The sequence below is a fragment of the Pseudomonas sp. CFBP13508 genome (genome assembly GCF_005233515.1).
Classification (GTDB): Bacteria; Pseudomonadota; Gammaproteobacteria; order Pseudomonadales; family Pseudomonadaceae; genus Aquipseudomonas; species Aquipseudomonas mercuritolerans.
On the sequence record NZ_QFZZ01000009.1, the window covers coordinates 112,911 to 170,581 of the forward strand.

Consider the following 57,671-nt stretch of genomic DNA (forward strand, 5'->3'; position numbering starts at 1 on the left):
TTGCCCACGCAATCCTTCGCCCAATTGCACTGGCCGGACATCGCCAGCGGCGTGCCGAGCGAATTGCTCAGCCGCCGCCCGGACATCGCGAGCGCGGAGGCCAAGCTCGCCGCAGCCCAGGCTGATGTCACCGTCGCCCGCGCCGCGATGCTGCCGAAAATCACCCTGACCGCCAGCCTCGGCAGCGGCGCTGATCTAGCCGCCGATTTGCTACGCACGACGTTCTACAACCTCTCCTCGGGGCTGACCGCGCCGATCTTCAACAACGGCCGCCTCAGCGCCGAACGCGACAAGGCCAAGGCGCGACAGGAAGAATTGCTGGAGACCTATCGCGGGGCAATCATCAACGGCTTCGCCGACGTCGAAAAAGCCCTCAGCAGCATTCGCGGCCTCGACGAACAACGGCAATGGCAAAGCGAAGAACTGAACCAGGCACAAACCGCCTTCGACATCGCCCAAAGCCGCTACCAGGCCGGCGCCGAAGACCTGCTCACCGTCCTGCAAACCCAGCGCACGCTGTATGCCGCGCAAGACCTCAACGTGCAACTGCGCCTGTCGCGGTTGCAGGCGAGCATTGCCTTGTACAAAGCGTTGGGGGGTGGCTGGGAGGTGATCTGACGGAGATGCGTCGACTGGACTGACGCCTTCGCGAGCAGGCTCGCTCCCACAAATGGAATTCGGTTTGGACCAAGATCTTCGGCATGACCAAGGCCCCCTGTGGGAGCGAGCCTGCTCGCGAAGGGGTCCTGTCAGGCACTGATGCATCTGGATGACACACCGTATTCGCGAGCAGGCTCGCTCCCACAAATGGAATTCGGTTTGGACCAAAATCTTCCACACGACCAAGGCCCGATGTGGGAGCGAGCTTGCTCGCGAAGAGGTCCTGTCAGGCACTGATGCATCTGAATGACACCCCGCATTCGCGAGCAAGCTCGCTCCCACAAATGGAATTCGGATTGGACCGAAATTTTCGGCACGACCAAGGCCCATGTGGGAGCGAGCCTGCTCGCGAAGGGGTCCTGTCAGGCACTGATGCATCTGAATGACACACCGCATTCGCGAGCAGGCTCGCTCCCACAAATGGAATTCGGTCTGGACCGAAATCTCCGCCACGACCAAGGCCCATGTGGGAGCGAGCTTGCTCGCGAAGGGGTCCTGTCAGGCACTGATGCATCTGAATGACACACCGTATTCGCGAGCAGGCTCGCTCCCACAAAGGAATTCTGTTTGGACCGAAATCTCCGCCACGACCAATGCCCCATGTGGGAGCGAGCTTGCTCGCGAAAAGGTCGTGTCAGGCGCTGATGCATCTGGATGACACACCGCATTCGCGAGCAGGCTCGCTCCCACAAGGGGAATTCGGTTTGGACGGAAATCTCCGCCACGACCAAGGCCCCATGTGGGAGCGAGCCTGCTCGCGAATAGGCCTTGTCAGGCGCTGATGCGTTGGATGACACACCGCATTCGCGAGCAAGCTCGCTCCCACAAATGGAATTCGGTTTGGACCAAGATCTTCGGCATGACCAAGGCCCCCTGTGGGAGCGAGCCTGCTCGCGAAGGGGTCCTGTCAGGCACTGATGCACCTGAATGACACACCGCATTCGCGAGCAGGCTCGCTCCCACAAGGGGATTGCGAACTATTCTGGATATGTGTGTGTTGAACCCTTCTAGAGCTGTCGGCCCTTGACCTTCAGGTGCCGTGCATACCACGGGCGCTGCGGCACTTTGCGGAACAGCTCGGTCATATTGTCTTCGTCGCCAAAAGTGATGCGCAGCGCCAGTTTCATGGTTTCCGGATCCATCTCCACTGAGCGGCCGACTTGCAGGCCGGGCACGGTGCTGCAGCCGTGGGTGTCGGGGCCGAGCCAGGGGTCGGCGACTTCCACCCAGCGTCCCGGTGCAAACCATGGCACGCCGTTGACTTCCAGACGGCTCACTTCGCCCGGATGAAAACGTTCATGGGCGCGGAACCAATCTTCCAGGCGATCATCGATCCAGCCATGAAAGCGCCAGAACACCGGGTTCACATGGGAGGAAAACGGATCACCGAGAAAGTCGTTTTCCGGCGCATACCAGCGCGCAGCGAAGTCCGCCTGATCGCGCGCCATCGGCACCGGAATGTCGTTGGACGGATCACGCGCCACCGAAGCCCAGCGCATGTGCAGCCAGTCGTGCAGGCCCAGTTCGACTTCCGAACCGAACTGGCCAAGGGTCAATTTCGACAAATAACGCGGATCACGGTACTGCGATTCCCAAACCAGAAAATTGCTCTGAAAAGTCTCCGCCGCTTTGATGTCGCTGACCCATTTGGTGTACTCGTCATCACCCTCTGCCAGCCAGGTCGGCGGCAGTGAGTTGCCGTCGTGATTGTCGAAATAACGCGCGAAGCCTTTCCGGTCCCGTTCCAGCTCAGGCTGCGGCTGCGGAAACGCCGGCCACGACGGTAAATCCTGCATCGAGCGGGCGATGCCGAGCATGTGCCGGTGCATAAAGAAAAAATCCACGCCCGAGCCATTGCGATCCTTGCTCGGCCCACGGGCGTCGCGTTCCTTGTCACGTGGCCCGGGCTGCCAGCCGATGCCGCGCAGCGCTTCGCGTTTTTTCTCCGAGAGCTTGTGCCACTTGTCGCGGGTGGCGTGCCAGAGTTGGTGAAACAACCGATGCTCGGGCGCCACCAGCCAGGCCAACAGTTGCGGATTAAGCCCGGTGCGTTCACGGGCCTCGGGAAAACGCCGCTTGATGGCGATGAACTGATTGTCCAGCTCGGGCAACGCCAACGGCCGGTCCAGACGCAGTACCTGCCCGGTGAACGTGGCGCTGCCGGCATTGCCGAACGCTGCCCAGACTTCATCCAGTTTGACTTTTAATTCATACACCGGTGGCGCCAGCGGCTCATCGGTGCGCAGCAGGCGCCAATACATCTCGGCGCCGTTGCCCGGTGCCAGATTGCCAATGACTTGATAACGCACAGGCCCTTCGGCACGCAGGTTCGCTCCGGTGTCGAGATAGCCGCGCAAGCCGCGCCCACGATGGGCAATGTCGAGAAACAGCTCCAGGCCTTGCGCCGGCAGACCATCAAGCCCCGCCGCCGCACCGGTAAAGCGAATGTCCCAGACCCCACGCAAATTGTCCGCCAGCTGTTGCCCGGCGGTGTCCGCCAGATCGACCGTGGCCTCGCCCGGGGTGATCGGAAACTCCTCGCGAGTCAGTTCACGATGTGCATAAAAAGCGGCAGGCAGCGCGGCGCCCGTGAGTGCCATGCCCGCCATGAACCAGCGTCGAGAGATCGTCATTGCCCTACCTGTGTCAGCCATGAAGCAGGCTTTATCCAAGCTAGAACGTTTGCTCGGCGCGGAAATTTACGCCGCCGGCAAACATCACCCGCGCCGCTGCCGGGCATTTGTAACGCACACCTAAATTAGCCGTGCAGCCACTCGTTCTTCCCAGATAGCAAAGGCCCCTGCGCCTGCACCTCGACGGCGAACCTGAATGAGATGGCAATGACAAAACCGCGTTGGAAAAAGGCTCTATTCATCGGCCTGCCGCTGGCCCTGGCGATCAGTGCCGGCGCAGGACTTCTGGCCTGGGATTACCTGAACAACCCCGGCTACCCGGTGAAGGTGATGAAACAGGCGAGCGAGTTGCAGGATCGCCTGCTGTCGTTCGACAGCCACATCACCGTGCCGCTGAGTTTCGGCAGCCACGACCACGAAGCCGACAAGGATGGCTCGGGCCAATTCGACCTGGTCAAGGCCAATCGCGGACGCTTGTCCGGCGCAGCATTGACGGTGTTTGGCTGGCCGGAAATGTGGAACGGGCCGAACGCCCCGCACCGTCCGACCGAGGGTTTTGTCGAAGAGGCGCGCAACCAGCAGGAAGTGCGCTACAAGATCATTTCCGGGATCGTCCGCGACTTCCCCAATCAGGCCGGCATCGCCTACACGCCAGATGATTTCCGCCGCCTGCACGGCGAGGGCAAGTTTGCGATCTTCATCAGCATGCTCAACGCCTACCCGCTGGGCGATGATCTGAGCAAGCTCGACCTGTGGGCCGGGCGCGGCATGCGCATGTTCGGCTTCAGTTACATCGGCAACAATAGCTGGGCCGACTCATCGCGACCGCTGCCGTTTTTCAATGATTCGCCCGATGCCCTCGACGGTCTGTCGGACATCGGCAAACAAGCGGTGCAGCGCTTGAACGATCTGGGCGTGATCATCGACGTGTCGCAGATGTCGAGCAAAGCCCTCGAGCAAGTTGCCGAACTGAGCCGCACACCGCTGGTGGCCTCGCACTCGGCGCCCCGGGCGGCTGTGGATATCCCGCGCAACCTCAGCGACAAAGAGCTGCAACTGATCAAAAACAGTGGCGGCGTGGTGCAAGTGGTCGCTTTCTCGCAATACCTGAAACCGCTGACCCAGGGCACGCAGGACAAACTCAATGCGCTGCGTGCGCGCTTCGATCTGCCGCCACTGCCCAACCTCGCCATGGCGCTGATGCCGGGCGATCCGATCATCACCGCCTGGTCGGAACAGAAGCTCGGCCAGTACGCCAGCGGCCTCTACGCGATCCTCGAAGAGGAACCGAAAGCCACCCTCAAGGACTTCGGCGACGCCATCGATTACACGGTGCGCAAGATCGGTATCGACCACGTCGGCATTGCTTCGGATTTCAACGATGGTGGCGGCATCAAGGGCTGGGAAAACGTCGGCGAGATCCGCAACGTCACCGCCGAACTGCTGCAGCGCGGCTACTCCGAAGCGGACATTGCCAAGCTCTGGGGCGGCAACTTCATGCGCGTCTGGGATCAGGTGCGAAAAGCCGCGAAACCGGCGCTGGCGGCACGCCAGGAGGTGGCGCGACCATGACCGATCGTCGCACTTTCCTGAAGCAGGCCGGCCTGCTCGCCGCCGCCCTGCCCCTGGGCGCCAGCCTGACTGCACCGGCGGCCATCGCTGCTGCGCCCACTGCGTCGCGGGACAAATGGGCGCAGTTGCGTCAGTTGTTCGATCAGGATCCTCAGGCGATTCACTTCGCCAATTTCCTCGTCACCTCGCACCCCAAACCGGTGCGCGAAGCGATCGAACGCCATCGCGCGGCGCTGGATCTGAATCCGGGTCTGGCGATGGATTGGGATCTGGGCGTCACCGAGAAGCGCGAAGAAAACGTGCGCCACTGGGCCGGCCAGTATCTGCAAGCCAAACCGGCGCAGATCGCGCTGACTGGCAGCACCACCGAAGGCCTGGCGATGATCTACGGCAGCGTGCAGGTGCGCGCGGATCAGGAAATTCTCACCACGGTTCACGAGCATTATTCGACGCGCAACATCCTCGATTTCCGCAGCCGGCGTGACGGCACGCGCGTGCGCAAACTCACCCTGTTCGAAAACCCGCAGAGCATTTCTCTGGATCAGGTGCTCGACACGATCAATCGCAGCATCCGCCCCGAAACCCGCGTGCTGGGCATGACCTGGGTGCATTCGGGCAGCGGTGTGAAGCTGCCGATCAGCGAAATCTCGCGGGTAGTCGATGAGCACAACCGTCAGCGCGACGACCAGGATCGGCTGATCTACGTGGTTGATGGTGTGCACGGTTTTGGCGTCGACGACTTGAGTTTCCCGCAGATGAACTGCGACTTTTTCATCGCCGGCACGCACAAGTGGATGTTCGGCCCGCGCGGCACCGGCATCGTCTGCAGCCGCACCGAAGAACTGAAATACGTCAGCCCCAGCGTGCCGACCTTCTCCGAGGCCACGGCCTTCTCGACCATCATGACCCCGGGCGGCTACCACGCCTTCGAGCATCGCTGGGCGCTGGACGAAGCCTTCAAGTTGCACCTGCAGCTGGGCAAAGCCGAGGTGCAGACGCGCATTCATCAGCTCAACAGCTACCTCAAGCAACGCTTGCAGGAGCACCGCAATATCGAGTTGGTGACCCCGCTCGACTCGCAGTTCTCCGCCGGTTTCACCTTCTTCCGGATCAAGGGCCAGGACAGCGACGCAGTGGCGGCCTGGCTAATGCAGAACCGGGTGATCTGCGACGCGGTCAGCCGCGACGTCGGGCCAGTAATTCGCACCGCGCCGGGCTTGCTCAACAGCGAAGCCGAAGTGGATCGCTTCATGGACATCCTCGGCAAAAAGCTGCGCGCCTGACCCTCGACTGCCGTTTTCCTTTCAAAGAGACGACCCATGAAAAAGCCTCACGCGTCAATCCTCTCCAAAGCCCTGCCCGCACTGGCGCTAAGCGCCCTCTGCACTGCGCTGTTGCCCGGCACCGCGCACGCGGCGACAGCACCCGCTGCGGGCAAGGTGTTCAAGGATTGCAAGGACTGCCCGGAAATGGTCGTGCTGCCGACTGGCAGCTACACCATGGGCACGCCGGACGATGAAGTCGGCCGCCAACCCGACGAAGGCCCGCTGCACACCGTGACGTTCAGCAAACCATTCGCTATCAGCCGCTCGCAGGTGCTGGTGGGCGAATGGGACGCCTATGTGCGCGAGACCGGCAACAAGCCCTACGACTTCGATGATCGCCCGGGGCGCCGTTGCACCGCCGGCAAGCCGGAATTCAAACAGACGCCACGTGACCCGGCCGTATGCATGAACGTCGCCGAAGCCCAGGGCTACATCGACTGGCTGTCGAAAAAGACCGGCCACGCCTATCGCCTGCAAAGCGAATCGATCCGCGAATACGCCGCCCGGGGCGGCAGCACCGGGCCTTTCCCGTTCCCGTTCGATGAGGGCAAGGATTACCAGATCTCCAAACACGCCAACACCTATGGCGCAGCCGACGGCTACAACTTCACCTCGCCGGCCGGCACCTTCCCGGCCAATGCGTTTGGCGTGTTCGACGCCCACGGCAACGTCTACGAATGGACCGCCGATTGCTATCACCCGGACTACTCCGGAGTGCCCGCCGACGGTCGCCCATGGACCCAGGAAAACTGCGAACGCCAGGTCATGCGCGGCAACGACTGGGGCGAAGCGCCGATCTTCTCGCGCTCGGGCAACCGCAACAGCAGCTGGCCGACCAGCAAGGGCGACTGGCTGGGCTTTCGCGTAGTACGCGACCTCTGATCCCGCCCTCGACGAGCGCAGCCACGCCTGCGCTCGTTTAAAGAAACTCCGCGACCATTCGTTTTCCTTAAGTACCGGCACTCCCTCCGCATCGAAGCAGGAATCCTCCATGACCAAGCCTACGCGTGGGGCGATCAACGAATTGTTCGCCCTGCTCAAGCCCTTCCGCCTGATCGTCTCGGCGTCCATCGTGCTCGGCATGCTCGGCGGCCTGAGCGTCACCGTGCTGCTGGCGACCATCAACAACGCCCTGCATTCCGATGACGGCCTGACCCGCACCGTGGTGATGATCTTCGCCGGCCTCTGTGCCCTGGCCCTGCTGACCACGATCCTGTCGGACATCGGCACCAACTACGTCGGCCAGCACATCATCGCCAAACTGCGCAAAGAGCTGGGGGAGAAAGTCCTGTCGGCGCCGATCGACCAGATCGAACGCTATCGCAGCCATCGCCTGATTCCGGTGCTGACCCACGACGTCGACACCATCAGCGACTTCGCCTTCGCCTTCGCGCCGCTGGCGATTTCCATGACCGTGACCCTTGGTTGTCTCGGCTATCTGGCCATGCTGTCGTGGCCGATGTTCCTGATGATGCTGGTGGCCATCGCCATCGGCACCACCATCCAGGCGATTGCGCGGGCCAAGGGCATGCGCGGTTTCTACGCCGCCCGCGACTCCGAAGACGAACTGCAAAAGCATTACAACGCGATCGCCGAAGGCGCCAAGGAACTGCGCATTCACCGGCCGCGCCGCCAGCGCATGTTCGTCGCCGGCATTCAGAAAACCGCCGAGAAAATCTGCGACACCCAGATCAGATCGATCAACACCTTCGTCATCGCCAAGTCGTTTGGCTCAATGCTGTTCTTCGTGGTCATCGGCATGGCCCTGGCCCTGCAATCGCTGTGGCCGAGTGCCGACAAAGCGGTGATGAGCGGTTTCGTTCTGGTGCTGCTGTACATGAAGGGGCCGCTGGAACACCTGATCAGCACCCTGCCGATCATCAGCCGCGCACAGATTGCCTTCCGCCGCATCGCCGAGCTGAGTGAACAGTTCTCCTCACCGGAACCGCACCTGTTGCTGCAGGATCAGGGCAGCAAGCCGGCCGCCGTCAACAGCCTGGAACTGCGCAACGTGCGCTACGCCTTCCCTCCCGTGGAAGGCAGCGAGCCGTTCCGCCTCGGCCCGGTGAACCTGCGCATCGAACAGGGCGACATCGTGTTCATCGTCGGTGAGAACGGCTGCGGCAAAACCACGCTGATCAAACTGTTGCTGGGGCTGTACGCGCCGACCGAGGGCGAAATTCGCGTTAACGACAAGCCGATCACTGCGGTCAACCGCGACGATTATCGGCAGAACTTCACGACGATCTTCGCCGACTACTACCTGTTCGATGACTTGATCCAGGGCGATCGTGAAGTGCCGCAGGATGCCACCCGCTACCTCGAACGCCTGGAGATCGCCCACAAGGTCAGCGTGCGCGACGGCGCGTTCAGCACCACCGACCTGTCCACCGGCCAACGCAAGCGCCTGGCACTGGTCAACGCCTGGCTCGAAGAGCGCCCAGTGCTGGTGTTCGATGAATGGGCGGCGGATCAGGACCCGACCTTCCGGCGGATCTTCTATACCGAGCTGCTGCCCGACCTCAAGCGCCTGGGCAAAACCATCATCGTGATTTCTCACGACGACCGTTACTTCGACGTCGCCGATCAACTGGTGCGCATGGAGGCCGGCAAGGTCAGAAGCGAACTGCAAACCGCTTGATCGAGGCAGCCGCGACCGGGCCGGAGAAAAAACTTTTCCGGTTTGCCGCGGCTTCCTCGTCTTAATGAGATGAATAAGAACCATTAACAACTATACCTGCCAAGGTCTTAACCTCATGTCCGCATCCCGTTTCATGCTTCGCCCTCTGACTCGAGCCCTGCTGATGCACGGCGCGACCCGCACACGCCTGGCCGGTAGCGGCCTGGGTCTGGCACTGACCCTCGCGGCAGCGCCGTATGTCCAGGCCCAGGAATGGACCCTGAACATCCCGGCCCAACCGCTGGCCCAGGCCCTGCAAACCCTCGGTCAGCAGACCAGCCTGCAAATCGTCTACAGCCCGGAAAGCCTGCAAGGCCTGCGCTCCAGCGCCCTCAACGGCCGCTATCAGGATGACGAGTCGCTCAAGGCCATGCTCAGCGGCACCGGCATTCGCTATCAGCGTGACGGCAACACCGTCACCGTGCTCGGCCCGGCCACCAGCGGCAGCGCGATGGAACTGGCGCCTACCAACGTCAACGCCAACCGCCTCGGCGCCACCACCGAAGGCAGCAACTCCTACACCACGGGCGGTGTGACCATCGGCAAGGGCGTGCACTCGCTCAAGGAAACGCCGCAGTCGGTCACGGTGATGACCCGCAAGATGCTCGATGACCAGAACCTCAACACCATCGAACAGGTGATGGAGAAGACACCGGGCATCACCGTCTACGACTCGCCAATGGGCGGCAAGTATTTCTACTCGCGCGGTTTCCGCATGACCGGCCAGTACCAGTACGACGGCGTACCGCTGGACATCGGCAGCAGCTACGTGCAGGCGGACAGCTTCAACAGTGACATGGCCATTTACGACCGCGTGGAAATCCTCCGCGGCGCGGCCGGCATGATGAAGGGCGCGGGCGGCACCGCCGGCGGCGTCAACTTCGTGCGCAAACGCGGCCAGGACACCCCGCACACACAGCTGTCGCTGTCGGCCGGGACCTGGGACAACTATCGCGGCCAGGTCGACACCGGCGGCCCGCTGAACGACGCCGGCACCGTGCGTGGCCGCGCCGTGGTGACGCAGCAGACCCGTCAGTATTTCTACGATGTCGCTGAACGCCGCGACCAGATCTACTACGGCGCCCTGGACTTCGACCTCAGCCCCGACACCACCCTCGGTCTGGGCATGGCCTATGAAGACGTCGACGCCACCCCGTGCTGGGGCGGCCTGCCGCGCTACGCCGACGGCTCCGACCTGCACCTGAAACGCTCCACCTGCCTGAACACCTCGTGGAACAACCAGCGCAGCAAACGCGCCACCTACTTCGCCGACGTCAAGCACCAGTTCAACGACGATTGGTCGCTGAAAGTTGCCGGTGTCTACTCGCGCAACACCCAGGACATGGAATATTCCTTCCCGAGCGGCGCGGTGCCGGTCGGCGCCACTGCCACCAACACGCTGATGCTCGGCAGTACCTATGACTACGATCAGCGCGACTACGGTTTCGATGCCTACGTCGACGGCAAATTCGACGCCTTCGGCCAACAGCACGAACTGATCGTCGGCGCCAACGCCAGCCGTTCGCACAAGGACGACTTCTACGCGGTGGCAGCATTGCCGCAGCGTCAGAACGTGTTCAACCCGAACCACAACATCCCGCAGCCGGATGAAAGCTACTACCTGGCCAACGCCTCCCGTGGCGGCCCCGTGGACATGCACATCAAGCAATACGGCGCTTACTCGATCGCCCGCCTGAAACTCGCCGACCCGATGACCCTGGTACTCGGCAGCCGCGTCAGTTGGTACAAATCGGACACCGACTCGGTGCAGTACTTCCGTGGCGAAGGCACCGAGGTCAACACCCAGTCCACCGAAACCGGCCAGGTCACGCCGTTCGCCGGCCTGCTCTACGACCTCAACGACAACCTGACCGCCTACGCCAGCTACACCGACATCTTCACCCCGCAAGGCTCGTACAAAACCATCGATGGCAGCACGCTCAAGCCATTGATTGGCCAGAGCTACGAATTGGGGATCAAGGGTGAGTGGTACGACGGTCGCTTGAACACCACATTCAACCTGTTCCGCACCATCCAGAAAGACGCGGCGCAGGATGACCTGCGGTGCGAAGACAGTTCCTGCCAGATCAACTCGGGCAAGGTCCGCGCCCAAGGCTTTGAAGCTGAAGTCAGCGGTGAAGTGATCGACCGCCTGCAATTGCTCGCCGGTTATACCTACACCCAGACCAAGGTGCTGGAAGACGCCGACGCCACTCAGGATGGCGCGGTCTACAACTCCTACGTGCCGCGTCACCTGTTGCGCGTCTGGGGTGATTACGCCCTGAGCGGGCCGCTGGATCGGGTGACGATTGGTGCGGGTGTCAATGCACAGACAGGCACCTACCGCGTTTCGCCTCTGGGCGGGGACAATGTCAATGGCGCGGGTTATGCGGTCTGGAACGGTCGCATTGGTTATCGGATTGATGACACCTGGTCGGTGGCGTTGAACGGCAACAACCTGTTCGACAAGCGTTATTACGCGACCATTGGTACCGAGGGGTTCGGTAACTTCTATGGGGATCCGCGCAATTTTGTGATGTCGGTGAAGGCTGATTTCTGATTTTTTGATTTGAGCTGTGAGAGAGCCCCGCATTGTGAGATGTGGGGCTTTTTTGTTTTTTGGGATTGAGGCATATCCATTGCTGCGGGTGTTGCCGCTGGCGGTTTCGCTCTTACAGCGACTCACTTTTTCAAACGCCGGAATGCCGGCCCAGCAAAAAGTAAGCAAAAGGCTTCGCCCCGGCGTACGGCCCACTCGCTGGGGCTCGGGGTACCTTCGTTACGGAACCGATCCTGGCGCAGCGTCTACGGTTGGCTTCGCTGCACCTACAATCGCTGTGTACGACTGCGTCGTACGGTCGCTGCGCTCCCACGCCCGGATCGATCCCGTAACGAAGCCTGCCGAAGGGGCAAAAGATCAAGAGCCGGATCAAAAGCCAAAGCCAAAGCAAAAACAAATGCAAAAGCCAGATCAAAAGATCGCAGCCTTCGGCAGCTCCTACAGTTGGATCAGGCGCGGGCATAGAGAAATCGGTCGGCTTTAAGGCCGCCTTCGCGAGCAGGCTCGCTCCCACAGAAAAGCCAAGCAGCGCAGCTGCCCGCGGCGAAGCCGCCCCACTCAACAATGAGCGCAAGCTCGAGTGCTTTTGATCTTGATCCACCGGCGACGTCGGAAGGCTGAGTGGAGGGATTGATCCGGGGGTGGGAGCGCAGCGACCGTTCGACGAAGTCGAACACAGCGGAAGGAGGTGCAGCGAAGCAAACCGTAGCCGCTGCGCCCGGATCAGTCCCGGAGCGAAGGAACCCGAGCCTGCGAGGGCCGAACGTAGGAGCAAGCCTTTTGGGTTACCTTTTTGGCGTTTGAAAAAGGTGACCCGCCGTAAGGGCGGAACCGTAATCCGCAACACCCGCAGAAACGGATATGCACACTAAACCAGAGCCCGCGCAAGCGCCCCACCCACCCGCAAATACACCTCCAGAACCCCAGGCACCACCGCCCCCAACCGCAACAAATCATGAGTCAACCCGGCACAAACCTCGACATCGACCTCAACCCCCTGCCCGCGCAGCCTGTCGACATAAGCCTGCCCCTCATCCAGCAACGGATCAAACCCGGCCAATACCACAATGGCCGGCGCAACCCCACGCAAATCCTCCGCCAGCAACGGCGAAAAACGCCAATCCAGATAATCCTCCGGCCCTCGCGCATAGTGCTGATAAAACCACTCCAGCGTGTCGTTCTCGAGCAAATACCCCTCGCCAAACAACAGCCGCGAATCATGCACCCGCGAAGCATCCGTCACCGGATAACACAACAACTGCGCCTTGGGCGCGATAGCCACCGTGTGCGGCTGCCGCAGCGCCTGAATCGCCAGCACCGTCGCCAACGTGGCGCCCGCGCTGTCGCCACCAAACGCCACCCGCGAACCATCCAGGCCGAGGCTCGCAGCCTGTTCCGCCAGCCAGGCCAAAGCGTCCTCGCCATCCTCCAGCGCCGTCGGAAAGCGATGCTCCGGCGCCAGTCGATAACCGACCGAGAGCACCGCACACGGCGTGCGCTGGCAAAACTCGCGGCAGACACCGTCGTGGGAATCCAGACTGCCAACCACAAACCCGCCACCGTGGAAATACACCAGCACCGGCAGCGGCGATTCAACACCGTTGGGCCGATACAAGCGCAACGCCAGCGCCGCACCATCGCGGGCCAGTGTCTCAATCTCGCTGACTTCAACATCCTGCGGCGCCGGCCAGCGCAGTTGCGCGGTGGTCTGTTCGAAGGTGGCGCGGGCCTCGCTCGGGGTCAGTTGATGCATGGCCGGCAGGCCGGCGTCCTGGCTGTCTTGAGCGAGGTCGAGAAATGCTTCCAGATCAGGGTGTAACGACATCGGTAAAAATCCTTGTATCCGCAATAAGACGGGCGCGCCTGGGCAGCGCCCGCGCAAAAGGCCGGGTGATCAACCCACCCGCGCCATGCAATGTTCGATCAACGCTTCAAGCTCGCGCTGGTAATCGCTCATCAGCGCATCCATGGTGCCGGCGCGGTAACGCTGACTGCTGTAGATGCAGCGCAAGGCCAGTTGCCCGTCATAGACCTGGCCGACAATTTCCAGCCAGTTGCCCAGGTTCGCCTTGAGGCTGTAGTTGTCGCCGGTCTCTTCCAGTGCCGGCACCAGCAACGCCTGTTCATCGAAGCTCTGGTCGAACTGCCCGAGGTAGTTGAACGTCACCCGTGCCTGCGGCAATGCAGCCAGTTGCGCGGAGATTTCCGGCCCGGCCAGATGACGCAACACGCCGTAGCCGATGCCCTTCTGCGGTACGCCCGCCAGTTGCGCCTGCACATCGATGATCGACTGGCCGATGTCGTCGCCGTCCGGGCGCAAACGCACCGGGAACATGCTGGTGAACCAGCCAAGGCTGCGGCTCAGGTCGATCGATTCGAAGAGGTCTTCGCGCCCGTGCCCTTCAAGCAGGATCAGCGCCGACGGTTGCTGGCTCCAGCGGCACAGGGCGCGGCTGAGCGCTGACAACAGCAGGTCGTTGATCTGCGTACCGTACACCGCCGGGGCCTGTTTGAGCAGTTGTTCGGTGTGCTCGCGGGACAGTTTGAGCCGTGCCTGCGCCTGTTGCCGCACGAGGTTCTTGCCGCGCGGGTTGTCGCACGGCAGATCAACGCCGGGCTGATCCAGTTGCTCCAGCCAATAGCTCAATTCCTGCTCGGCAATCACCGGCGCCTGCGCCTGCAATGCCTCGGCAAACGAACGGTAACTGCTGGTGCGAATCGGCAGTTGCGGCGCCAGCCCCTGCACGCACGCCTCATAAGCGACTTTCAGATCGTCGAGCAGAATCCGCCACGACACGGTGTCGACCACCAGGTGATGAATTACCACCAGCAACCGCGCCTGGCCATCCGGCAAGGCCACATGCATGACCCGCCAGACCGGCCCGTCATCGAGTTTGAGGCTGCGCTGCGCGAGGTTGGCCAAGGCTTCGACCTCTTCGCTGCTTTGCGCTTCACGGCGCCACAGCACAGCCTCGTCGGACAAGCGGGTGCTATAGCGCTGCAACCAGCGCCCGCCGTCGTTGGAAAAACGCAGGCGCAGCGAATCGTGATGTTGTTCGATCAAGCCCAGCGCCTGTTCCAGTGCATCGAGATCCAGCGGTTGACGTGCGCTGAGCAGCAACGACTGGTTGTAGTGATGCGCCTCGGCCATGCCTTCGGCGAAGAACCACTCCTGGATCGGCAGCAAATTGAACGCGCCCTCTGCGGCAACCTGAGTCAGGTCCGGCAGCGCTTGCCCGGCGCCCTCCTTCGCCACTTGCTGCTCGAGAATGCCGGCGATGGTTTGATAGCGCATCAGATCGCGCAGCTTCAGCTCCATCTGCAGGGTCGGATGGTTTCGCACCCGCGAGATCACTTGCAGGCTGAGGATCGAGTCGCCGCCCAGTTCAAAGAAGTTATCGCTGATACCGACCTGCTCGACCTGCAACACCTGCGCCCAGATTTCCGCCAGCAGGCGTTCCTGCTCGGTGCGCGGGGCAACATATTCGTCGCTTTTGAACTCCGGCTCCGGCAGGGCCTTGCGATCGAGTTTGCCGTTGGGCGTAACCGGGAATGCGCTGAGGCAGACGATCTGCGCCGGCACCATGTATTCCGGCAGCGAAGCGCGCAGCCCGGCCTTGAGTTCATCGCCGATATCATCACCCGTGGCGGTGACCACATAACCGATCAGTTGCTTGCCGGAGGCATTGTCGCGGGCAATCACCAGCGCATCGCTGACCGCTGGCAACTGACGCAGGCTGGCCTCGACTTCCCCCAGCTCGATGCGGAAGCCGCGCACCTTCACCTGATGGTCGATGCGTCCGACGTAATCGACCACGCCGTCCGCGCGACGGCGCACCAGATCGCCGCTGCGGTACAGGCGCTCGCCGGGCGCAAACGGGTTGGGCACGAAGCGTTCGCCGGTCAGGTCGGGGCGCCCGTAATAACCGCGAGCGACGCCGTAACCGCCGATGTACAACTCACCGGCAAAACCCGGCGGCAGCGGATTCAGATCGTCGTCGAGCACGTACAGCGAACGCGCACCGACCGCGCGGCCGATCGGCGCATACGCCGCTTCGCAGTGCTGGCTGATGACGACTTTCCAGAGCATCGGCGTGACCACGGTTTCGGTCGGGCCGTAGCCGTTGGTGAAGTATTGCGGACGCAACGCCGCTTTGACCTGTTCGAAGGTCTGCTCCGGCACCGCATCGCCACCGAAGCAGTAGATGCGCACCGGCGGCGGTGCGATGCCGCTGGCGGCGGCGTACTCGGCGAGTTGCTTGAGATAGGCCGGCGGGAAGCAGGCGATGGTCACGCCGTAATCGTGCAGGGCCTGATAGGTCTGCTCCGGCGTCCACAGGCAACCGTCGCGAATCACCAGACGACCGCCGCTGTACAAGGTACTCAGCCAGCGTTCATGGGCACCGTCGAAAGCGAACGACATGAAGTGCAACTCGCAACTGCTGGCGTCCATTTCGTACAGCTCAGCGATGGCCTGGCAGTGCATGCTCAGCGGTCCCTGCGTCACGGCCACGCCTTTCGGCCGTCCGGTTGAACCGGAGGTGTAAACCAAGTACGCCAGGCTCTGCTCGTGAACATCGCAGACCGGGGCAGCATCGCTGTAAAGACTGCGATCGAGTTGATCGATTTCCAGACGCCGCACGCCGTTAGGCGCCGGCAACGTCGCGCGCAGGCTGGTTTGCGTCAGCAGCAGGGCCATGCGCGAATCTTCGATCATGTACGCCAAGCGCTCGGGCGGATAATCGATGTCCAGCGGCACGTACGCCGCACCGCTCTTGAGCACGGCGAGGAAGCTCACCAGCATTTCCAGCGAACGCGGCAACGCCACGCCGATCACCACTTCCGGCCCGGCGCCATGGGCGATCAGGCACTGCGCAAGTCGATTGGCCTGCCGCTCCAGTTCGGCGTAGCTCAGGCTTTCGCCGGCGCATTGCACCGCGATCGCGTCGGGCTGCTGTTGCGCATGACGGCTGATCAACTCCGGCAACAGGCGAGGTTCATGGCGGTGCGCCGGCTCGGCGCTCCAGGTCTGCGCCGCTTGCCATTGTTCGGCGGACAGACGCTGTAAGTTGCCCAGCCGCTCATACGGCGCGGCCATCATCGCCGCGAGGGTGTTTTCCAGGGTCAGACGAATGCCATCTACCGCCTCGGCGCTGAAGTGGCTGCGCAGGTACAGGTACTCGATCGACAACTCGTCGCCGAGCATCACCGCAAGGTCCATCGGCACGTTGGTCACGCCGTGGCCGATGGATTTGCCGAAGGTCAGCTCGGTGTCGGTTTCTTCCTGCAAGCGCTCGTCGATCGGGAAGTTCTCGAACACCACGATGCTGTCGAACAGCGCCTGACCACCGAGGTTCGACCAGCGCTGCACATCGGCCAGCGGTGCCTGGGAGTAATCGCGAATGTCGAGGTTGTAGGCCTGCACTTCACCCAGCCAGTCGGCCAGACGCTGATCGGCCTGCGGCGTCTGAATGATCGGCAAGGTGTTGATGAACAGGCCGAGCATGTTGCCGACGTTCGGCAGGCTTTCCGGACGCCCTGATACGGTGGCGCCGAAGGTCACCGTTTGCTGGCCAGTGTAGCGTTGCAACAGCAGCAGCCACGCGCCCTGGATCAGCGTGTTGGGGGTGATGCGCAAATCGCGGCAGAACTCCAGCAGGCGCGCGGTTTGCGCCTTGTCCCAATTCGAATAGAGCGCATCGTGACCGGTAACGTCGGCACTGTGGCGCGGGTGCATCGCCTGACTCAGCGCAGTCGGTTCGTTGACCACCGCCAGACGCGCCTTCCAGAACAGCTCCTGGGCATCCTGATCCTGCGCCTGCAACCAGGCAATGAAGTCGCGATAGCGGCCGTTTTCGCCAGTCACCTGGCCCGTGGAGTAGTACTGCAAGACCTCGCCGAACAGCCGCGAACTGCTCCAGCCGTCCATCAGGATGTGGTGGCTGGTCCAGATCATCTGGTACTGCTCGTCGCCCAGCTGCAACAGGGTCACCCGCTGCAAACGCGCTTCGGCCAAGTCGAAGCCCAGCGCGCGATCAGCGCTGGCGAACTCGGCAATCGCCGCCTCGCTGCAGTCCTGCTCACGCCAATCGAGCACCTGCATCTGCAGCGGCGCATGGCGATGCACCACCTGCAGCGGTTTGGCCAGGCCGTCCTGCCAATGGAAACTGGTGCGCAGGATCGCCTGACGCACAATGATGAATTCCCAGGCCCGGCGGAAACGCTCAACGTCGAGGCCCTTGATCGGCAGGCTGACCTGTTGCACGTAAAGGCTGCTGCCGTTATCCGACAGGGTGTGGAAGAGCATGCCTTCCTGCATCGGCGACAGCGGATAGACGTCTTCGATCAGCTCCGCCGGTACCGGCAAGGCATCGAGCTGCGCCTGATCCAGTTGCGCCAACGGGTAGCCGCTGGCGCTGGCGGAGTGCGCGTCTGCCAGCGAAACCACTGCGGCCAGTTTCTGCACCGTCTGCTGCTGGAACAGGTCTTTGGGCGTGAAGCAAATGCCCTGCTGCCGCGCGCGGCTGACCAGTTGAATCGAGATGATCGAATCGCCGCCGAGGGCGAAGAAGTTGTCGGTCACGCCGACCTGCTCGATCTTCAGAATGTCCTGCCAGACCTCGGCCAGTTGCTGCTCCAGCGCCGTCGAAGGCGCGACGTAATCGCGTTGTGCCTGATTGGCATCCGGCGTCGGCAAGGCCTTGCGATCAAGTTTGCCGTTGGGTGTCAGCGGCAACTGTTCGAGGAACAGCCACTGCGCCGGCACCATGTAGTCCGGCAGATGCGCCTTGAGCGCGGCTTGCAACTCAGCACTCAGCGCGTCCAGTTGCGCGGGGCTTTGATCAGCCTCGGCCGGTACCACATAAGCGACCAGTTGCTGACCGCCAACGCCGTCCACCGCCAGCACCACGCCTTCGCGCACGCTGGCCTGGGCCAGCAGACGCGCTTCGATTTCGCCCAGTTCAATACGGAAGCCACGCACCTTGACCTGATGGTCGATGCGGCCGACGTATTCGATACGGCCGTCGTCCATGAAACGCGTCAGGTCGCCGGTGCGGTACATGCGCTCGCCGTTGCTCGCCAACGGGTTGGGCACGAAACGTTCGGCAGTCAGGCCCGGGCGCAACAGATAGCCACGGGTGATGCCCTCACCGGCCAGATACAGCTCCGCCGCGATGCCGACCGGCGCTTGCTGCAATTGCTCGTCGAGCAGGTACGCAGTGGTATTGCGCAATGGCCGGCCGATATTGGCCTGGCCGCCGAGTTCGCGGCGGGTCCAGGTTGAATACGTGGTGTCTTCGGAAGGCCCGTACAGATCGTAAACGTGGGCGACCGAAGTCTCGCGGTACAGGGTGTCGACCAGCGCCTGCTTGAGCGGCTCGCCGGCCAGATTGATGATGCGCACGCCCGGCGGAATCTGGCCGATGCGTTGCAACGCGGCAATCGCCGACGGCACGGTGTTGATCAGGCGCACCTGATCACGCTCGGGCAAGTCCGGCAGCTCCAGGGCATTGCGTGCCATGACCATGGCTCCGCCGCGCGCCAGGGTGACGAAAATCTCCCACACCGACAGGTCGAAGCACACCGACGTCGAGGCCAGCACGCCTTGCAGATCGTTCTCGCTGTAGACCTCGGCGGACCAGTGAATCAGCGCCTGTACGTTGCGATGGGCGATGGCCACGCCTTTCGGTTTACCGGTGGAACCAGAGGTGTAGATCACGTAGGCAAGATTGGCCGAGTCGGCGCGCGCCGGCAGGTTGTCCGGTGCTTGCGCGGCGAACGCCTCACCGCCGGCCTCGACCAGCACCACGTGGGCTTCGCTGGATGGCAGCTGCGCCAGCAATGCTTGCTGGGTCAGCAGGACTTTCGCCTGACTGTCGTCGAGCATGTAGGCCACGCGGTCGGCCGGGTAGTCGGGGTCCAGCGGCACGTAGGTGCCACCGGCCTTGAGCACCGCCATCAGGGCGATCACCAGTTCCGCCGAACGCGGCAGTGCTACGCCGACGCGCACTTCGGCGGTGACACCCAGCGTCACCAGATGCCGGGCCAACTGGTTTGCGCGGCGGTTCAGTTCGCCGTAGCTCAGGGCCACGCCGGCATGACTCAACGCCCGTGCCTGCGGATGCGCCGCCACCCGTGCTTCAAAGCTCTGCGAGATCAAGCGCTCGGCCGGATAAGCCGCGTGATTGTCGTTCCACTGCGCCAGCGTCTGCCGTTCGGCCAGCGGCAGCAGACCGATCTCGCCAAGTGCCCGTTGCGGCGCTGCGATAAATTGCTCGAGCACTTCACGCAGATGCGCGGCCAGAGCGAGCACGCTGCGCTCGGCGAAGTGTTCGGTGAGGTAGTTGAAATCGAGGTTGAGCACTTCGCTGGCGCCGGCAATCAGGGTCAGACCGTAGTTGGTCTGCTCGCGATGCTCCAGACCGGAAAAACGCAGCCCGCCCGGATTGGCCTCCAACGCTTCGGACACCGGGTAGTTCTCGAACACCAGCAAGGTGTCGAACAACGCTTCGCCACTCAACGCCGCCAGGCGCTGAATGTCCTGCAACGGCGTCTGTTCGTAGTCGCGCAACAGCAGGTTCTTGTCCTGCACGCTGCGCACCCAATCGCCGACGCTGAGGCTCGCCTGCGGGGTGGCGATCACCGGCAAAGTGTTAATGAACAGCCCCAGTTGTTCTTCGATGCCCGGCAGATCCACCGGACGCCCGGATACCGTAGCGCCAAACGCCACCGTGGCCTGCCCGGTGTAGCGCTGCAACACCAGTAGCCACGCGGCCTGCACCAGGCTGTTGAGGGTCACCTGTTGCTGACGGGAGAAGCTGTTCAGACGCTGGGTCAACGCTTCATCGAAATGCAGACGATGCATCCGTTTGCCCGGCCCCGGCACGGTGCGTCCGTGACAAGCCGACGCCAGTCGGGTCGGCTCGTCGAGTTCGGCCAGTTGCCCGCGCCAGAAGTCCTGCGCGGCTGCCTTGTCCTGGCCTTGCAGCCAGACCAGAAAATCGCGGTAGCGGCCCTGTGCGCTCGGCACCGGCTGGCCGGCGTAATCCTGCAGCACCTCGCCGAACATCCGCGAGTTGCTCCAGCCATCCATGAGGATGTGGTGGCAGGTGAAAATCAGTCGATGGCGATCGTCGGCAGTGCGCAACAGGCACAGGCGCAGCAGCGGCGGATTCTGCAGATCGAAGCCGCGCTCGCGGTCGGCCTGCGCCCGCGCCTCAAGCACCGCCGGCAGATCAGCGGCATCGCGTACATCAACTTCCGGCATTTCCAGGGTCAGTTGGCGATTGATCACCTGCAACGGCGCGTCAAGGCCATCTCGGCCCCAGATGAAACCGGCGCGCAGCACTTCGTGGTGATCGACCACCCTCTGCCAGGCTTGCTGAAACCGTGCAACGTCGAGGCCGTCGATGTCCAGCAGCATCTGATAGACGTAGGCGCTGGCGTCGGCGTCGTACAGGCTGTGGAACAGAATGCCCTGCTGCATCGGCGCCAGCGGATAAATGTCCTCGATGCGCTGGGCGGCGATCGGCAGGCTGTCCAGATGCGCCTGGGACAAACCGGCCAGGGGCACATCGGACGGAGTCAGCCCCCCGGAATGACTAAGGCAGTGGTCGATCAATTCGCTCAGCGCCACTTCGTAGGCGCGGGCCAGCGCGGCAATGGTCGTCTCTTCGAAGACGTCACTGCTGTAGGTCCAGGTCAGGCTCAACTGGCCCTGATAAACCCGGCCATCGATGGTCAGCCAGTTGGCCATCGGCGCGTTTGCGTCCTGACCGGCGCCCTTGTCTTCGGTGGCAGGCCGCCACAAGGCGTCTTCATCGAAGTTGTTATCGAACTGGCCGAGGTAGTTGAACGTCACCTGCGGTTGCGCCAGTTCATGCAGTGCCGCTTGTGCTTCGGCGGTGCCGAGATAACGCAGCAAGCCATAGCCGATGCCCTTGTTGGGGATCGCGCGCAGTTGCTCCTTGATGCCTTTGATCGAGCTTTCCAGGCTGGAGTTTGGTGTCAGGCGTACCGGGAACATGCTGGTGAACCAACCCACGGTGCGGCTCAAATCGATGTCATCGAAGAGGTCTTCGCGGCCATGGCCTTCGAGCTGCACCAACGCACTGTCGCTTGCAGTCCACTCACACAACACTCGCGCCAGTGCGGTCAGCAGCAGGTCGTTGACCTGGGTGCGGTAGACCGCCGGGGCCTGTTGCAGCAACTGCCGGGTGCGTTCGGCATCCAGCCGCGTGTCGACGCTGCGTTCGAAGCGGTTATTCAATTGGCCCTGCGGATTATCCAGCGGCAAACCGAGCGGCGCGTCGCGCAACTGCTCGCGCCAGTAACTCAGTTCGCTGCCCAGCGCCGCGCTTCGCGCATGCTCTTCCAGGCGCAAGCCCCAGTCCTTGAAGGCGCTGGTCTTGGCCGGCAGATGCACGCGCTGTCCGCTGCTGATCTGCTGATAGGCGTTCTGCAGGTCTTCCAGCAGGATTCGCCACGACACGCCATCGACCACCAGGTGATGAATCACCAGCAGCAGACGCTGACTGGCGTCCGGCAAATCGATCAGCGCCGCGCGGATCAGCGGGCCGTTGTGCAGGTCGAGGCTGCGTTGCAGGTCCAGGCACAGCGCTGGCAATGCCGCGCTGTCGTCCAGCGTGAAAGTGCGTAACAACGCTTGTGGCTGATCCGCCGCGCCGTGGCTTTGCTGCCAGCCCTGCTCGGTTTGGCGATACCGCAGACGCAAGGCGTCATGCTGCTTTTGCACCTGCGCCAGGGCCTGTTGCAGCGCCGCGGCTTGCAGGGTTTTCGCCGGGGTCAGCAGGATCGACTGGTTCCAGTGATGCCGCGCCGGGATGTCGCTGTGGAAAAAATACTGCTGGATCGGCGTCAGTGGTGCGTCGCCAAGCACCTCGCCCTGCTCCGTCTGCACGGCGTCGCTTTGTTGCGCGACGGTGGCCAGACGCTGCACGGTCTGATGCTGAAAAATGTCCTTGGGCGTAAAGCGAATGCCGGCCTGCCGCGCGCGGCTGACCACTTGAATCGAAATGATCGAATCGCCGCCCAGCTCGAAGAAATTATCGTGAAGCCCGACCCGTTCGACCTTGAGTACGTCCTGCCAGATCTCCGCCAGACGCTGTTCCAGTTCGCTGCGCGGCGCCGCGTAGGCTTCTTGCACCTGGGCAACATCCGGCTGCGGCAGTTGCTTGCGATCGAGCTTGCCGTTGGCGGTCAGCGGCAGTCGGTCGAGGAACGCCCAACTCACCGGGACCATATAGTCCGGCAGGGTTTCGCGCAGGTGCAGCTTGATCGAATCACGCAGCGCGCCCTGCTCGTCCGCGTTCAATGTCTCAACCGGCACGACCCAGGTCGCCAGTTGCTGGCCGCTGAGGCCGTCCACCGCCAGCACCACCGCTTCGCGCACCTGCGGATGCTTGAGCAGTTGCGCTTCGATTTCGCCGAGCTCGATGCGGAAACCACGGATCTTCACTTGGTGGTCGATACGACCGATGTACTCGATCACCCCGTCGCCGCGCAGGCGTGCGAGGTCGCCGGTACGGTACAGACGCTGGCCGGCCTTGCGATTGAACGGATCGGGCACGAAGCGGGTGGCGCTCATGCCGGCCTGATTCAGATACCCACGTGCGAGACCGGCACCGGCGATGTACAACTCGCCAATGCAGCCTTGCGGTACCAGGTTCAGCGAGCTGTCGAGCAAGTACCACGACAGGTCGACAATCGGTGCGCCGATCGGGCTGCTGTGATTGCTCTGCAGATCCGCCAGCGACAACGGCCGGTAAGTGACGTGCACGGTGGTTTCGGTAATGCCGTACATGTTGATCAGCGTCGGCGTGCGGTCGCCAAAACGCTCGAACCACGGACGCAGATTCTGTACTTCCAGCGCCTCGCCGCCGAACACCACGTAACGCAGGGCATTGCTGCGGCTCGACTCGCAGGCGACCTGCATCAACGGCTTGAACGCCGACGGCGTCTGGTTCAACACGGTGACATTTTCATCGCACAGCAGCGTGTAGAAATCCTCCGGCGAACGGCTGACATCGTGCGGCACCACCACCAGTTTGCCGCCGTACAACAGCGCGCCGAAAATCTCCCACACGGAAAAGTCGAACGCGTAGGAATGGAACAGCGTCCAGCTGTCCTGCGGGCCGAAATCGAACCAGTGCTCGGTGGCGCTGAACAGGCGCATCACGTTGCCGTGCGGCAGCAGCGCGCCTTTGGGTTTGCCGGTGGAACCGGAGGTGTAGATGACGTAGGCCAGATTGTCCGGCGTGGTCAGGCATGGCGGGTTGCTTGCGATGCCGTGCTCCGGCGTTTGATCCAGATCGAGACAGACCAGCCCCGGCGGCAGCGGCAATTGCCCGAGCAAATGGCCCTGGGTCAACAGCAATTGAATACCGCTGTCGTCGATCATGTAGCTCAAGCGGTCATCCGGGTAGCTCGGGTCCAGCGGCACATAGGCGCCGCCCGCTTTCAGCACCGCGAGAATGGCGACGATCATGTCCAGCGAACGCTCCACCGCCACGCCGACGCGCACGTCCGGGCCGACGCCCTGCTCGATCAGCGTATGCGCCCACAGGTTGGCGCGGTGATTGAGCTCGGCGTAAGTCAGGCGTTGCCCGGCACTGCTCACCGCCACCGCATCGGCATGCCGCTCGGCCTGGGCCTCGATGGCTTGCTGGAGGCACTGGGTCAGCGGTTGTTCAATCAGCGGCGGATTCCATTGCGCCAACAGCTGTTGCTGCTGGCCTGCATCGAGCATTGGCAACTGGCCGATACGCTGGCTCGGCTCGGCGACGATCGCTTGCAACAGCGCGATCCAGTGTTGCGCCAGGCACTCGATGGTCGCTGCGTCGAACAGGTCAGTGGCGTACTTGAGCACCGCTTCGATGCCGTGGGCCTGCTCGGTGGTGTTGAGGGTCAGGTCGAATTGCGCGGTCTGGCTCTGCCATTCCAGCGGTTCGATGTTCAGGCCGTTGAGGCGCGTGGCGACGCTCGCACGGCGCTCGGCCTGGTGGTTGAACATCACCTGGAACAGCGGACTGTGGCTGAGGCTGCGGCCCGGCTCCAGCGCTTCGACCAGTTGCTCGAAGGGCAAGTCCTGATGCGCCTGCGCCTCCTGCGCCGTCTGTTTGACCTGACGCAGCAGTTCGATAAACGGCAGCTCTGCGTCGATGTCCGCCTTGAGCACCTGAGTGTTGACGAAGAAGCCGATCAGCCGCTCGATTTCCACCCGGCCACGGTTGGCCACCGGCACGCCGACACGGATGTCGCTTTGCCCGCTGTAGCGATGCAGCAAGGCCTGAAACGAAGCCAGCAGCAACACGAACAGGGTGACGTTTTCCTGCCGGGCAAAGGCCTTGAGGGCATGGCTCAGCGGCGGATCAAGAATCAGGTTATGGCTGGCGCCGGCGAAGCTTTGATCGACCGCGCGCGGGCGATCCAGCGGCAGTTCCAGCACCGGTTGTTCGCCGCCGAGCTTTGCCTGCCAGTAGGCCAGTTGCCGCTCCTGCTCACCGGCCTCCATCCACTGGCGCTGCCACAAGGCGTAATCGGCGTATTGAATCGGCAGTGCCGGCAGACCGGCGTCGTGACCGAGGTTGAAACCGGCATAGAGCTGCACCAGTTCCTCGATCATCACTTGCAGCGACCAGCCATCGGAAACGATGTGGTGCAGGGTCAGCACCAGCACATGGTCATCAGGGTTGACCTGCAGCAGCGCGGCGCGCAGCAACGGGCCGTGCTGCAGATCGAAAGTCTTCTGGCTCTGGGTCTGGACGAAAGCTTCGATCGAGTGCTCCGGGTCATGCGCCAGATCAGTGCTCAGGTGATGAATATCGAGGGTAAAAGGTCCTGCGGGCAGGACCACTTGCAAGGGTTGCGCGCTGTCTTGAGAGAACACCGTGCGCAAGGTTTCGTGGCGCTCGATCAGCGCCTCGACGCTGCGTTCCAGTGCCGGCACATCCAGCGGCCCCTGCAAGCGCAGGGCCGTCGGAATGTTGTAGGCCGCGCTGTGCGGTGCCCACTGCCAGAGGAACCACTGGCGCTGCTGAGCGTAGGACAGCAGCAACGGCTCTTCAGCCGTGCGCTTGAAAACCGGGGCAATGTCAAAGAGGTTGACGCCTTTCTGCTTGAGCAGAACCGCCAGAGCCTTTCTTTGCTTAGCCGAAAGTTGTCCTACCGACTCGATTAACTCTTGCACGCGTTTTTCCCTCTCAAGAAATCAGTTTTTCCAGATCATCGAGGGATAGACGTTTGAGGGCCTCCAGTGATTTAGCCAATTCATCCTGAACGGGCGACATTTCGACGCGCAGCGCTTCGATCCGCGCGCAGAAATCCTTGAGCGTGTCGGCCTCAAACAACGCCTTGAGCGGCACCTTGTCGCCCAGACGTTCCTGCACCCGGGTCACCACCAGCGTCGCCAGTAACGAATGGCCGCCGAGCTGGAAGAAGTTGTCCGCCAGCCCCACCCGCTCGACTTCCAGCACCTCCTGCCAGATCGTCGCGACCTCCCATTGCAGATCGCTTTGCGGTGCATGGTATTGCTCCTGCGTCGGGCTCTCGCCCAACGCCATCAGCGCCTTGCGATCGAGCTTGCCGTTGGGCGTCAGCGGGATCGCGTCGATCAGGTGCACATGCCCCGGCACCATGTGCGCCGGCAAGCGACCGGCCAAGGCATTGCGCACCCGCTCGGCCAGCGTCGACTGCTCGCTGTCCGGCGCGGCGACGAGGTAGGCATGCAGGTGTTTGCCAGCGGCGCCGTCCTGCGCCAGTACCACCGCCTCACGGATATCGTCGAGTTCCAGCAGGCGCGCTTCGACCTCGCTGAGTTCGATGCGGAAACCGCGAATTTTCACCTGATGGTCGGCGCGACCGATGTACTCGATGTTGCCATCGTCGCCCTGGCGCACCAGATCGCCGGTGCGGTACAGGCGCTCACCGTTGCTCGCGTAAGGATTCGGCACAAAGCGTTCGGCGGTCAGCGCGGCACGACGCAGATAGCCGCGCGTCACCCCGGCACCCGCCAGATACAGCTCGGCCGCCACGCCCTCGGGCAGCGCCTGCAACTGACTGTCGAGCAGGTAGGCCACGGTGTTGTCCAGCGGCCGGCCAATGTTCGCCCGGCCCTGCGGGGTGCGCAGGGTGAAGGTCGAATAAGTGGTGTCCTCCGACGGCCCGTAAAGATCGTAGACCTGCTGCACCTGAGTGCTGGCATAGAGGCTGTCGACCAGACCCTGCTTGAGCGGTTCGCCGGCCAGATTGATGGTGCCGACCGACGACGGAATCTGCCCGGTCCGTTGCAACGCGGCAATCGCCGACGGCACGCTGTTGATCAGCGTGACCTGATCGCGCGCCGGCAAATCCGCCAGCGCCAGGGCGTTGTCGGCCAATACCAGACAGCCACCGCAGGCCAGCGTGACGAAGATTTCCCACACCGACAGATCGAAGCAGATCGACGTCGAAGCCAGCACGCCGCGCAATTGTTCTTCGCGATAGACCCCAGTCGACCATTGAATCAGCGCCGACAGATTGCCGTGGCTGATCGCTACGCCTTTCGGTTTGCCGGTCGAGCCAGAGGTGTAGATCACGTACGCCAGATTGTCTGCCGCGAGATCAACCAGTGGCGCAGTGGCCGGGTATTCGCTGGCGACGTTCTCGTCCACCAGCAGCACCTGCGCACTCAACGACTCGGGCAGCATCGCCAATGCCGCCGGCTCAGTGAGCAGCACCGCCGCGCGGCTGTCGTCGAGCATGTGCAGCAAGCGTTCCCGCGGGTAATCCGGGTCCAGCGGTACGTAGGCGCCACCGGCCTTGAGGATCGCCAGCAAGCCGACCAGCATCTGCGGCGTGCGGCGCATGCACACGCCGACGCGCACTTCCGGCCCGACGCCCATGCCTTGCAGCTTGTGCGCCAGACGATTGGCCCGGGTATCGAGGTCTTGGTAAGCGATGGACTGCTCAGCGAACAGCACCGCGTTCGCCTGTGGCTGTCGCTGCACTTGCGCGGCGATGTGCGCCAGTACCGTGCGTTGATCCGGCGTGGTAACCGGCGCCTTGCCCCACTCGATCGCTTGTTGCCGTTGTGGCTCGGCGAGCAGTTGCAGCGCGCCCAGCGGCTGCCCGGCGTCGGCGAGGAACTGCTCGAGCAGGCCTTGCAACTGCGCACTCAACACGCGGATCGCTTGAGCGTCGAAGCTGGCCTGATCGTAACTTACGCCCAGACTCAGCTCGCGGCCGGTGATCGCCACCAGCGTCAGCGGATAGTTGGTCTGCTCCTGCCGGCGGATTGCCGAGAACTTCAGGCCCGTCTCAGGGCCCTGCGCCAACGCCTCGGCCATCGGGTAGTTTTCGAACACCAGAATGCTGTCGAACAACGCCCCGGCGCCCGTACCGGCCCAGCGCTGAATGTCATACAGCGGCGTGTGCTCGTGCTCGCGCAAGGCCAGGTTGAGGTCTTGCACCTGTTGCAGCCATTGGCTGACGCCGATTTCCGGCGATGGCGCCGCCACCACCGGCAAGGTGTTGATGAACAGGCCGATCTGCTGCTCGACACCCGGCAAATCGGTTGGCCGTCCGGCGACCGTCGCGCCGAACGCCACGTGATCCTGGCCCGTATAACGCTGCAACAGCAGCAGCCACGCCGCTTGCACCAGCGTGTTGAGGGTGACTTTCTGCTCGCGAGCGAAGCGGTTCAGTTCGGCGGTCAGCGGTTCGCTGAACACATGCTGGTGATCGGCATAGCCGCTGGCGGCGTGCCTGACCGGCATGGCACTGGCCAGTCGCGTCGGCTGTTCAAGGTCCGCCAGCGCTGCGCTCCAGAACTGCCGACTGGCTTGCTGATCGCGCTGGCCGAGCCATTCGATGTAATCGCGATAACGCCCCTGCCCTGCGCTCGGCACGATGCCGGCGTAACGTTGCAGCACTTCGCCGAACAACTGCGAAGTGCTCCAGCCGTCCATGAGGATGTGATGGCAGGTGTAGATCAGGTGATGAGTGTGCTCATCGGTGCGCACCAACGTCACGCGCAACAGCGGTGCATCGAGCAGATCGAAGCCGTTATGCAGATCTTCAGTGGCGAGATGATCAAGCGCGGCATCCAGGCCGGCGCGACCGCGCCAGTCCTGCACCTGCCACGGCATCTGCACGCGGCTGCGCACCACTTGCACCGGCGCGGCGGCATCCTGCGGCCAGACGAACGCCGTGCGCAGAATATCGTGGGCTTCGAGGGTCTGCTGCCAGGCCTGGCGGAAGCGCTCGGCGTCGAGCTGCTCGACGTCGACGCGCAGCTGATTGGTGTAAGCCGGACTGTCCGGCTCGTTACGACTGTGGAACAGAATGCCTTGCTGCATCGGCGACAGCGGGTACAGATCGACGATGTCACGCGGCGCCATCGGCAATGCCGACAGCTGCGCCTGGGTCAGGTTGGCGAGGTTGAAATCCGAGGGTGTCACGCCACCGGCCGCGCTGTCGCAGCAATGTTCGATCAGGCGTTGCAGTTCGCGGCGATAGGCCTCGGCCAACGCCTCGATGGTCTCGGCGCGGTACATGCCGGTGCCGAAGGTCCAGATCAGTTCCAGCTCACCGCCGAGAACCTGTCCGTCGACGCTCAGCCAATTGCCCAGCGGCGCTTGCCCATCCTGATTGGCGCCGGTGCTTTCAGCGCTTGGCAGGAACAACGCGCCTTGCTCGGCGCTGAACGCGCCGTCGAACTGACCGAGGTAATTGAAGGTCACCCGTGGTTGCGCCAGCGTCTGCAACTCGGCAGCACGCGTGAGGTAACGCAGCACGCCATAACCGATGCCTTTGCCCGGCACGGCGCGCAGTTGCTCCTTGATCGCGCACAGCGATGCAGCGGGATTGGCCTGCGGAGTCAGGCGCACCGGGAAGAGGCTGCTGAACCAGCCGACCGTGCGGCTCAGGTCGATGTCGTCGAACAGGTCTTCACGACCGTGGCCTTCGAGCTGGATCAACACCGACGGCTGCTCGCTCCAGTCACACAACACCCGCGCCAAAGCCGTCAGCAACAGGTCGTTGATTTGCGTGCGGTACGCCGCCGGGGCGACTTTCAATAGCTTGTCGGTCAGTGTCCGGCTCAGGCGCGTACTGGCGCGCGCGGCCTGAGCGCGGGTCTGGCTGTCCTCGGCAAAATCCCGTGGCAGTGACGCGTCGCCGGCCTCAAGGGTTTGGCGCCAATAAGCGCTTTCGGCCGCCAACGTGTCGCTCTGCGCATAACGGTGCAACTGCCCGGCCCAGTCGTGCATCGAACTGCTTTTGCCCGGCGACGCGAGCGCAGTCCCCGCCGCCAATGCGTGGTAAGCCTGCTGCAAGTCTTCAAGCAGAATGCGCCACGACACGCCGTCGACCACCAGGTGATGAATCACCAGCAACAAGCGCTGCTCGGCGTTCGGCAGGTTGACCAGCACCGCGCGCAGCAACTGCCCGCGTTGCAGATCGAGGCTGCGCTGCGCCGCGTCGGCCAGTGCGGGCAAGGCGTCGAGGCCGTCCAGCTCGCGGACCCAGAGCAGTTCGGCATCGCGCTGAGCCTGAGGCAACGCCTGCCAGCTATCGCCCGACTGCACGAAGCTCAGGGCCAAGGCCTCGTGCTGTTCTACCAACGCTGCCAGCGCCTTGCGCAGATGCGTGGCGTCCAGCGCCAGGGTCGGTTGCAGCACCACCGACTGATTCCAGTGCTGGCGCTGAGCAATCGGCGTCTCGAAAAAACGCACCTGAATCGGCAGCAACGGCAACGGCCCGCGTGCCACTGGTGCCGCGACGGCAGCCGGTTTGGCTTCGATCAGTTTGGCCACAGCAGCCAGTTGGCCGATGGTCTGTTTTTCGAACAACTGCTTGGGGCTGAGCTTGATGCCCTGGCGCTTGGCCCGGGCGATGATCTGCAAGCTGAGGATCGAGTCGCCACCCAGTTCAAAAAAGTTATCGCTGCTGCCGACCCGTTCGAGCTTGAGCACTTCGGCCCAGATCGCGGCGAGTTTTTCCTCGATCTCACCGACCGGCGCGACGAACTGCTGGCTGACCACGCCGGGCACTGGCAAGGCACGCTTGTCGAGCTTGCCGTTGGCGGTCAGCGGCAGCTTTTCCAGCAACACTAACTGCGCCGGCACCATGTAATCCGGCAGCCGCGCCTGCAATTGCTCGCGCAGATCCTGCGCCTGCACCTTCACGCCCACTGCCGGCACGCACCACGCCAGCAGTTGCAGGCGCGCCGGATCGTCATCCAGTGGCAGCGCGAGCACGGCGGCTTCGCTGACACCGTCGAGGCTGAGCAACAGCCGCGCGACTTCCGCAGGCTCCACACGGTAGCCGCGCACTTTGACCTGATCGTCGGCACGACCGATGAACTCCAGCGCCTGCTCGCGATTGCGCCGGACCCGGTCGCCACTGCGGTAGACCCGCGCGCCCGGTGTGCCGAACGGGTCGGGCAGGAAGCGTTCGGCGGTCAGCGCCGGCTGATTCAGGTAGCCAAGGGCAACGCTGTCGCCACCGATGTACAACTCACCGGCAACCTGATCGGCTACCGGGTTGAGCACATCGTCGAGCACATAGACATGAGCACCGGCCAGCGCTGCGCCGATCGGAACACTGCGCGCCTGGGCGGCGAGTTCTTCGACCTCGTGGGTCAGCACGCCCACAGTGGTTTCGCTCGGCCCGTAGTGGTTGATCAGGCGGCAGCCCGGCTTCAGTTGCTGCACGCGCTCGACCAGCGCCGGCGAACAGGCTTCGCCGCCGACGATCAGCGCGTGTTCCGGCAGCACATCGGCAGGCTTGGCCGCCTGCAACAGCGCGGCGAGATGCCCGGGGACGATTTTCAGCACGCCGACGCGATGGCGGGCCATGTATTGGGCAAAGCGATCCGGGTCGAAACCGAGTTCTTCTGGCAGCACATGCAGCAGTCGGCCCGAGCACAACGCGCCGAACAGCACGGTGAAGCCAAGGTCGGCGGCGATGGTCGAGACCAGCGCCATGCTCGCCTCCGGCGCCGGCGCCAGACGTTCGAGTACGCCGCGCACGTAACTGCCCAGCGCGCCGTGGCTGACCAGTACGCCCTTCGGTTGCCCGGTGGAACCGGAGGTGTGAATCACGTAGGCCGGCGACTGCGCATACAGCGTCAGTTCAGGCGCGGACGTCGGCAGTGACTGCCATTGCCCCGGTGCAAACTCCAGACCCTGACAGCCCTCACCCGCCAATTCGCTGACCCGCACATCGCCTTCAGCACCGATCAGCGCCCGCGCCTGCGCAGCGCCGAGCATCTGCTTCAGGCGCGCGCTCGGCGCCTTGACGTCGAGTGGCATGTACACCGCACCTGCCTTGAGAATCGCGAACAGGCAAGTCAGCCAGTCCAGCGAACGTTCCAGCAGCACCGCCACCGGTTCGCCGACACTGACGCCCTGCGCGCGCAAATAATGGGCGAGACGATTGGCATCCTGATCCAGCGCCTGGAAAGTGATTGTCTGCTGTAGATCACGAGCGGCCAGCGCTTCTGGTTGCCGGGCCACTTCACGCGCCCAGTGTTGCAACACCGTCAACGCCGGTTCGCGGTGAATGGCAAGCGCAGCAGGCCGCCGCGTGCCTACGGTGTGCAATGGCGCCTGCGGCGAGTTGAGCAACTGTGTAAACAGGTCCAGCAACATCGGCACAAAACCGGCGACCGTTTCCGCCCGATAGAGATCGCTGGCATAGGTCATCTGGCCGTGGATCAGTGCGCCGTCGTCGGTGATGTCCAGCGCCAGATCGAAGTGCGTGCCGTCCTTGGCCAGCGGGTATTCGCTTACAGTCAGGCCGGGCAAGGCCATCGAGCGCTGTTTCTGCATGCCGACGTTCTGGTTGAACTTGGCCTGGAACAGCGGGTTGTGGCCGAGGGTGCGTTCGGCGACCAATTCGTCGACCAGTTGCTCGAACGGCAACTCCTGATGTGCCTGTGCGCCGAACGCCGCTTCACGCACCTGCGCGAGCAAATCGGCGAAACTGCCGCGCTCATCGACCTGGCAACGCAGCACCTGGGTGTTGACGAAGAAACCGATCAGTCCCTCGACTTCGGCGCGGCCACGGTTGGCATTCGGCACGCCGACACGAATGTCGCGCTCGCCGGCCAGACGCGAAAGGAACAGCGAGAACCCGGCCAGCACCAGCATGAACAGGCTGATGCCCTGGCTGCGCGCAAAAACGTTGAGCTGTTGCGACAGGTCGGTGCCGAAATCAAAGCTCAGGGTCTGTCCTGCAAAGCTTTGCGTCAGCGGTCGGGCAAAGTCCGGCGCCACTTCCAGCAGCGGATGTTCGTCGCCCAATTGCTGACGCCAGTAGTCGAGCTGGCGCTCGCCCTCGCCGGCCTCCAGCCAGCGCCGCTGCCAGATCGCATAGTCGGCGTATTGCAACGGCAGCGCCGGCAGTTGCGGCTCGCGCTGCAGGCTGAACGCCTGATAGCACTGCACGAATTCCTTGACCATGACGTCCATCGACCAGCCATCGGAGACGATGTGATGCATGCTCACCACCAGCACGAACTCATCGTCGGCCAAAGCAAACAGGCTGGCGCGCAACAGCGGGCCGTGGCGCAGATCGAACGGTTGCGCGGTGACGTCTTGCACGTGTTGCGCGAGCAGTTCTTCGCGCTCTTGCGCGGCGGTACCGGTCAGATCGAAGCGTGCCAGCGCAATACTTTGCTGCTCGAGAATCAGCTGATGCGCTTGATCGCCGTCGGTGTGAAACACCGTGCGCAGCACTTCATGGCGCGCCAGCAGATGATCGAACGAGCGGCTCAGGGCCGACTCATCCAGCCGGCCTTTCAGACGCAAGCCAGCGGCCATGTTGTATGCGGCGCTGTGCGGTTCCAGTTGCCAGAGAAACAGCAGGCGTTGCTGGGCGAACGACAGGGGAATCTGCGCACAGTCGTGGCGGCTGACCGGCAGCGGCAACAGGCTGAAATCCTTGCCCTCCTCGCGCAGCTTGGCGAGAAACAGCCGACGCTGTTCCAGCGGCAGGCCGACGAACCTTTTTGCAATACGTTCCGCCATCGTGCCGCTCATACTTCTTCTCCTTGCAAAGCATTCATGAACTGATCCAGGTCGGACCAGTCGTCGTCGCCGCTCACCTCGGCCAGTTGCCCGAGCACCTCGGCGAGATCCGCCAGCAGCGGTTTTTCGAACAGGCTGCGCAGCGGCAGCACCACGCCCATCTGCTCCTTGACCCGCGCAATCACCTGCGCGGCCAGCAACGAATGGCCACCCAGTTCAAAAAAGTGATCGTCCAGGCCCACACGCGGCACGTGCAGCACCTCGGCCCAGACCTGCGCCAGACACTGCTCGGCCGGCGATTGCGGAGCGCGGTAATCGCCCTGCAACTGCGCCGGATTCGGCGTCGGCAAGGCCTTGCGGTCGAGCTTGCCGCTCGGCGTCAGCGGCAGGTCCGCCAGCAACAGCAGATGCCCCGGCACCATGTAATCCGGCAGGCTGGCTTGCAGCGCCGCGCGGGTCTGCTGACGGAACGCCGTTTGCGTCGCCGCGCTGGCAAGCACCGCAGGCTCCGTCACCACGTAAGCGATCAGTTGCGCTCCACCCGCGAATGGCACCGCCAGCACCACTGCCTCGCGAACGCCCGGAGATTGCTGCAGGCGCGATTCGATCTCGCCCAGTTCGATGCGGAAGCCGCGAATCTTCACTTGATGATCGACCCGGCCGACATATTCCAGCGCGCCATCGCCGCGCAGCCGCGCACGGTCGCCGGTGCGGTACAGGCGCTGGCCGTCGGCGAAAGGGTCGGCGATGAACCGCTCAGCGCTGAGGCTCGGCTGACGGTGATAACCGCGCGCCAGCCCCGGCCCACCGATGTACAACTCGCCCACCGCGCCTTGCGGCAGCAGGTTCAGATCATCGTCGAGCACGTACAGGCGCCGCGCTGCCAGTCCGTGGCCGATCGGCATGCCACGCCACGACACGTCTTGGGCGGTCAGCGCGGTGCAGTCATGAATCGTCGAGACAACCGTGGCCTCGGTCGGGCCGTAGGTGTTGAGCAGGCGCACATGGCCGAGCCCGGCCTGTTGCCACAAGCGCAAACCGTCCACCGCCATGGCTTCGCCGCCGACGTGAATCTGCCGCAGCGCGCCGAAACTGGCCGGCGGTTTCGCCGCGTATTCCTGCACCAGCCAATACCAATAAGCCGCCGGCAGGTCGGCCAGGGTGATGCGCTGATCGACGATGACCTGATGCAAAGTCGCGCTGTCCCACAACGGCGCGTCGCGCATGACCACGCTGGCGCCGTGGCACAGCGGTGGGAAAAACTGCTCGACGAAGCCATCAAAACTGCTGGTGGCGAATTGCAGAACCCGGTCGCCTTCGCGCAGATCGCTGTAGTCGATGGCGCGGGCGATGAACTCGCTGAGCGCGCCATGACTGACCGCCACGCCTTTCGGCCGCCCGGTGGAGCCAGAGGTGTAGATCACGTACGCGAGGTTGTCGGCTTCGATCGTGATCGAGGGATTGTCGCTCTGCTCGCTGTCGGGCAATTGCTCCAGACACAGGCACTCGATGCCGTCGAGCGGCGGCAGGCTGGCAAGGCTTTGCTGATCACTGAGCAACAGTTGCAAACCACTGTCAGCGAGCACATGGAGCAAGCGTTCGGCCGGGGTTTGCGGATCCAGCGGCACATAGGCACCGCCGGCCTTGAGCACGGCCAGCAGCGCTACCGCCAATTCCAGCGAACGTCCCAGCGCGACGCCGACCAGCACGTCCGGGCCGACACCCTGTGCGCGCAACTGATGGGCCAAGCGATTGCTGCGGCTGTTGAGTTCGTCGTAGCTGAATGCCCGTGAAGGCGCGGTGGCCAACAGCACCGCCGGCATTTGCGCAGTGCGTGCGACTTGCGCTTCGAACAGGCTTTGCACGCTAGTGAAACGAGGCGCTGGCGCGGTGGCCTGGATCAACCCGTGGCGTTCGCTGTCGGCGAGCATCGCCACTTCGCCGATCAACTGCTGCGGATCGCGGCACACCGACTGGAGAATGTTGCGCCAATGCCCGGCCAGCGCGGCAATGGTTAAGGCATCAAAAATATCCGTGGCGTAAGTGAAGGCGGCAAACAGTTGCTCGCCCTCCTCGCGGGTGTCGAGCATCAGGTCGCTGGTGGCCGCGTGTTGCCGAGCGCTGCCGGCCAGTTGCTCTTCGCTCAAATAACCCACGCGCAAGCCTGAAGCGAGTTGCGCCTGATGCAAATCGGTAACCAGCGGCTGGTGGTTGAACATCACTTGAAACAGCGGATTGTGGCTCTGGCTGCGCGCCGGTTGCAGGGCTTCGATCAAGGCGTCGAACGGCAGGTCCTGATGGGCCTGGGCGCCGAGGGCGGCCTGGCGCAGGTTCTGCAGCAGCTCGGCGAATGGCGTTTGTGCAGTAACCGCGCTGCGCAGGATCTGGGTGTTGACGAAGAAGCCGATCAACCCTTCGGTTTCACTGCGGGTGCGGTTGGCGATCAGCCCGCCGACACGAATATCGGTCTGGCCGCTGTAGCGATGCAACAGGGTCTTGAACGCTGCCAGCAACACCACGAACAAGGTCACGCCCTGACGCTGGGCAAGGTTTTTCAGTTCTTCGCGCAGAGCTGCGTCGATCACCGTGTCCAGGCGTGCGCCTTGATGGCTGGCTTGCGCCGGATAAGCGCGGTCGGTGGGCAACTCCAGCACTGGATGTTCGTCGCCCAGTTGCGTGCGCCAGTAGTCCAGTTGCCGCTCGCGCTCACCGGCCTCCAGCCAGCTGCGCTGCCACAGCGCGTAGTCGCGGTAATGCACGGTCAAGGGCGCCAGCGTCGGTTCACGCCCGGCCACCAACGCGTCGTAAGTGCGCATGAATTCGTCGATCAGAATATTCATCGACCAGCCGTCGGCGATGATGTGATGCAGGGTCAGCAGCAGCACGTGTTCCTGCGCGGCCAGGCGCAACAGGCGCAGACTCAGCAGTGGGCCGTTCTGCAGGTCGAAGGCCTGGGTCGCCTCGGCCATCATGTGCTGCTGCGCCAGCGGCCAGCGCTGGGCTTGGGGCAACTCGCTCAGGTCAGTCACGGGCAACTTCAGTGGCTTTGGTTCGGCCACACGCTGGAAGGCCCGCTCGCCGTCCTGGCCGAAGGTGGTGCGCAAACATTCGTGGCGCGCCGCCAGACGGCTGAAGGCTTGCTCCAATGCCTCGACTTGCAATTCACCATCCAGACGCACCGCCATCGGCAAGTTATAGGCTGCGCTGGTCGGCTCCAGTTGCCAGAGAAACCACATGCGCTGCTGCGCGTAAGACAGGCCGTCACGCTCGGCGATGCCGTCGCAGGCGGTCATGGGAAGCTGCGCAAAATCGATGCCCTCGCGGGCCATGCCAGCGAGGAACAGACGGCGTTTGTCCTGAGGCAATTCGATAAAGCGGCGGGCTAGTTTCTGTGCGTCTGCGGCATTCATGCGTGGAGTCCTTGCTGATCGGCGGCGTGACCTGGAGACCCGGTCGTATCAACAAGAACGAATGGCCCGCGCGATGATTTAGCGCGCCAGCGGCAATCACGGCCCGACGGTACAAGGCCAGACAGACAAATGCCGAAGCCGGTACAGGCCCGGATTCGGCATTTGAGTTAAAGGGTTGCGAACAGGTCAGCGCACGTCCTGCGAATGCCCCTCGGCCATCGCCACGATGACTTTGCGCGGCCCTTCGAACGGTGAGCGCGCGTGAGCCGAAAGCATGTTGTCGAGCATCAGCACATCGCCCTCCTGCCAGGGGAAACTGATCGCACAATCGTCGAGCACCGCACGAATCTGCGCCAGCACCTCGTCTTCGATCGGCGAGCCGTCGCCGTAGTAGACGTTACGCGGCAGGTCTTCTTCGTCAACGATGTCGAGCAGGCTTTCGCGCACGTCCGCTGGCAGGTTGGAGATGTGAAACAGGTGCGCCTGATTGAACCAGACGTGGTCGCCGGTCACCGGGTGCACCGCCACCGCCTGACAGGTCTGCCGCGTGCGCAGCTCACCGTCGTCCTTCCACTCGCAGACAATGCCGTGTGCCTTGCAGTACGCCTCGACGACTTCGCGGTCTTCGGTGTTGAACACATCTTCCCAAGCGACATCTAGGCCATTGCCGAAGTTGCGCACGTACATAAGGCCTTTGCTGACAAAACGCTCGCGGATCGCCACGGGGATGCGCCGGTAGACTTCGCGGCTGTCGGCAATCGGCGTCTCGCCGCCGGACCTGGCGGCGATCATGCTGTAGAACCAGATCTTCATCGGCCAGTCGCGGGAATAGGCCTGTTCGTTGTGCAGCGGAATGCTCTGGTGCGCCGGGTATTCGGTGGAGGTGTACACGCCTTGAGTGACGTTGGTGCGCGGCGTCGAGCCGAACTCGTAGTTCAGCAGCGGATGGCCGAAGCTCGCGGCAAACTGGCGAAACTGCTCGGCGCCGTCGAGGCGAAAACCGCGAAACAGCACGCCACCGTCGCGCAGCAGATGCTCGTCGACCAAGGCCTTCAATTCATCGAATACCGCCAACAGATCGGTGTCGGCATCGCCCGCCTCGACCAACAGCGGCAAACGTCCGCGCTGCGGCAGCAACGGCCGCACGGAAAAGCCCAGAGCAACAGCCATGACTGGCCTCCTGAAAATGATAGATGAGGCGCGTCTCAGAACGCCGGTTGCACAGCCTGCGCATAGCGCCGGTGATGCACTTCCAGATGGGTCTTGATCGTGCGAATGACCCGCGCTTCGTGCTCATGAATGAAGAAATGCCCGCCGGTCATCATGTCCACCGAGAAACTGCCCAGGGTTTCTTTGCTCCAGCCGATCAGTTGTTCGGTCGTGGCGCGGTCTTCCTTGCCACCGAGCACGTGCACCGGGCAATTAAGCAAGGGCCGCTCGGCAGGCGTGAAGCGCCCGCACATCATGAAGTCGGCGCGCAGCACCGGCAGGGTCAGGCTCATCAATTCCTCATTGGCGAGGATTTCTTCGCTGGTGCCCTGAAAGGTGCGCAACTGTTCGATGAGCTCTGCATCGCTGCGCGGTTCGGCAAAGCCGCGGTCGTAATCGCTGCGCATGGACGGTGCGGCGGTGCCGGAGGCGAACAGCGCCAGCGGCTCCGGCACACCCATCTCGCGAAAGGCATGGGCCAGTTCGCAGGCGAGCAACGCGCCGAGGCTGTGCCCGAACAACGCGTACGGGCCTTGCAGCCCTGGTTTGTGCTCGCGCGCCAGTTGCCGCGCCAACGCGCGCATGTCGGTTTGCAAAGGTTCATCGAACCGCGCGCCACGCCCCGGCAGCTCCACCGGTTGCAATTGCAGCCACGTCGGCAGTTGACGCCGCCAGCGGCTGTAAACCATGGCGCTGGCGCCCGAATAGGGCAGGCACAGCAATGTCAGCTTGGTCACCGCGCTTTCCTTGAAAAATGTGTCTGCAAGAAAGACGGATCACTGGCCGGACAAATTAGTCGCCCGGCCGCTAAATTCCCCCGCCAGCCGCTCGTTGCCTGTTCAGGAAAAAAACAACAATCGCGAGGGAATCACCGTGGACCTGCAGAGCATTCTGGGCAAGTTGTTCGCCAACGCCGGCGCGGTCGGCATCGAAGGGGTTTTCCAGTTCATCTTCAGTGCGCAGCAGGTGTACTGGTACGACATCAAGACCAGCCAGCGCACGGAAGTCGGGCGCCACCCAAGCCCGGACGTGACCATTGAAGTCGCGGAAAAAGATTTTCTCGGGATCATGGCCGGCGTGGTCAATGTCGAGGAACTGTTCGCCAGCGGTCGCTTGAAGATTGGCGGCAACATGGGCCTGGCGACGATGTTGCCGCAGATCATCGACCACGCCCGCCAGGGTGGCGGCACGGTGGAAAAAGTCGATATGAACAAGCGCTACCCGACGCCGCCACGCTTCAGCGAAAAGCTCACTGCCGCGCTGCCTCGGCAGACCAGCGTCGAACGCCGGGCGCGCGAAGGGTTGAGCCGGCACGAATTCGAAACTCGTTATTTGCCCAACGGCATTCCGTTGGTGATCAGCAATGCCCTGCACGACTGGCCATTGTTCAGCCTGAGTCGCGAAGAGTCGCTGGTGCATTTCGCCGAACTGCAAGGCATCACCCGCCATGGCGATTACGTGAAGAAGACCTTTTCCACTGAGCGTGATTTCCGCTCGACCTCGATGGCCGAGTTCATCGCCTCGCTGGACAGTCCGGCGGTCAAAGGCGCGGATGGCGAGCCGCCGGCGTACATGGGCAACAACATCCTGCCCGCGCAGTTGTTGCAGCAGATCCACTACCCGCCCTACTTCGACACGTCGCTGTTCATCCCGCCGCGCATCTGGATCGGCCCCAAGGGCACGCTGACGCCGTTGCACCGCGATGACACCGACAACCTCTTCGCCCAGGTCTGGGGGCAGAAGAAATTCACCCTCGCCGCGCCGCATCACCGAGAGGCGCTGGGCACCTGGTCGACCGCGCCGAAGGGTGGCCTGGATGGCTGCGATTTCAACCCCGATGCGCCGGACTATGAACGTTTCCCGGCGGCGCGGGAGGTGACGTTTCTGCGGGTGACGCTGGAGGCTGGGGACCTGCTGTTTTTGCCCGAGGGCTGGTTCCATCAGGTGGAGTCGGTGTCGACTTCGCTGTCAGTCAACTTCTGGGTCAACTCAGGACGCGGCTGGTAACACCGCAAAAAAACTGTGGGAGCGAGCCTGCTCGCGAATGCGTTGTATCAGGTATGAAGATATTTACTGACACACCGCCTTCGCGAGCAGGCTCGCTCCCACAGTGGAATTTCATTTCAAGTGACGGAAACTTTGGAACGCTGAAATCAGCACCACCGCCCCCGCCGCAATCGCCAGCCAGAAGCCGCTACGCGCGCCAAACGCATCCACCAGCGCGCCGGAACCGGCGGCGCCGATCGCCACGCCGATGCTCAGCCCGGTCACCAGCCAGGTCAGGCCTTCGGTGAGTTTGGCCGGCGGCACGATGCGTTCGATCAACGCCATCGCGACAATCAGCGTCGGTGAAAAGAACAGCCCGGCGATAAATACCGCGATCGACAAGCCAAGGATGTTGCTCGCCAAAAGCAGCGGCAGCGTGGTCACCGCCGTCGCCACGCCGCCGTAGAGAAACAGGCGCGGCAACGGCAGTTTCGAACGCATCGCACCGAAGGCGATGCCGGCCAGGCATGAACCAATCGCGTATACCGACAAGACAATACTCGCCGCTGCCGGCTGGCCCTGATGTTGAGCGAAAGCGACGCTGACTACATCGATCACCCCGACAATCACGCCCATCGCCAGCATCAACGCCAGCAACCATTGCACGTCAGTCGAGCGAATGATCGAGCCCTGATGCTGCGACTCCTGCGCGTGCACCGGTGGTTCGGTGCTGCGCTGGGCGACAAACGCCGTCACGCCGATGGCCAGGGCCAACAGCGCCGCCAGCGGCCCGGCCTCGGGAAACACCGCGACCGACAGGCCCACCGACAGCGGCGGCCCGACGATAAAACACACTTCGTCGAGCACCGACTCCAGGGCATACGCCGTCTGCAATTGCGGCTGGCCACGGTAGATTTCGGTCCAGCGCGCCCGCACCATCGCCGACATGCTCGGCATGCACCCGGCCAGCGCGGCGAACAAAAACAAGGTCCAGTCCGGCGCCTGCAAACGCGTGCACAGCAGCAACATCAATAACCCGCCGCCACCGGTCAGCGCTGCGATCGGCAGCACCCGCCCCTGCCCGTAACGGTCCACCAACCGCGATACCTGCGGCGCGCAAAACGCCGTGGCCAAGGCAAACGTCGCCGCCACCGCACCCGCCAGCGCATATCCGCCGTTCAACTGCGCAAGCATGGTGATCAGGCCGATGCCGGTCATGGAAATCGGCATGCGCGCCAGCATCCCGGCCAGCACAAACGCACGGGCACCGGGGGCGGTGAACAATTCGCGGTAGGGGTTTGCCATCGATTGCAGCCTCATCAGGGGCGGCCAAGTTGCCATAGGCTTGAATGCCGTGGAAGCGCGCAATTGTTGGTGGAATGTGAAAGCCCCTGATCTTTCCAGTGCTGAACAACGATGACCATTGGTCGAAAACCAACGCTGACCTGTCAGACCTGACAGGTGCGCTTCCTTGTCGTTTGCGCTCTGATGAGGCCTTGGATCTTCGCGTATCACCGTGGAACCCTGTACACGCACTCAGGAGCCTCGCCATGGACGAATCGTCAATGCTCGTCTCACCCGAAGCGGAAAAGGCGCCGTGGGCCGTGCCCGCCCTGTATGGCCTGGCGCCATTTCGCAACAATGCCGCGCTGGCAGACGAGGTGGATGATCGGCTGATGCCGTGGATCGAGCGGGTGGGGATTTTCCCGGGTCGGCACGACAAGGTCCGCGCCATGGGTTTCGGTCGCTTCGCCATGCTCTGTCATACCGACACCGATGAGCCGGATCGGCTGCTGCTCGCGGCGCAATGTTTCGCCGCGCTGTTCGCCGTGGACGATTACTACTGCGACGATGAGCGAACCGGGTCCGAACCCAGAATGGTCGGGCCGCGCCTTTCCCTGGCGCTGGCGGCGCTGGAGCCGGTTCACTTGAGCGAACGGTTCCGCCCGGGGCTCGAGCAGGCCTTGAGCGGCGATCCGGTGCTGGTCGCACTGCGGGCCTATCTGAGGCGGGTCGAGACTTTTGCAACAGCGGCGCAGGTTGCCCGCGTACGCCATGAAATCATTGCCATGTTCGTCACCATGACCGCCGAAGCGGCCTGGCGGATCGAAGGGCTCACGCCCGCGCTCTGGGAATATCTCGCTCAGCGTCAGGTCAACAGTTTCCTGCCGTGCCTGTCGCTGATCGACATCATCGGTGGGTATGAATTGCCCGCCAATGTCTACAGCGCACCCGAGGTGCGCAAGGTCACGACGCTGGCCGCCAGCGCCACGATCATTGCCAATGATCTTTTTTCCGCGCTGAAGGAACAGCAGGCCGGTATCGGCGATTTCAATCTGCCTATGTTGCTGATCCAAGAACAGGGCTGCTCCCCCGCGCAGGCCATGGCGCAAAGCGCTGCCGTTCACGATGACATCATGCATCTGTATGAGGCGGCGGAACGGGCGGTATTGCCGCACGCCTCGCCGCTGCTCAAACGCTATCTGCGCGGAATCAAGAGCTGGCTGGCCGGCAACGTCGAATGGCATCGCAGCAGTGGCCGCTATCAGCTCTGAAGCTGGCGAACTTTTCATGGTTGCAGATGAACTCTCGCCACAGGCCATCAGTCAGCTACTTAAGTCTCTTGAACCAAGGCGCGAATCGTCATGCAGATTTCCCTCGCTCATCAGGTGGCGCTGGTCACTGGCGCCAGCTCCGGCATCGGCCATGCCGCCGCAAAAGCACTGGCCGCCGCCGGCGCTGCGGTCGTGATCAATTACAACAGCAGCGCCAAACCCGCCGAAGAACTGGCCGCACAGATCAACGCCGAAGGCGGCAAGGCCCTCGCCATCGGCGCGGATGTTTCGAAAGAGGACGAGGTCGAGCGACTGTTCGCCAAGACCGTCGAAGCCTTCGGCTCGCTGGACATTCTGGTGGCCAACTCCGGTCTGCAAAAAGACGCCGCTGCCGTGGACATGACGCTCGACGACTGGAACACGGTAATCGGCGTCAACCTCACCGGGCAGTTCCTCTGCGCGCGGGCGGCGTTGCGGATTTTCCAGCGTCAGGGCGTGCGCGAAGGCGTGTCGCGCGCGGCGGGCAAGATCATTCACATGAGTTCGGTGCACCAGCGCATTCCATGGGCCGGGCATGTCAATTACGCGGCGTCCAAGGGCGGCGTCGATCAGTTGATGCAGAGCCTCGCCCAGGAAGTCAGCCACCAGCGCATCCGCATCAACAGCATCGCGCCCGGTGCGATCAGCACGGCCATCAACACAGAAGCCACTGAAGGCGCGGCCGGCGACAAACTTCTTGAGCTGATTCCCTACGGACGCATCGGCGATGTCGAGGATGTTGCCAACGCAGTGGTTTTCCTCGCTTCCGATGTGTCTGACTACATCGTCGGCACCACCCTGTTCATCGATGGCGGGATGAGCCTCTATCCGGAGTTTCGCGGCAATGGCTGAGCCTGAAGTGGAACAACAAAGTCCCATCGGTGCCCATGGCATCATCGGCGACATGCGCAGCGCCGCACTGGTTAACGACAAGGGCAGCGTGGATTTTTTCTGCTGGCCGGAGTTCGACAGCCCGACGATTTTCTGCTCGCTGCTCGACACCCCTGAAGCAGGGATTTTCCAGCTCGCGCCGGACTTGCCCGATGCGCGCCGGGAACAGATTTACCTGCCCGACACCAATGTCTTGCAGACCCGTTGGCTGAGTGAACACGCGGTGGTGGAAATCACCGATCTGTTGCCCATCGGTGACGATGTCGACGCCCTGCCCCTGCTGATGCGCCGGGTGCGCGTGGTCAGCGGCTCGGCGACGTTCAACCTGCGTTGCGCGGTGCGCCACGACTATGGTCGTGCCGACACCCGGGCCGAGATGGACGCACAGGACGTGACGTTCCACGCCGCTGGCCAGCCGTCGATACGCCTGGCTTCAGATCAGGCGCTGCAAATCGATGCGCAAGCGGCCGTCGCGCAATTTACCCTCGAGCACAACGAAAGCGCCGCGTTCATGCTCGGCGGCAGCGACGATCCGCGCTTTGCCCAGGGTGCCGCCGAATTGTGCATGGAGCGTACCTTGAAGTACTGGCGTGGCTGGATCGGCCAATCCAACTATCGCGGGCGCTGGCGGGAAATGGTCAACCGTTCCGCCCTCGCCCTGAAACTGCTGACCTCGCGTCGCCAAGGTGCGATTCTCGCCGCCGCTACCTTCGGCCTGCCGGAAACCCCCGGCGGCGAGCGCAATTGGGATTACCGCTACACGTGGATCCGCGATGCCTCGTTCACCGTTTACGCGTTCATGCGCCTGGGCTTCGTCGATGAGGCCAATCACTACATGCAATGGCTACGCGGGCGAGTCAGCGATTGCTGCGGCAAACCGATGAAACTCAACATCCTCTATGCCATCGACGGTCAGCAGGAATTGCCGGAAACCGAACTCACGCACCTGTCCGGTCACGGCGGTGCGCAACCGGTGCGCATTGGCAATGGTGCTTATGATCAGATCCAGCTGGACATCTTCGGCGAGCTGATGGATGCGGTGTATCTGGTCAACAAGTACGGTGATGCGATTTCCCACGAAGGCTGGCGGCACGTCGGCGAAGTGGTCGATCAGGTCTGTGAGAACTGGCAGAACGAAGATGTCGGCATCTGGGAAATGCGCGGTGAAACCCATCATTTCCTGCACTCGCGGCTGATGTGCTGGGTGGCGCTGGATCGCGCCATCCGGCTGGCTTCCAAGCGTTCGCTGCCGGCGCCGTTCGCCCGTTGGGATCAGACCCGGCAAGCGATCTACACCGACATCTGGGACAACTTCTGGGATGAGGAACGCGGACATTTCGTTCAGTACAAGGGCGGTACCGCACTGGATGGCTCGATGCTGCTGATGCCGCTGGTGCGTTTCGTCAGCGCCAAGGATCCGCGCTGGCTGTCGACTCTGGAAGCGATCGAAAAAACCCTGGTGCGCGACGGCATGGTCTATCGCTATCGCAACGAAGACGCCAACATCGATGGCCTCAGCGGCACCGAAGGCGCGTTCGCCGCCTGCTCGTTCTGGTACGTCGAATGCCTGGCCCGGGCTGGTCAGGTGGAAAAAGCCCATCTGGAGTTCGAGCAGTTGCTGCGATACGCCAATCCGCTGGGACTGTATGCCGAAGAGTTCGACAGCCATGGCCGGCATTTGGGCAACACACCGCAAGCGCTGACGCATCTGGCGTTGATCAGTGCAGCGAGTTTTCTTGATCGCAAATTGAGCGGGGAGAAGAGTTCCTGGCAGCCATAGCGCTGTTTTTTCGTCAGCGCATGTCAGACCGATCCCTGACTGGACGGGATTTTTCCACAACGGGCCTGCCCGCCAGCCAACGGGTACAGGCCCATGCCCAACGTGAAACCTGCGCGGCGGTTACGTCTGGCGACAGTCTGTGTAAAAACTGAGCCTACAAACACCACTCACGTCAGGTTGAAACGCTTGCCGCAACGTGTGCTTACACGCCGAAATACCTTGTTGCCAGCCGTTACATCCACACCTACCATCCAACGCAACGGTCGATATGAAGCCATTACCTCAGTCAGTCCCCTCTCCCTCCGGGAGAGGGCTAGGGTGAGGGGCTTTTGATCTTCTACGGGCACAGCGGAGCTGTCCAACCACCCCCGAATTCAAGGAACCGGAATGCCTCACCACGTCCAGCGCAGCATCGACTCCCCTCTTCGCACCGGCCTGACCCGCACCCAGCTCTGGGAAGACGGCGACCAAGGCCTGATCAAATGCTGGGAAATCGGCCGCCAGCGCGCCGAACGCTTTCCCGAACTGGCCCAGCGCTGCCTGGCCGATGAATTGCCAGTGCTGGGCTGGAAGGGTGGCGTCAGTCGCAGCCTGAAGAAAAACGAGAAGTACGGCTCACTGAAATATCTGGCGCAGTGGCAGGGTCTGCGCGGTGAGGATCTGGATATTGATCTGGCGCAGGAGCGTTCGCTGGTGTGTTCGCGGACGAAGATGAAGGTGACGTTTACCCCGGATCGGACGAAGTATTTCAATCAGATCGCGGAGCTTGAGGCTTAGCCGTGCGGAAGTCCGGGCGGTAGCAATCCGAGTACAGGGCACAGACGCCGTACTGGGCGTCCAGATCGGCCATGTGCTGGTAGAACTGCTCGATTTCCCAAAACGTTTCATCCGCAACGGTCATCAGGTAGAAGTAACTGAGCTGATGATCATTGGGCAGCACCAATGGAAACTCTGCCAGCGCGTCCATCCTCGGCGCATTGGCCAGCGCCGCGAGCATCGGCGTCGGTGCCTGGGACAATTGCTCGAAGTACTTTTGCTTGTATGCCGCCAGACCGAAGGCTTCACCTTTTGCTCTGGCATCGATAAGTTGCGCGAGGTTTGCCCGGCGCTGCTCCCAGTACGCCGCCGGCAGGTCGACATTCATTTGTTTCTTGTGTCTGGCCAATGCCTCATCGGCGCTGAGCTGGCGTTGCGGTTCGCCCGGCGCGGCGGCGGATCGTGCGTCCAACTCCTTGAAGGACAGCATGATCGTCGACTTGGCAAACATGCGTTCCATCAGTTCACGGCGCTGCGGGGTGTCCGGCAGTGCCGGTGGCGGCGATGCGCAACCGGTCAGCATCACGACAAGTCCCAACACAACAAGCAGCATTTTGAGTGACATGTATCGTCCTTGAAGCCAGTCGACAGAATGAGCTGCGCAGTCTATCCGATGGTCTAGGGTTTGGAAGACGTTTGCACGGAGTTGTCAGTCATGATTCAGTCAGTCCTCACCCCTTTTCTGACCATCGCCTACGAACAGCATGGCCCTGCCGGCGGCGACTCGGTGATTCTGCTCCACGGCTTCCCCTACTCGCCGCGCACCTTCGACGAAGTCGCCCCGGCGCTGGCCGCGCAAGGCTATCGCGTCATCGTGCCGTACTTGCGCGGTTATGGGCCGACCCGGTTCAACAGTGCGCAAACCCTGCGCTCGGGCCAGCAAGCTGCGATGGCGCAGGACCTGCTCGATCTGATGGACGCGCTGGGCATCGAACAGGCCATGCTTTGCGGCTATGACTGGGGCGGTCGGGCGGCGTGTATTGTCGCGGCGTTGTTTCCGGCGCGAGTGCGCGGGCTGGTCAGCGGCGACGGCTACCTGGTGCAGGACATCGCCCATGCGAACCAGCCGTTGGACCCCGAAGACGAGCATCGGCTCTGGTATCAGTACTATTTCCACACGCCCCGTGGCGCCGAGGGTCTGAGGCAGAATCGCCGGGAGTTGTGCCTGTTGCTCTGGCGGCTGTGGTCGCCGACATGGGCGCGCAAGGACGAACGCTATCCGCTGACCGCACCTGCTTTTGATAATCCTGATTTTGTCGACGTGGTGATTCATTCCTATCGGCATCGCTTCGGATACGCCTCGGGGGATCCGGCCCTGGAGTGGATGGAAGAAGCGCTGGCCATACAGCCGGTGATCAGCGTGCCGAGCATTTCGCTGTGCGGCGCCGATGATGGCGTCGGCCCGCCTTCGCTGACTGATGAAGATGCCGGGCATTTCAGCGGTTTTTACCAGCGGCGCGTGCTCGCGGGCGTCGGCCACAACCTTCCCGAAGAAGCGCCGCAGGAAACCCTCAAGGCAATACAGAATCTGTTGCAACGCTGACCGAAAAGCGCTCGCGATAAGCCTGCGGTGTCACGCCAATCGCTCGGAGAAAACTGCGCCGCAGCGTCTCTTCACTGCCAAACCCGCAATTGGCGGCGATGCGTTTCACCGGCAGGCCGGTATCGCTGAGCAGTCGCCGAGCGGTTTCGACGCGGATCAGTTCGATCGCCCGCGCCGGGGTCTGGCCGGTGTTGGCGCGGTAGTGGCGGATGAAGCTGCGTTCGCTCATGCCGGCCTGTTCGGCGAGGGTCGGGATGCCGAGGTCGCAGGTCAGGTTTTCGGCGATCCAGGCGTGCAGTTCATCGAAGCGGTTGCCCTGTTGTTGCAGCGACAGCGTCACGCTGAATTGCGACTGCCCGCCCGGGCGTTTCAGGAAGACGACCAAGTGCCGGGCGACGTCGAGGGCGATGTCGCGGCCGAGGTCTTCTTCGACCATGGCCAGCGCCAGATCGATACCGGCCGTGACCCCGGCAGAAGTCCATACCGGGCCGTCGTTGATGAAGATCGGGTTGGCCTCGACGCGCAGATTGGGATGTTGCGCGGCCAATTGCTCGCAGCGCGTCCAGTGGGTGACCACGCGGCGACCATCGAGCCAGCCGCTGGCCGCGAGCAGAAAGGCCCCGGTGCACACCGAAGCCACGCGCCGGCAATGAGTGCCGTGCTCGCGCACCCAGCCAACCAGTTGCGAGTCTTCGGCGGCGGGATAAATGCCCCAGCCGCCGGCGATGATCAAGGTATCGCTGGGCGTTTGCGGCAACGGTTCGGCCAGCACCGCCAGACCCGCCGATGACATCACCGCCCCGCCGCCGCTGGCGATCACGCTCGGCGCATACGGCACCGACATTCCGCGCTGGCGGGCCAGATCGTTGGCCGAGGCGAACACCTGCAACGGCCCGGTAACATCGAGAATCTGCATGTTGGCGAACGCGAGGACGTGAATGGCTTTGGGCATTTGGCGTAATTCGTGGGTTGATTGGCGTATGCGCCAGAACCTACCCGCCTACAGTGAAGTCGTCCACTTCTTTCAACGGAGCCACAACGATGACGCTGCAGATCGGTTTTCTGTTATTCCCGCAGGTTCAGCAACTCGACCTGACCGGCCCTTACGACGTGCTCGCCTCGTTGCCCGGCGTGCAGGTGCATCTGGTCTGGAAGGACCTGATGCCGGTGACGTCCAGCACCGGCCTGCTGCTGAAACCGACCACGACGTTCGACGATTGCCCGGATCTGGATGTGATCTGCGTGCCAGGCGGTGGCGGCGTCGGGCCGTTGATGGAAGACCAGCAGACGCTGGATTTCATCAAACGCCAGGCCGCGCAGGCACGTTATGTGACCTCGGTGTGCACCGGCTCGCTGGTGCTCGGCGCGGCGGGTCTGTTGCAGGGCAAGCGGGCGACCACGCATTGGGCGTATCACCAGTTGCTGCCGACGCTGGGAGCAATTGCGGTGAAGGATCGGGTGGTGCGCGACGGCAATCTTTTTACCGGCGGCGGGATCACCGCCGGGATCGATTTTGCCTTGGTGCTCGCGGCGGAACTGGTCGATGCCGACACGGCGCAACTGGTGCAGTTGCAACTGGAATATGCCCCGGCACCGCCGTTCAATGCCGGCAGTCCGGATGTGGCGCCAAGTGCGGTGGTCGATGAAGCGCGGTTGCGCGCGGCGCCTTCGTTGAAGCTGCGCACCGAGATTACCGAACGCGCGGCCGCCAAACTGGGCCTGCGCTGATCTTCAGCCGAATGCAAAACCTGTGGGAGCGAGCCTGCTCGCGAAAGCGGAGTGTCAGTCGCCAGTGACGTCATCTGCAAAACCGCTTTCGCGAGCAGGCTCGCTCCCACATTTGATTTGTGTCGGGCATGACTGCCACACCTTCACTTGTCCCACTTCCCTCGCCCGTGTAGAAAGCCCCTTCCAGAAATCTCGCACAAGGACTTTCGATGAAGGCGCTGCCCTGGCTCTATCTCGCGCTGCTCGGCCTCGGTTACGGATTGGCCCTGAGCTACGGCCAGCTCGGTTGGCTGGCATTGATCTCCGTGGGGCTTCTGTTGTTCGCCGCGTTCGCCGTGCGCCAGCAACAAGTACCGTTTGCGCGCTGGCTCGGCCATGGCCTGTTCATTGTTCTGGCCGTGGCACTTGCGCTGCACTGGCTGCCGGGCTTCGCCAACGGCCGGGTGATCAATCCGCAACGTTTCACTGACAACGCGGTGCCGTTCGCGATGTATTTCAATCTGGATAAACCGCTGGTGGGCTTCTGGTTGCTGCTGGTTTGTCCGTGGATTGTCGCGCGGCGTTCGTTGCGCCTGACGGTCTATGCCACCGCCCTCGCCCTGACGCTGTGCGCGATTCTCGCCCTCGGCGGCGCATTGTTGCTCGGCGTAATCGCCTGGGCGCCGAAGTGGCCGGATCAGGCCTGGCTGTGGGTGCTGAACAATCTGCTGCTGGTGACGCTGGTCGAGGAAGCGCTGTTTCGCGGCTATATACAGGGCGGGCTGAGCCGTCGCTTCAAGCACCTGCCCTACGGCGACAACCTCGCGCTGCTGTTGGCCTCGCTGCTGTTTGGTCTGGTGCACGCCGGCGCCGGCTGGACCTGGGTGTTGCTGGCGGGACTGGCCGGGGTCGGCTATGGTCTGGCCTATCGTTTCGGCGGACTGGGCGCGGCGATCGCCACCCATTTCGGCCTGAATCTGTTGCACTTCGGCCTGTTCACCTATCCGATGCTGGCCAGTTGACGCAAGCGCGGTTTTGCGACGGCGTACTTGAATCTGAAAAAAAACTTCAATAAAAACCTGTCAGCGCCGACAACCTTTCAAAGCCTTGCGGATTGAAAAACCATGCGTAACAACCAGCCCATTACACAACGCGAGCGGACCTTTCCAGCTCAGCAACGGTTGATTTCCACCACCGATGCCAAGGGCGTGATCACCTACTGCAACGACGCGTTCGTTGAAATCAGCGGATTTTCGCGGGAGGAACTGATCCGGGCGCCGCACAATCTGGTCCGTCACCCTGACGTGCCGTCGGCGGTGTTCTCGCACATGTGGGGCACATTGAAACAAGGCTTGCCATGGATGGGCATTGTCAAGAATCGCTGCAAATCCGGTGACCACTACTGGGTTAACGCCTACGTCACGCCGGTGTTTGATGGCAGCCAGGTGGTCGGCTACGAGTCGGTGCGCGTCAAGCCCACCGCCGAACAGATCCGCCGTGCCGAAGCGCTTTACCAACGCATCAACCAGGGCAAGTCGGCGATTCCTTCGACGGACAAATGGCTGCCGATCCTGCAGGACTGGCTGCCGTTCATTCTGGTCAGCCAATTGAGCTTCATGATCGGCGCGACGCTGAACTCGCAATGGGGCTTTGCCCTCGCCGCCGGTTTGTCGGTGCCGCTGGGCCTGATGGGCCTGCAATGGCAGCAACGCGGGCTCAAGCGCCTGCTGCGCCTCGCCGAGCAGACCACCTCCGACCCGCTGATCGCGCAGATGTACACCGACAGCCGTGGCGCGCAGGCGCGTCTGGAGATGTCGATCCTCAGCCAGGAAGCGCGCCTGAAAACCTGCCTGACTCGCCTGCAGGACACCGCCGAACACCTGACCGATCAGGCCAAACAGTCCGACGCCCTGGCGCACAACAGCTCGACCGGCCTGGAACGCCAGCGCGTGGAAACCGAACAGGTCGCCACCGCCGTCAACCAGATGGCCGCCACCACCCAGGAAGTCGCCAGCCACGTACAGCGCACCGCTGACGCCACCCAGGAAGCCAACCGCCTGACCGGCCGTGGCCGCGACATCGCCGGGGAAACCCGCGAAGCGATCCAGCGGCTGTCCGTCGTCGTCGGTGAAACCGGCCTGACCGTGACGCAACTGGCCAAGGACAGCGACGAAATCGGCGGCGTGGTCGACGTGATCAAAGGCATCGCTGACCAGACCAATCTCCTCGCCCTCAACGCTGCGATTGAAGCGGCGCGTGCCGGTGAAATGGGCCGTGGTTTTGCGGTCGTGGCTGACGAAGTTCGTCAACTGGCGCAACGCACCAGCGAATCCACCGGGCAGATTCACGCGCTGATCGCCAAGTTGCAGCAGACTGCCTCCAGCGCCGTGCAGACCATGGAAGCCGGGCATCGCCAGGCCGAAGAAGGCGTGGCGCGGGTACTGGAAGCCGACCAGGCGTTGGTCGGCATCAGCGAAGCGGTGGCCAACATCACCGACATGACCACGCAGATCGCGGCGGCGACGGAAGAGCAAAGTGCCGTGGCTGAAGAAATCAGCCGCAACATCAGCAATATTTCGGAGTTGGCGGATCAGACCTCGGAACAGGCGCATAACTCGGCGTTGCTCAGTGAAGAGCTGACGAAGACGGCCAGCACGCAGTATTCGTTGGTGGCGCGGTTTAACCGCTGACTGGAAGGCTGGAATGAAAAAACCCGGATGGCGTGAGCTTCCGGGTTTTTGTTGCTTGTCTGAAAGTGATGGTACTTGGCAGACCGCTTTCGCGAACAAGCTCGCTCACATATTGGAACTGCTTGGGACCACAGTTTTGTGTCCGACGACAATCCCCCTGGGGGAGCGAGCCTGCTCGCGAAGAGGCCATTACAGCCAACGAAATTATTGAGGCAACTTCAGCTTATCCAGCAGTCGATTGACCAACAGTTCGTTGAGCATGATCACCTGTTGCAGCGCCAGCAGTGGTTTGCGTTCCGGGCCGCCTATTGAGTTGGCGATGTTACCGGCCATGGCATGGGCGTAGGAAAGCGACTCGCAGGCTTCGACCAACAGGGTTTCGTCATCCAGCGTGGGGTCGACAACATAAACCGGGCGATATTTTGGCGAACTTGGCGGAGCTGCCAGGTCTTCAGGTTTGAGGTAGTAATCGAGGGCGCGGTCGGTGGCTTCCTGGATTTTTTGCGGGTCGAGTGCGCGGTCGTGGGAGGGTGGCGGGTTGGGGGTGACTTTGAACATGATGAAACTCCTATTGCAGATTCAAGGAGCCATCACCTTCGCTACCAAACGAGGGTGGCGGCCATACGCGGGTTGGTAGACCGGCTGCAATAGGAACCCGGCGCCCGCGAACGAGCCCCACGCATGACCACCATATAAACCGAGCCCCCAAAAAAAGGACGGTCTGAAGGCGTAGACATACGGCCATTACAGACGGGCTACCAAACCCGATCACTGCTTTTTGTCAGTGACCGAGAAACGATATAGCCAACCTCATAGCGCGTAAGCCGGCGGATTCTGGCGTAGGCGTAGGCAATGGCGCAAGGAGTTGTAGCCGGGATGGCGTAACGGGTCGTGTAGTTTAAACGTGGGTATTTGATGATGTTTAAGTGCAGGGATTGCCTCTGACAGTCAGGTGGTTTGAGGTCGTCTGGAAGAGAGCTTTCGCGAGCAGGCTCGCTCCCACATTTGGATCGGGTATATCAGTGGGGGATTGGTCGACTTGGAGGCTGCCATCGCTGGCAAGCCAGCTCCCACAGGGATTGAGTCCGGCCGGTAGATAGTGGTCGGCTGTCAGGCCGCCTTCGCGAGCAAGCTCGCTCCCACAGAAAAGCAAAACAGCGCAGCTGCCCGCGGTAAAGCCGCACCACTCAACAATGAGCGTTAGCTCGAGTGCTCTCCCACAGGGATTGAGTCCGGCCGGTGGATAATGGTCGGCTGTCAGGCCGCCTGCGCGAGCAGGCTCGCTCCCACAAAAAGCAGAAAAGCAAAGCAGCGCAGCTGCCCGCGGCGAAGCCGCACCACTCAACAATGAGCGCAAGCTCGAGTGCTCTTGATCTTGATCCACCGGCGACGTCGGAAGGCTGAGTGGAGGGATTGATCCGGGGGTGGGAGCGTAGCGACCGTCTGGCGCAGCCAGACACAGCGGAAGGAGGTGCAGCGAAGCAAACCGGAGCCGCTGCGCCCGGATCGATCCCGGAGCGAAGGAACCCGAGATTGCGAGGGCCGAACGTAGGAGCTAGCGTTTTTTGCTTACTTTTTTTGGCGCTTGTAAAAAAGTAAGTCGCCGTCAGGCGAAACCGCCAGCCGCAGCTCCCGAAGCAACGGATATGCCCCCAAAAGCAAGATCAACAGCTACCCCCTCACCCCAGCCCTCTCCCCCATGGGGGCGAGGGGAAAGGGAGCAGACCTTCATGCAGCGCAAAACCCCGGCCCGACTCAAAATCAGTCACGGAGAAATTCAGCCACCTTCTGCGCAGCACCCGCCAAATGATCGGAGTGCGTAAAGCCAGAAGCCTTGAGCGGCTTCAAATCATGATCCCCCGCCACCAACCAAAACACCTCAATCCCCGGCGCTAACGAATACCCCTCAACCGCCTCGCGATTCCCCAGAGCATCCCGCTCCCCCTGCACAATCAACGTCCGCGTCTTCAACCCAGCCAAATGCTCAACCCGCGGCTTCTCCGGCTTCCCCACCGCATAAAACGGATACCCCAGACACACCAACACATCCACCCCCAACTCATCCGCCACCAGACTCGCCATCCGCCCGCCCATCGACTTGCCGCCAACCGCCAAAACCCCAGCGACATGACGCCGCACAAGCGCAAACACCTCCCGCCAGCAATCCAACAGTTTCGGCGCAGGATTCGGCGGCCGCTTCACCCCATCCACCCGCCGCTGCGCCATATACGGAAACTCAAACCGCAACACGTTGACCCCAAGCCCGGCAAGGCGCCCAGCCATGTCGTTCATCCAGTCGCTATCCATCGGCGCCCCCGCCCCGTGCGCCAGAATCAGCGTTGCTGAAGCCTCACCAACAGCGGCATCCCAAAGCCACCCATGATCGAGCACACACTGCGCCCATTGATCCCCGTCAATACTGGCCTTGTGCTGTTTGTCCATGCTTGCCTCGCTTTTAGTCTGCCTATAACTCCAGGCGAAGGATTCGCGCCGTTTGCGCGCTCACTTCGGCTGAACCGTGGATGGGGAACCATGAACACTTCTATCAGTACCGCCTACAACTACAAGGTGGTCCGCCAATTCGCCATTATGACGGTGGTGTGGGGCATCGTCGGCATGGGCCTCGGGGTTTTTCTCGCGGCGCAATTGGTCTGGCCGGAACTCAACTTCAATTTGCCCTGGACCAGTTTCGGCCGTCTGCGCCCGCTGCACACCAACGCGGTGATCTTCGCCTTTGGTGGCTGCGCGCTGTTCGCCAGTTCTTTCTATTCGGTGCAACGCACCTGCCAGACACAATTGTTCGCGCCGCAAATCGCCGCGTTCTGCTTCTGGGGCTGGCAGCTGGTGATCCTGTTGGCGGCGATCAGCCTGCCGCTGGGTTACACCAGTTCCAAGGAATACGCCGAACTGGAATGGCCGATCGACATCCTGATCACCATCGTCTGGGTCGCCTACGCCATCGTGTTCTTCGGCACGATCATGCAGCGCAAAACCAAACACATTTATGTGGGCAACTGGTTTTTCGGCGCGTTCATCATCACCGTGGCGATTCTGCACATCGTCAACAACCTTGAGTTGCCGGTGAGTTTCACCAAGTCCTACTCGGTGTACGCCGGTGCAACCGACGCGATGGTGCAATGGTGGTATGGCCACAACGCTGTGGGCTTTTTCCTCACCGCCGGCTTCCTCGGCATGATGTATTACTTCGTGCCGAAACAGGCCGAGCGTCCGGTGTACTCGTATCGCCTGTCGATCGTGCACTTCTGGGCCTTGATCACCCTGTACATCTGGGCCGGCCCGCACCACTTGCACTACACCGCGCTGCCGGACTGGGCGCAGTCGCTGGGCATGGTGATGTCGCTGATCCTGCTGGCACCGAGCTGGGGCGGCATGATCAACGGCATGATGACCCTCTCGGGCGCCTGGCATAAGTTGCGCAGCGACCCGATCCTGCGCTTCCTCGTCGTGTCGCTGGCGTTCTACGGCATGTCGACCTTCGAAGGGCCGATGATGGCCATCAAGACCGTCAACGCCCTCTCCCACTACACCGACTGGACCATAGGCCACGTTCACGCCGGCGCCCTCGGCTGGGTGGCGATGATCTCGATCGGCGCGCTGTATCACATGATCCCGAAAATCTTCGGCAAAGCGCAGATGCACAGCGTCGGTTTGATCAACGCGCACTTCTGGCTGGCGACCATCGGCACCGTGCTCTACATCGCTTCGATGTGGGTCAACGGCATCGCCCAGGGTCTGATGTGGCGCGCGGTGAACGAGGACGGCACGCTGACTTACTCATTCGTCGAAACCCTGGTGGCCAGCCATCCGGGCTTTGTCGTGCGCCTGATCGGCGGGGCGATTTTCCTCAGCGGCATGTTGCTGATGGCTTACAACACCTGGCGCACCGTGCGGGCCTCGCAGCCTGCTGATGTCGTTGCTGCCGCGCAGATGGCCTGAGGAGTCCGCCATGAAACACGAAACGATTGAAAAGAACGTCGGCCTGCTGATGCTGCTGATGGTGTTCGCCGTGAGCATCGGCGGCCTGACCCAGATCGTCCCGCTGTTCTTCCAGGACGTCACCAACAAACCGGTGGAAGGCATGAAGCCCTACACCGCGCTGCAACTGGAAGGCCGCGACATCTACATCCGCGAAGGCTGCGTCGGTTGCCACTCGCAGATGATCCGCCCGTTCCGCGCCGAAACCGAACGCTACGGGCACTACTCGGTTGCGGGCGAAAGCGTTTGGGACCACCCGTTCCTGTGGGGTTCGAAACGTACCGGTCCTGACCTCGCCCGGGTCGGCGCGCGCTACTCGGATGACTGGCACCGCGCGCACTTGTACAACCCGCGCAACGTCGTGCCGGAGTCGAAGATGCCGGCCTATCCGTGGCTGGTCACCCAAGCGGTCGACAGCAGCCACACCGAAACCAAGCTGAAAACCATGCGCACTCTCGGCGTGCCGTATACCGACGACGACATCAGCGGCGCGGTCGCCAGCCTCAAGGGCAAGACCGAAATGGACGCCCTCGTTTCCTATCTGCAAGTGCTCGGCACTGCAATCAAGAGCAAGAGGTGAGCCATGGTCATTGAAATGAGTGCAGGCCTGATCCGCGGCCTCGGCACGGTCGTGGTGTTCGTCGCCTTCGTCGGTTTGACCTTGTGGGTGTTCAACCGCAAGCGCACGCCGGAATTCGCCGAAGCACGCCTGCTGCCATTCGCCGACGAACCACTACCCGAAACAATTTCAGCCCCTGAAACAAGGAGTACCCGGCCATGACCACCTTCTGGAGTACGTGGATCTGCGTACTGACCATTGGCAGCCTGATCGGCCTGACCTGGCTGCTGATCGGCACGCGCAGGGGCGAGACCAAGGGCAGCGTCGACCAGACCATGGGCCACAGCTTCGACGGCATCGAGGAATACGACAACCCGCTGCCGCAGTGGTGGTTCATGCTGTTCGCCGGCACGCTGGTGTTCTCGGTGGGTTATCTGATTCTGTATCCGGGCCTGGGCAACTGGAAAGGCATCCTGCCCGGTTACGAGGATGGCTGGACCGGCGTGCACGAATGGGAAAAGGAAATGAACAAGGCGGACGCCCGGTTCGGGCCGATCTTCGCCAAATTCGCGGCGATGCCCCTGGAAGAAGTGGCCAAGGATCCGCAGGCGCTGAAAATGGGCGGTCGACTGTTCGCCTCCAATTGCTCGGTGTGCCATGGCTCGGATGCCAAGGGTGCGTTCGGCTTCCCTAACCTTGCTGACAGCGACTGGCGCTGGGGCGGCGATGCCGAGACGATCAAGACCACCATCATGGGTGGGCGGATGGCGGCAATGCCGGCCTGGGGCGAAGTGCTCGGTGAGGCTGGGGTGAAAAACGTTGCCGCGTATGTGCGCCACGAACTGGCCGGCCTGCCGCTACCCGCCGACAGCAAGGCGGATCTGCAAGCCGGGCAGCAAGCGTTCAGCACCACTTGCGTTGCCTGTCATGGCGCCACCGGCCAAGGCACTGCGGCGATGGGCGCGCCAAACCTGACCCATCCGGCCGGCTTCATTTATGGCACCAGCCTGACCCAACTGGAACAGA

Annotated in this window: 31 protein-coding genes and 2 pseudogenes (2 of these 33 cut by a window edge); 20 read left to right on the forward strand and 13 right to left on the reverse strand. The window is 62.6% G+C overall.

The annotated features are described in order from the left end of the window. Together PspCFBP13508_RS23015 and PspCFBP13508_RS27730 are read left to right on the forward strand one after the other, a co-directional pair. Window positions 1-618, forward strand: partial view of an efflux transporter outer membrane subunit gene (locus tag PspCFBP13508_RS23015; protein ID WP_137215765.1) — the 3' end only. Its footprint begins 777 nt before the window's first position; the window shows 618 of its 1,395 coding nt (coding positions 778-1,395); its start codon lies off the left edge, out of view; it ends in the stop codon at window positions 616-618. A gap of 917 nt (window positions 619-1,535) precedes the next feature. Next, window positions 1,536-1,625: pseudogene (locus tag PspCFBP13508_RS27730) on the forward strand (metal ABC transporter ATP-binding protein); the annotation flags it as partial. 42 nt (window positions 1,626-1,667) lie between these two features. Here the strand turns inward: PspCFBP13508_RS27730 and PspCFBP13508_RS23035 are convergent. Continuing rightward, a complete protein-coding gene (locus tag PspCFBP13508_RS23035; RefSeq protein ID WP_137215766.1) occupies window positions 1,668-3,293 on the reverse strand; it encodes a PvdJ/PvdD/PvdP-like protein in 1,626 nt (541 codons plus the stop codon). A gap of 207 nt (window positions 3,294-3,500) precedes the next feature. On the opposite strand from PspCFBP13508_RS23035, the gene pvdM reads away from it, so the two are divergent. The 5 genes from pvdM (at window position 3,501) to PspCFBP13508_RS23060 (ending at window position 11,430) form a co-directional block, all read left to right on the forward strand. Then, window positions 3,501-4,865, forward strand: a complete 1,365-nt coding sequence (pvdM, locus tag PspCFBP13508_RS23040) for a pyoverdine-tailoring dipeptidase-like protein PvdM (RefSeq protein WP_137215767.1) — start codon at window positions 3,501-3,503, stop codon at window positions 4,863-4,865. Then, window positions 4,862-6,148 carry an aminotransferase class V-fold PLP-dependent enzyme gene (locus PspCFBP13508_RS23045; RefSeq protein ID WP_137215768.1) on the forward strand — a complete coding sequence of 429 codons (1,287 nt, stop codon included), beginning with the start codon at window positions 4,862-4,864 and terminating at the stop codon, window positions 6,146-6,148. Before pvdM ends, PspCFBP13508_RS23045 begins: the two co-directional genes overlap by 4 nt. 36 nt (window positions 6,149-6,184) lie before the next feature. Continuing rightward, the gene (locus PspCFBP13508_RS23050; protein WP_137215769.1) at window positions 6,185-7,072 is read left to right on the forward strand and encodes a formylglycine-generating enzyme family protein; all 888 of its coding nucleotides are present in this window, start codon (window positions 6,185-6,187) and stop codon (window positions 7,070-7,072) included. 109 nt (window positions 7,073-7,181) lie between these two features. Continuing rightward, entirely contained in the window at window positions 7,182-8,831 is a 1,650-nt protein-coding gene (locus PspCFBP13508_RS23055; RefSeq protein ID WP_024012358.1) for a cyclic peptide export ABC transporter, read from the forward strand. A 115-nt stretch (window positions 8,832-8,946) separates the two neighbouring features. Continuing rightward, window positions 8,947-11,430: a TonB-dependent receptor gene (locus PspCFBP13508_RS23060; protein ID WP_178084505.1), complete on the forward strand. Its 2,484-nt coding sequence runs from the start codon at window positions 8,947-8,949 to the stop codon at window positions 11,428-11,430. A gap of 868 nt (window positions 11,431-12,298) precedes the next feature. On the opposite strand, the gene PspCFBP13508_RS23065 is transcribed toward PspCFBP13508_RS23060, so the two are convergent. The 6 genes from PspCFBP13508_RS23065 to PspCFBP13508_RS23090 form a co-directional block, all read right to left on the reverse strand. Then, the gene (locus PspCFBP13508_RS23065; protein ID WP_137215770.1) at window positions 12,299-13,255 is read right to left on the reverse strand and encodes an alpha/beta hydrolase; all 957 of its coding nucleotides are present in this window, start codon (window positions 13,253-13,255) and stop codon (window positions 12,299-12,301) included. 69 nt (window positions 13,256-13,324) lie between these two features. After that, window positions 13,325-25,639, reverse strand: a complete 12,315-nt coding sequence (locus PspCFBP13508_RS23070; RefSeq protein ID WP_137215771.1) for a non-ribosomal peptide synthase/polyketide synthase — start codon at window positions 25,637-25,639, stop codon at window positions 13,325-13,327. Window positions 25,640-25,652: 13 nt separating this feature from the next. Next, window positions 25,653-33,476, reverse strand: a complete 7,824-nt coding sequence (locus PspCFBP13508_RS23075; protein WP_137215772.1) for a non-ribosomal peptide synthetase — start codon at window positions 33,474-33,476, stop codon at window positions 25,653-25,655. Then, window positions 33,473-36,874, reverse strand: a complete 3,402-nt coding sequence (locus PspCFBP13508_RS23080) for a non-ribosomal peptide synthetase (protein WP_137215774.1) — start codon at window positions 36,872-36,874, stop codon at window positions 33,473-33,475. Before PspCFBP13508_RS23080 ends, PspCFBP13508_RS23075 begins: the two co-directional genes overlap by 4 nt. A gap of 186 nt (window positions 36,875-37,060) precedes the next feature. Then, window positions 37,061-38,044: a TauD/TfdA family dioxygenase gene (locus PspCFBP13508_RS23085; RefSeq protein ID WP_024012352.1), complete on the reverse strand. Its 984-nt coding sequence runs from the start codon at window positions 38,042-38,044 to the stop codon at window positions 37,061-37,063. Window positions 38,045-38,079: 35 nt separating this feature from the next. Next, window positions 38,080-38,820 (reverse strand): alpha/beta fold hydrolase, encoded by a 741-nt coding sequence (locus PspCFBP13508_RS23090; RefSeq protein ID WP_137215775.1) that lies wholly within the window; start codon window positions 38,818-38,820, stop codon window positions 38,080-38,082. A 136-nt stretch (window positions 38,821-38,956) separates the two neighbouring features. Between PspCFBP13508_RS23090 and PspCFBP13508_RS23095 the strand changes: the two genes are divergently transcribed. Then, window positions 38,957-40,090: a cupin-like domain-containing protein gene (locus PspCFBP13508_RS23095; RefSeq protein ID WP_137215776.1), complete on the forward strand. Its 1,134-nt coding sequence runs from the start codon at window positions 38,957-38,959 to the stop codon at window positions 40,088-40,090. 111 nt (window positions 40,091-40,201) lie between these two features. Here the strand turns inward: PspCFBP13508_RS23095 and PspCFBP13508_RS23100 are convergent, their stop codons facing one another. Continuing rightward, window positions 40,202-41,374: an MFS transporter gene (locus PspCFBP13508_RS23100; protein ID WP_137215777.1), complete on the reverse strand. Its 1,173-nt coding sequence runs from the start codon at window positions 41,372-41,374 to the stop codon at window positions 40,202-40,204. Window positions 41,375-41,472: 98 nt separating this feature from the next. On the opposite strand from PspCFBP13508_RS23100, the gene PspCFBP13508_RS23105 reads away from it, so the two are divergent. From PspCFBP13508_RS23105 to PspCFBP13508_RS23120, 4 genes are all read left to right on the forward strand, one after another. Beyond that, the gene (locus PspCFBP13508_RS23105) at window positions 41,473-42,624 is read left to right on the forward strand and encodes a family 2 encapsulin nanocompartment cargo protein terpene cyclase (RefSeq protein ID WP_137215778.1); all 1,152 of its coding nucleotides are present in this window, start codon (window positions 41,473-41,475) and stop codon (window positions 42,622-42,624) included. Window positions 42,625-42,714: 90 nt separating this feature from the next. Next, on the forward strand, window positions 42,715-43,515 hold the full coding sequence (locus PspCFBP13508_RS23110) for an SDR family oxidoreductase (RefSeq protein ID WP_137215780.1): 801 nt from the start codon (window positions 42,715-42,717) through the stop codon (window positions 43,513-43,515). Continuing rightward, window positions 43,508-45,334 carry a glycoside hydrolase family 15 protein gene (locus PspCFBP13508_RS23115; protein WP_137215782.1) on the forward strand — a complete coding sequence of 609 codons (1,827 nt, stop codon included), beginning with the start codon at window positions 43,508-43,510 and terminating at the stop codon, window positions 45,332-45,334. The genes PspCFBP13508_RS23110 and PspCFBP13508_RS23115 overlap by 8 nt, the downstream gene beginning before the upstream one ends. Window positions 45,335-45,721: 387 nt before the next feature. After that, window positions 45,722-46,111 (forward strand): hypothetical protein, encoded by a 390-nt coding sequence (locus PspCFBP13508_RS23120; protein WP_137215783.1) that lies wholly within the window; start codon window positions 45,722-45,724, stop codon window positions 46,109-46,111. Here PspCFBP13508_RS23120 and PspCFBP13508_RS23125 read toward each other — a convergent pair. Continuing rightward, window positions 46,083-46,715: a hypothetical protein gene (locus tag PspCFBP13508_RS23125; RefSeq protein ID WP_137215785.1), complete on the reverse strand. Its 633-nt coding sequence runs from the start codon at window positions 46,713-46,715 to the stop codon at window positions 46,083-46,085. The two genes, PspCFBP13508_RS23120 and PspCFBP13508_RS23125, sit on opposite strands and share 29 nt — an antisense overlap. Window positions 46,716-46,805: 90 nt before the next feature. Between PspCFBP13508_RS23125 and PspCFBP13508_RS23130 the strand changes: the two genes are divergently transcribed. Next, a complete protein-coding gene (locus PspCFBP13508_RS23130) occupies window positions 46,806-47,693 on the forward strand; it encodes an alpha/beta hydrolase (protein WP_137215787.1) in 888 nt (295 codons plus the stop codon). Here PspCFBP13508_RS23130 and PspCFBP13508_RS23135 read toward each other — a convergent pair. Next, entirely contained in the window at window positions 47,662-48,645 is a 984-nt protein-coding gene (locus PspCFBP13508_RS23135; RefSeq protein ID WP_137215788.1) for a GlxA family transcriptional regulator, read from the reverse strand. The two genes, PspCFBP13508_RS23130 and PspCFBP13508_RS23135, sit on opposite strands and share 32 nt — an antisense overlap. A gap of 89 nt (window positions 48,646-48,734) precedes the next feature. Here PspCFBP13508_RS23135 and inhA point away from each other — a divergent pair, with 89 nt between their 5' ends. Then, window positions 48,735-49,421 (forward strand): isonitrile hydratase, encoded by a 687-nt coding sequence (gene inhA / locus PspCFBP13508_RS23140; RefSeq protein WP_137215790.1) that lies wholly within the window; start codon window positions 48,735-48,737, stop codon window positions 49,419-49,421. A gap of 17 nt (window positions 49,422-49,438) precedes the next feature. Here inhA and PspCFBP13508_RS27735 read toward each other — a convergent pair. After that, window positions 49,439-49,531, reverse strand: a pseudogene (locus PspCFBP13508_RS27735) (metal ABC transporter ATP-binding protein); the annotation flags it as partial. Window positions 49,532-49,630: 99 nt separating this feature from the next. Here PspCFBP13508_RS27735 and PspCFBP13508_RS23150 point away from each other — a divergent pair. Further along, window positions 49,631-50,422, forward strand: coding sequence for a CPBP family intramembrane glutamic endopeptidase (locus PspCFBP13508_RS23150; RefSeq protein WP_137215791.1), 792 nt, complete (start codon window positions 49,631-49,633; stop codon window positions 50,420-50,422). Window positions 50,423-50,524: 102 nt separating this feature from the next. Further along, window positions 50,525-52,090, forward strand: coding sequence for a PAS domain-containing methyl-accepting chemotaxis protein (locus PspCFBP13508_RS23155; protein WP_137215792.1), 1,566 nt, complete (start codon window positions 50,525-50,527; stop codon window positions 52,088-52,090). 204 nt (window positions 52,091-52,294) lie between these two features. Here PspCFBP13508_RS23155 and PspCFBP13508_RS23160 read toward each other — a convergent pair whose 3' ends face one another. Both PspCFBP13508_RS23160 and PspCFBP13508_RS23165 read right to left on the reverse strand, forming a co-directional pair. Further along, complete coding sequence (locus PspCFBP13508_RS23160; protein ID WP_024012339.1) at window positions 52,295-52,648, reverse strand: hypothetical protein; 354 nt, start codon at window positions 52,646-52,648, stop codon at window positions 52,295-52,297. Window positions 52,649-53,851: 1,203 nt separating this feature from the next. Beyond that, on the reverse strand, window positions 53,852-54,532 hold the full coding sequence (locus tag PspCFBP13508_RS23165; protein WP_137215794.1) for an alpha/beta family hydrolase: 681 nt from the start codon (window positions 54,530-54,532) through the stop codon (window positions 53,852-53,854). Between the two features lie 90 nt (window positions 54,533-54,622). Between PspCFBP13508_RS23165 and ccoN the strand changes: the two genes are divergently transcribed. The 4 genes in view from ccoN to ccoP are tightly spaced (at most 10 nt apart) and all read left to right on the forward strand, a layout consistent with a single transcriptional unit that may run on beyond the window. Beyond that, window positions 54,623-56,047 (forward strand): cytochrome-c oxidase, cbb3-type subunit I, encoded by a 1,425-nt coding sequence (gene ccoN / locus PspCFBP13508_RS23170; protein ID WP_024012337.1) that lies wholly within the window; start codon window positions 54,623-54,625, stop codon window positions 56,045-56,047. Between the two features lie 10 nt (window positions 56,048-56,057). Then, window positions 56,058-56,666 carry a cytochrome-c oxidase, cbb3-type subunit II gene (gene ccoO, locus PspCFBP13508_RS23175; protein ID WP_003223389.1) on the forward strand — a complete coding sequence of 203 codons (609 nt, stop codon included), beginning with the start codon at window positions 56,058-56,060 and terminating at the stop codon, window positions 56,664-56,666. 3 nt (window positions 56,667-56,669) lie between these two features. After that, complete coding sequence (locus PspCFBP13508_RS23180; protein ID WP_016773878.1) at window positions 56,670-56,867, forward strand: cbb3-type cytochrome c oxidase subunit 3; 198 nt, start codon at window positions 56,670-56,672, stop codon at window positions 56,865-56,867. Then, window positions 56,864-57,671: the 5' portion of a cytochrome-c oxidase, cbb3-type subunit III gene (gene ccoP, locus PspCFBP13508_RS23185; protein ID WP_137215796.1), read on the forward strand. It continues 146 nt past the right edge of the window; the window shows 808 of its 954 coding nt (coding positions 1-808); its start codon is at window positions 56,864-56,866; its stop codon lies off the right edge, out of view. Before PspCFBP13508_RS23180 ends, ccoP begins: the two co-directional genes overlap by 4 nt.

Bases quoted from the DNA above. Each gene is read 5' to 3' on its own strand.
- PspCFBP13508_RS23035 (WP_137215766.1), bottom strand. From the start codon at position 3,293: ATGACGATCTCTCGACGCTGGTTCATGGCGGGCATGGCACTCACGGGC.
- pvdM (WP_137215767.1), top strand. From the start codon at position 3,501: ATGACAAAACCGCGTTGGAAAAAGGCTCTATTCATCGGCCTGCCGCTG.
- PspCFBP13508_RS23045 (WP_137215768.1), top strand. From the start codon at position 4,862: ATGACCGATCGTCGCACTTTCCTGAAGCAGGCCGGCCTGCTCGCCGCC.
- PspCFBP13508_RS23050 (WP_137215769.1), top strand. From the start codon at position 6,185: ATGAAAAAGCCTCACGCGTCAATCCTCTCCAAAGCCCTGCCCGCACTG.
- PspCFBP13508_RS23055 (WP_024012358.1), top strand. From the start codon at position 7,182: ATGACCAAGCCTACGCGTGGGGCGATCAACGAATTGTTCGCCCTGCTC.
- PspCFBP13508_RS23060 (WP_178084505.1), top strand. From the start codon at position 8,947: ATGTCCGCATCCCGTTTCATGCTTCGCCCTCTGACTCGAGCCCTGCTG.
- PspCFBP13508_RS23065 (WP_137215770.1), bottom strand. From the start codon at position 13,255: ATGTCGTTACACCCTGATCTGGAAGCATTTCTCGACCTCGCTCAAGAC.
- PspCFBP13508_RS23075 (WP_137215772.1), bottom strand. From the start codon at position 33,476: ATGAGCGGCACGATGGCGGAACGTATTGCAAAAAGGTTCGTCGGCCTG.
- PspCFBP13508_RS23080 (WP_137215774.1), bottom strand. From the start codon at position 36,874: ATGAATGCCGCAGACGCACAGAAACTAGCCCGCCGCTTTATCGAATTG.
- PspCFBP13508_RS23085 (WP_024012352.1), bottom strand. From the start codon at position 38,044: ATGGCTGTTGCTCTGGGCTTTTCCGTGCGGCCGTTGCTGCCGCAGCGC.
- PspCFBP13508_RS23100 (WP_137215777.1), bottom strand. From the start codon at position 41,374: ATGGCAAACCCCTACCGCGAATTGTTCACCGCCCCCGGTGCCCGTGCG.
- PspCFBP13508_RS23110 (WP_137215780.1), top strand. From the start codon at position 42,715: ATGCAGATTTCCCTCGCTCATCAGGTGGCGCTGGTCACTGGCGCCAGC.
- PspCFBP13508_RS23115 (WP_137215782.1), top strand. From the start codon at position 43,508: ATGGCTGAGCCTGAAGTGGAACAACAAAGTCCCATCGGTGCCCATGGC.
- PspCFBP13508_RS23120 (WP_137215783.1), top strand. From the start codon at position 45,722: ATGCCTCACCACGTCCAGCGCAGCATCGACTCCCCTCTTCGCACCGGC.
- PspCFBP13508_RS23125 (WP_137215785.1), bottom strand. From the start codon at position 46,715: ATGTCACTCAAAATGCTGCTTGTTGTGTTGGGACTTGTCGTGATGCTG.
- PspCFBP13508_RS23130 (WP_137215787.1), top strand. From the start codon at position 46,806: ATGATTCAGTCAGTCCTCACCCCTTTTCTGACCATCGCCTACGAACAG.
- PspCFBP13508_RS23135 (WP_137215788.1), bottom strand. From the start codon at position 48,645: ATGCCCAAAGCCATTCACGTCCTCGCGTTCGCCAACATGCAGATTCTC.
- inhA (WP_137215790.1), top strand. From the start codon at position 48,735: ATGACGCTGCAGATCGGTTTTCTGTTATTCCCGCAGGTTCAGCAACTC.
- PspCFBP13508_RS23150 (WP_137215791.1), top strand. From the start codon at position 49,631: ATGAAGGCGCTGCCCTGGCTCTATCTCGCGCTGCTCGGCCTCGGTTAC.
- PspCFBP13508_RS23155 (WP_137215792.1), top strand. From the start codon at position 50,525: ATGCGTAACAACCAGCCCATTACACAACGCGAGCGGACCTTTCCAGCT.
- PspCFBP13508_RS23160 (WP_024012339.1), bottom strand. From the start codon at position 52,648: ATGTTCAAAGTCACCCCCAACCCGCCACCCTCCCACGACCGCGCACTC.
- PspCFBP13508_RS23165 (WP_137215794.1), bottom strand. From the start codon at position 54,532: ATGGACAAACAGCACAAGGCCAGTATTGACGGGGATCAATGGGCGCAG.
- ccoN (WP_024012337.1), top strand. From the start codon at position 54,623: ATGAACACTTCTATCAGTACCGCCTACAACTACAAGGTGGTCCGCCAA.
- ccoO (WP_003223389.1), top strand. From the start codon at position 56,058: ATGAAACACGAAACGATTGAAAAGAACGTCGGCCTGCTGATGCTGCTG.
- PspCFBP13508_RS23180 (WP_016773878.1), top strand. From the start codon at position 56,670: ATGGTCATTGAAATGAGTGCAGGCCTGATCCGCGGCCTCGGCACGGTC.